The sequence below is a fragment of the Bradyrhizobium sp. 87 genome (assembly GCF_023073015.1).
Taxonomy (GTDB): Bacteria; Pseudomonadota; Alphaproteobacteria; order Rhizobiales; family Xanthobacteraceae; genus Bradyrhizobium; species Bradyrhizobium canariense_D.
Window position 1 is genome coordinate 110,535 of sequence record NZ_JADPIQ010000090.1, and the last position, 54,239, is coordinate 164,773.

The 54,239-nt window shown below is 63.8% G+C and carries 60 protein-coding genes and 1 pseudogene (1 of these 61 only partly in view); 31 read left to right on the forward strand and 30 right to left on the reverse strand.

Going from position 1 to position 54,239, the window contains the following annotated elements:
• The 3 genes from IVB50_RS23100 to IVB50_RS23110 all read right to left on the reverse strand — a co-directional run.
• Window positions 1-1,246: the 5' portion of a dicarboxylate/amino acid:cation symporter gene (locus IVB50_RS23100; RefSeq protein WP_018454476.1), read on the reverse strand. 89 nt of this gene lie to the left of the window's left edge; the window shows 1,246 of its 1,335 coding nt (coding positions 1-1,246); it begins with the start codon at window positions 1,244-1,246; the stop codon falls past the left edge of the window.
• Window positions 1,247-1,330: 84 nt separating this feature from the next.
• On the reverse strand, window positions 1,331-1,885 hold the full coding sequence (locus IVB50_RS23105) for a biotin transporter BioY (RefSeq protein ID WP_247297673.1): 555 nt from the start codon (window positions 1,883-1,885) through the stop codon (window positions 1,331-1,333).
• 87 nt (window positions 1,886-1,972) lie between these two features.
• A complete protein-coding gene (locus IVB50_RS23110) occupies window positions 1,973-3,160 on the reverse strand; it encodes an aminotransferase class I/II-fold pyridoxal phosphate-dependent enzyme (protein WP_018454478.1) in 1,188 nt (395 codons plus the stop codon).
• A gap of 234 nt (window positions 3,161-3,394) precedes the next feature.
• Here IVB50_RS23110 and IVB50_RS23115 point away from each other — a divergent pair, with 234 nt between their 5' ends.
• From IVB50_RS23115 to aat, 10 genes are all read left to right on the forward strand, one after another.
• Entirely contained in the window at window positions 3,395-4,798 is a 1,404-nt protein-coding gene (locus IVB50_RS23115) for a M48 family metalloprotease (RefSeq protein WP_018454479.1), read from the forward strand.
• 126 nt (window positions 4,799-4,924) lie between these two features.
• On the forward strand, window positions 4,925-5,692 hold the full coding sequence (locus IVB50_RS23120) for a DsbA family protein (protein WP_247297416.1): 768 nt from the start codon (window positions 4,925-4,927) through the stop codon (window positions 5,690-5,692).
• A gap of 232 nt (window positions 5,693-5,924) precedes the next feature.
• On the forward strand, window positions 5,925-6,824 hold the full coding sequence (locus IVB50_RS23125) for a DUF1236 domain-containing protein (protein WP_247297417.1): 900 nt from the start codon (window positions 5,925-5,927) through the stop codon (window positions 6,822-6,824).
• A gap of 228 nt (window positions 6,825-7,052) precedes the next feature.
• Window positions 7,053-7,520: a type II 3-dehydroquinate dehydratase gene (aroQ, locus tag IVB50_RS23130; RefSeq protein WP_247297418.1), complete on the forward strand. Its 468-nt coding sequence runs from the start codon at window positions 7,053-7,055 to the stop codon at window positions 7,518-7,520.
• A 36-nt stretch (window positions 7,521-7,556) separates the two neighbouring features.
• The gene (accB, locus tag IVB50_RS23135; protein ID WP_007591611.1) at window positions 7,557-8,045 is read left to right on the forward strand and encodes an acetyl-CoA carboxylase biotin carboxyl carrier protein; all 489 of its coding nucleotides are present in this window, start codon (window positions 7,557-7,559) and stop codon (window positions 8,043-8,045) included.
• Between the two features lie 60 nt (window positions 8,046-8,105).
• Window positions 8,106-9,464, forward strand: a complete 1,359-nt coding sequence (gene accC / locus IVB50_RS23140) for an acetyl-CoA carboxylase biotin carboxylase subunit (RefSeq protein ID WP_018454483.1) — start codon at window positions 8,106-8,108, stop codon at window positions 9,462-9,464.
• A gap of 105 nt (window positions 9,465-9,569) precedes the next feature.
• The gene (locus IVB50_RS23145; protein ID WP_018454484.1) at window positions 9,570-11,087 is read left to right on the forward strand and encodes a CHASE3 domain-containing protein; all 1,518 of its coding nucleotides are present in this window, start codon (window positions 9,570-9,572) and stop codon (window positions 11,085-11,087) included.
• Window positions 11,084-11,524 carry a response regulator gene (locus tag IVB50_RS23150; protein WP_018454485.1) on the forward strand — a complete coding sequence of 147 codons (441 nt, stop codon included), beginning with the start codon at window positions 11,084-11,086 and terminating at the stop codon, window positions 11,522-11,524. The genes IVB50_RS23145 and IVB50_RS23150 overlap by 4 nt, the downstream gene beginning before the upstream one ends.
• Complete coding sequence (locus tag IVB50_RS23155) at window positions 11,521-12,624, forward strand: histidine kinase dimerization/phosphoacceptor domain -containing protein (protein ID WP_018454486.1); 1,104 nt, start codon at window positions 11,521-11,523, stop codon at window positions 12,622-12,624. Before IVB50_RS23150 ends, IVB50_RS23155 begins: the two co-directional genes overlap by 4 nt.
• 50 nt (window positions 12,625-12,674) lie before the next feature.
• Window positions 12,675-13,355 (forward strand): leucyl/phenylalanyl-tRNA--protein transferase, encoded by a 681-nt coding sequence (gene aat / locus IVB50_RS23160; RefSeq protein WP_026232743.1) that lies wholly within the window; start codon window positions 12,675-12,677, stop codon window positions 13,353-13,355.
• A gap of 7 nt (window positions 13,356-13,362) precedes the next feature.
• On the opposite strand, the pseudogene IVB50_RS42570 reads toward aat, so the two are convergent.
• Window positions 13,363-14,411, reverse strand: a pseudogene (locus tag IVB50_RS42570) (DUF2155 domain-containing protein).
• A 202-nt stretch (window positions 14,412-14,613) separates the two neighbouring features.
• Between IVB50_RS42570 and IVB50_RS23175 the strand changes: the two are divergent.
• Together IVB50_RS23175 and IVB50_RS23180 are read left to right on the forward strand one after the other, a co-directional pair.
• Window positions 14,614-15,561, forward strand: a complete 948-nt coding sequence (locus IVB50_RS23175) for an alpha/beta hydrolase (protein ID WP_018454489.1) — start codon at window positions 14,614-14,616, stop codon at window positions 15,559-15,561.
• A 12-nt stretch (window positions 15,562-15,573) separates the two neighbouring features.
• Window positions 15,574-16,590, forward strand: coding sequence for a hypothetical protein (locus IVB50_RS23180; RefSeq protein WP_018454490.1), 1,017 nt, complete (start codon window positions 15,574-15,576; stop codon window positions 16,588-16,590).
• Window positions 16,591-16,669: 79 nt separating this feature from the next.
• Here IVB50_RS23180 and IVB50_RS23185 read toward each other — a convergent pair whose 3' ends face one another.
• The gene (locus IVB50_RS23185; RefSeq protein ID WP_018454491.1) at window positions 16,670-16,846 is read right to left on the reverse strand and encodes a hypothetical protein; all 177 of its coding nucleotides are present in this window, start codon (window positions 16,844-16,846) and stop codon (window positions 16,670-16,672) included.
• A gap of 182 nt (window positions 16,847-17,028) precedes the next feature.
• Complete coding sequence (locus tag IVB50_RS23190) at window positions 17,029-17,970, reverse strand: GlxA family transcriptional regulator (protein ID WP_026232745.1); 942 nt, start codon at window positions 17,968-17,970, stop codon at window positions 17,029-17,031.
• 91 nt (window positions 17,971-18,061) lie between these two features.
• On the opposite strand from IVB50_RS23190, the gene IVB50_RS23195 reads away from it, so the two are divergent.
• Window positions 18,062-18,748, forward strand: a complete 687-nt coding sequence (locus tag IVB50_RS23195) for a DJ-1/PfpI family protein (RefSeq protein ID WP_018454493.1) — start codon at window positions 18,062-18,064, stop codon at window positions 18,746-18,748.
• 420 nt (window positions 18,749-19,168) lie between these two features.
• Here the strand turns inward: IVB50_RS23195 and IVB50_RS23200 are convergent, their stop codons facing one another.
• Entirely contained in the window at window positions 19,169-19,576 is a 408-nt protein-coding gene (locus IVB50_RS23200) for an NADH:ubiquinone oxidoreductase subunit NDUFA12 (RefSeq protein ID WP_026232746.1), read from the reverse strand.
• A 246-nt stretch (window positions 19,577-19,822) separates the two neighbouring features.
• Between IVB50_RS23200 and IVB50_RS23205 the strand changes: the two genes are divergently transcribed.
• The 3 genes from IVB50_RS23205 to IVB50_RS23215 all read left to right on the forward strand — a co-directional run bounded on the left by IVB50_RS23205 (window position 19,823) and on the right by IVB50_RS23215 (window position 23,433).
• Entirely contained in the window at window positions 19,823-20,524 is a 702-nt protein-coding gene (locus IVB50_RS23205; RefSeq protein ID WP_039799071.1) for a BA14K family protein, read from the forward strand.
• A gap of 240 nt (window positions 20,525-20,764) precedes the next feature.
• The gene (locus tag IVB50_RS23210; protein ID WP_085353532.1) at window positions 20,765-21,187 is read left to right on the forward strand and encodes a response regulator; all 423 of its coding nucleotides are present in this window, start codon (window positions 20,765-20,767) and stop codon (window positions 21,185-21,187) included.
• A complete protein-coding gene (locus IVB50_RS23215) occupies window positions 21,184-23,433 on the forward strand; it encodes a CHASE3 domain-containing protein (protein WP_247297419.1) in 2,250 nt (749 codons plus the stop codon). Before IVB50_RS23210 ends, IVB50_RS23215 begins: the two co-directional genes overlap by 4 nt.
• On the opposite strand, the gene IVB50_RS23220 is transcribed toward IVB50_RS23215, so the two are convergent.
• Entirely contained in the window at window positions 23,430-24,353 is a 924-nt protein-coding gene (locus tag IVB50_RS23220) for an arginase family protein (RefSeq protein ID WP_018454498.1), read from the reverse strand. The genes IVB50_RS23215 and IVB50_RS23220 overlap by 4 nt on opposite strands.
• A gap of 324 nt (window positions 24,354-24,677) precedes the next feature.
• On the opposite strand from IVB50_RS23220, the gene IVB50_RS23225 reads away from it, so the two are divergent.
• The gene (locus IVB50_RS23225) at window positions 24,678-24,905 is read left to right on the forward strand and encodes a hypothetical protein (RefSeq protein WP_039799060.1); all 228 of its coding nucleotides are present in this window, start codon (window positions 24,678-24,680) and stop codon (window positions 24,903-24,905) included.
• 436 nt (window positions 24,906-25,341) lie between these two features.
• A complete protein-coding gene (locus tag IVB50_RS23230; RefSeq protein ID WP_018454499.1) occupies window positions 25,342-25,536 on the forward strand; it encodes a hypothetical protein in 195 nt (64 codons plus the stop codon).
• Between the two features lie 178 nt (window positions 25,537-25,714).
• On the opposite strand, the gene IVB50_RS23235 is transcribed toward IVB50_RS23230, so the two are convergent.
• The gene (locus IVB50_RS23235) at window positions 25,715-26,179 is read right to left on the reverse strand and encodes a GrpB family protein (protein ID WP_245288385.1); all 465 of its coding nucleotides are present in this window, start codon (window positions 26,177-26,179) and stop codon (window positions 25,715-25,717) included.
• 300 nt (window positions 26,180-26,479) lie between these two features.
• On the opposite strand from IVB50_RS23235, the gene IVB50_RS23240 reads away from it, so the two are divergent.
• A complete protein-coding gene (locus IVB50_RS23240) occupies window positions 26,480-26,938 on the forward strand; it encodes a hypothetical protein (RefSeq protein ID WP_157642913.1) in 459 nt (152 codons plus the stop codon).
• Between the two features lie 802 nt (window positions 26,939-27,740).
• The gene (locus tag IVB50_RS23245; RefSeq protein ID WP_157642914.1) at window positions 27,741-28,292 is read left to right on the forward strand and encodes a hypothetical protein; all 552 of its coding nucleotides are present in this window, start codon (window positions 27,741-27,743) and stop codon (window positions 28,290-28,292) included.
• A gap of 9 nt (window positions 28,293-28,301) precedes the next feature.
• On the opposite strand, the gene IVB50_RS23250 is transcribed toward IVB50_RS23245, so the two are convergent.
• Window positions 28,302-29,198: a DMT family transporter gene (locus IVB50_RS23250; protein ID WP_018454504.1), complete on the reverse strand. Its 897-nt coding sequence runs from the start codon at window positions 29,196-29,198 to the stop codon at window positions 28,302-28,304.
• A 504-nt stretch (window positions 29,199-29,702) separates the two neighbouring features.
• Here IVB50_RS23250 and IVB50_RS23255 point away from each other — a divergent pair.
• From IVB50_RS23255 to IVB50_RS23270, 4 genes are all read left to right on the forward strand, one after another.
• On the forward strand, window positions 29,703-29,897 hold the full coding sequence (locus tag IVB50_RS23255) for a hypothetical protein (protein WP_026232747.1): 195 nt from the start codon (window positions 29,703-29,705) through the stop codon (window positions 29,895-29,897).
• A gap of 61 nt (window positions 29,898-29,958) precedes the next feature.
• Window positions 29,959-33,723, forward strand: a complete 3,765-nt coding sequence (locus IVB50_RS23260) for a vitamin B12-dependent ribonucleotide reductase (protein WP_018454506.1) — start codon at window positions 29,959-29,961, stop codon at window positions 33,721-33,723.
• A 194-nt stretch (window positions 33,724-33,917) separates the two neighbouring features.
• Window positions 33,918-34,700 carry an NYN domain-containing protein gene (locus IVB50_RS23265; protein ID WP_157642915.1) on the forward strand — a complete coding sequence of 261 codons (783 nt, stop codon included), beginning with the start codon at window positions 33,918-33,920 and terminating at the stop codon, window positions 34,698-34,700.
• Between the two features lie 228 nt (window positions 34,701-34,928).
• Window positions 34,929-35,444, forward strand: a complete 516-nt coding sequence (locus tag IVB50_RS23270) for a ParB N-terminal domain-containing protein (protein WP_018454508.1) — start codon at window positions 34,929-34,931, stop codon at window positions 35,442-35,444.
• Window positions 35,445-35,586: 142 nt separating this feature from the next.
• On the opposite strand, the gene IVB50_RS23275 is transcribed toward IVB50_RS23270, so the two are convergent.
• The 3 genes from IVB50_RS23275 to IVB50_RS23285 form a co-directional block, all read right to left on the reverse strand.
• Complete coding sequence (locus IVB50_RS23275) at window positions 35,587-36,051, reverse strand: hypothetical protein (protein WP_018454509.1); 465 nt, start codon at window positions 36,049-36,051, stop codon at window positions 35,587-35,589.
• A 417-nt stretch (window positions 36,052-36,468) separates the two neighbouring features.
• On the reverse strand, window positions 36,469-36,759 hold the full coding sequence (locus IVB50_RS23280) for a hypothetical protein (RefSeq protein ID WP_085353546.1): 291 nt from the start codon (window positions 36,757-36,759) through the stop codon (window positions 36,469-36,471).
• Window positions 36,760-37,093: 334 nt separating this feature from the next.
• A complete protein-coding gene (locus tag IVB50_RS23285; RefSeq protein WP_245313402.1) occupies window positions 37,094-37,390 on the reverse strand; it encodes an HdeA/HdeB family chaperone in 297 nt (98 codons plus the stop codon).
• Between the two features lie 219 nt (window positions 37,391-37,609).
• Here IVB50_RS23285 and IVB50_RS23290 point away from each other — a divergent pair, with 219 nt between their 5' ends.
• Window positions 37,610-38,638, forward strand: coding sequence for a hypothetical protein (locus IVB50_RS23290; RefSeq protein ID WP_026232749.1), 1,029 nt, complete (start codon window positions 37,610-37,612; stop codon window positions 38,636-38,638).
• 428 nt (window positions 38,639-39,066) lie between these two features.
• On the opposite strand, the gene IVB50_RS23295 is transcribed toward IVB50_RS23290, so the two are convergent.
• From IVB50_RS23295 to IVB50_RS23305, 3 genes are all read right to left on the reverse strand, one after another.
• A complete protein-coding gene (locus IVB50_RS23295) occupies window positions 39,067-39,285 on the reverse strand; it encodes a hypothetical protein (RefSeq protein ID WP_007609614.1) in 219 nt (72 codons plus the stop codon).
• Between the two features lie 82 nt (window positions 39,286-39,367).
• A complete protein-coding gene (locus IVB50_RS23300; protein WP_026232750.1) occupies window positions 39,368-39,673 on the reverse strand; it encodes a GlsB/YeaQ/YmgE family stress response membrane protein in 306 nt (101 codons plus the stop codon).
• The gene (locus IVB50_RS23305) at window positions 39,670-39,867 is read right to left on the reverse strand and encodes a hypothetical protein (protein WP_018454514.1); all 198 of its coding nucleotides are present in this window, start codon (window positions 39,865-39,867) and stop codon (window positions 39,670-39,672) included. Before IVB50_RS23305 ends, IVB50_RS23300 begins: the two co-directional genes overlap by 4 nt.
• 374 nt (window positions 39,868-40,241) lie before the next feature.
• Between IVB50_RS23305 and IVB50_RS23310 the strand changes: the two genes are divergently transcribed.
• Window positions 40,242-40,976: a DUF1236 domain-containing protein gene (locus IVB50_RS23310; RefSeq protein WP_018454515.1), complete on the forward strand. Its 735-nt coding sequence runs from the start codon at window positions 40,242-40,244 to the stop codon at window positions 40,974-40,976.
• Window positions 40,977-41,101: 125 nt separating this feature from the next.
• Here IVB50_RS23310 and IVB50_RS23315 read toward each other — a convergent pair whose 3' ends face one another.
• Together IVB50_RS23315 and IVB50_RS23320 are read right to left on the reverse strand one after the other, a co-directional pair.
• Window positions 41,102-41,572: an SMI1/KNR4 family protein gene (locus tag IVB50_RS23315; RefSeq protein WP_018454516.1), complete on the reverse strand. Its 471-nt coding sequence runs from the start codon at window positions 41,570-41,572 to the stop codon at window positions 41,102-41,104.
• 123 nt (window positions 41,573-41,695) lie between these two features.
• Entirely contained in the window at window positions 41,696-42,703 is a 1,008-nt protein-coding gene (locus tag IVB50_RS23320; protein WP_018454517.1) for an acyl-CoA desaturase, read from the reverse strand.
• A 205-nt stretch (window positions 42,704-42,908) separates the two neighbouring features.
• On the opposite strand from IVB50_RS23320, the gene IVB50_RS23325 reads away from it, so the two are divergent.
• Window positions 42,909-43,706, forward strand: a complete 798-nt coding sequence (locus IVB50_RS23325) for a transglycosylase SLT domain-containing protein (RefSeq protein WP_026232751.1) — start codon at window positions 42,909-42,911, stop codon at window positions 43,704-43,706.
• 119 nt (window positions 43,707-43,825) lie between these two features.
• Here IVB50_RS23325 and IVB50_RS23330 read toward each other — a convergent pair whose 3' ends face one another.
• The 3 genes from IVB50_RS23330 to IVB50_RS23340 all read right to left on the reverse strand — a co-directional run bounded on the left by IVB50_RS23330 (window position 43,826) and on the right by IVB50_RS23340 (window position 45,656).
• Window positions 43,826-44,101 carry a hypothetical protein gene (locus tag IVB50_RS23330; protein ID WP_027517656.1) on the reverse strand — a complete coding sequence of 92 codons (276 nt, stop codon included), beginning with the start codon at window positions 44,099-44,101 and terminating at the stop codon, window positions 43,826-43,828.
• Window positions 44,102-44,247: 146 nt separating this feature from the next.
• On the reverse strand, window positions 44,248-44,898 hold the full coding sequence (locus IVB50_RS23335; RefSeq protein ID WP_018454519.1) for a hypothetical protein: 651 nt from the start codon (window positions 44,896-44,898) through the stop codon (window positions 44,248-44,250).
• Window positions 44,899-45,119: 221 nt separating this feature from the next.
• Entirely contained in the window at window positions 45,120-45,656 is a 537-nt protein-coding gene (locus IVB50_RS23340; RefSeq protein WP_026232752.1) for a helix-turn-helix domain-containing protein, read from the reverse strand.
• Between the two features lie 191 nt (window positions 45,657-45,847).
• Here IVB50_RS23340 and IVB50_RS23345 point away from each other — a divergent pair, with 191 nt between their 5' ends.
• Complete coding sequence (locus IVB50_RS23345; protein ID WP_018454521.1) at window positions 45,848-46,198, forward strand: zinc ribbon domain-containing protein YjdM; 351 nt, start codon at window positions 45,848-45,850, stop codon at window positions 46,196-46,198.
• 126 nt (window positions 46,199-46,324) lie between these two features.
• Here IVB50_RS23345 and IVB50_RS23350 read toward each other — a convergent pair whose 3' ends face one another.
• From IVB50_RS23350 to IVB50_RS23365, 4 genes are all read right to left on the reverse strand, one after another.
• Window positions 46,325-47,245 carry a DMT family transporter gene (locus IVB50_RS23350; RefSeq protein WP_018454522.1) on the reverse strand — a complete coding sequence of 307 codons (921 nt, stop codon included), beginning with the start codon at window positions 47,243-47,245 and terminating at the stop codon, window positions 46,325-46,327.
• A gap of 90 nt (window positions 47,246-47,335) precedes the next feature.
• The gene (locus tag IVB50_RS23355; protein ID WP_018454523.1) at window positions 47,336-47,482 is read right to left on the reverse strand and encodes a hypothetical protein; all 147 of its coding nucleotides are present in this window, start codon (window positions 47,480-47,482) and stop codon (window positions 47,336-47,338) included.
• A gap of 247 nt (window positions 47,483-47,729) precedes the next feature.
• Window positions 47,730-47,984, reverse strand: a complete 255-nt coding sequence (locus IVB50_RS23360) for a hypothetical protein (RefSeq protein ID WP_018454524.1) — start codon at window positions 47,982-47,984, stop codon at window positions 47,730-47,732.
• Between the two features lie 174 nt (window positions 47,985-48,158).
• The gene (locus IVB50_RS23365; protein ID WP_247297420.1) at window positions 48,159-48,362 is read right to left on the reverse strand and encodes a hypothetical protein; all 204 of its coding nucleotides are present in this window, start codon (window positions 48,360-48,362) and stop codon (window positions 48,159-48,161) included.
• A 324-nt stretch (window positions 48,363-48,686) separates the two neighbouring features.
• Here IVB50_RS23365 and IVB50_RS23370 point away from each other — a divergent pair, with 324 nt between their 5' ends.
• The gene (locus tag IVB50_RS23370; RefSeq protein ID WP_026232753.1) at window positions 48,687-49,997 is read left to right on the forward strand and encodes a hypothetical protein; all 1,311 of its coding nucleotides are present in this window, start codon (window positions 48,687-48,689) and stop codon (window positions 49,995-49,997) included.
• A gap of 10 nt (window positions 49,998-50,007) precedes the next feature.
• Here IVB50_RS23370 and pdxY read toward each other — a convergent pair whose 3' ends face one another.
• The 3 genes from pdxY to IVB50_RS23385 form a co-directional block, all read right to left on the reverse strand.
• The gene (gene pdxY / locus IVB50_RS23375) at window positions 50,008-50,820 is read right to left on the reverse strand and encodes a pyridoxal kinase (protein WP_018454527.1); all 813 of its coding nucleotides are present in this window, start codon (window positions 50,818-50,820) and stop codon (window positions 50,008-50,010) included.
• Between the two features lie 49 nt (window positions 50,821-50,869).
• A complete protein-coding gene (locus IVB50_RS23380; protein ID WP_018454528.1) occupies window positions 50,870-51,511 on the reverse strand; it encodes an FMN-binding negative transcriptional regulator in 642 nt (213 codons plus the stop codon).
• Between the two features lie 92 nt (window positions 51,512-51,603).
• Window positions 51,604-52,248, reverse strand: a complete 645-nt coding sequence (locus IVB50_RS23385) for a TetR family transcriptional regulator (RefSeq protein WP_026232754.1) — start codon at window positions 52,246-52,248, stop codon at window positions 51,604-51,606.
• 97 nt (window positions 52,249-52,345) lie between these two features.
• Here IVB50_RS23385 and IVB50_RS23390 point away from each other — a divergent pair, with 97 nt between their 5' ends.
• Complete coding sequence (locus tag IVB50_RS23390; RefSeq protein ID WP_018454530.1) at window positions 52,346-53,011, forward strand: class I SAM-dependent methyltransferase; 666 nt, start codon at window positions 52,346-52,348, stop codon at window positions 53,009-53,011.
• A 254-nt stretch (window positions 53,012-53,265) separates the two neighbouring features.
• Here the strand turns inward: IVB50_RS23390 and IVB50_RS23395 are convergent, their stop codons facing one another.
• Window positions 53,266-53,580: a hypothetical protein gene (locus IVB50_RS23395; RefSeq protein ID WP_018454532.1), complete on the reverse strand. Its 315-nt coding sequence runs from the start codon at window positions 53,578-53,580 to the stop codon at window positions 53,266-53,268.
• Window positions 53,581-53,663: 83 nt separating this feature from the next.
• Entirely contained in the window at window positions 53,664-53,843 is a 180-nt protein-coding gene (locus tag IVB50_RS23400; RefSeq protein WP_026232755.1) for a hypothetical protein, read from the reverse strand.
• Window positions 53,844-53,982: 139 nt separating this feature from the next.
• Here IVB50_RS23400 and IVB50_RS23405 point away from each other — a divergent pair, with 139 nt between their 5' ends.
• Window positions 53,983-54,225, forward strand: a complete 243-nt coding sequence (locus IVB50_RS23405) for a DUF3551 domain-containing protein (protein ID WP_018454534.1) — start codon at window positions 53,983-53,985, stop codon at window positions 54,223-54,225.
• The last annotated feature ends 14 nt before the right edge of the window (window positions 54,226-54,239 follow it).

The window sequence follows — 54,239 nt, forward strand, 5'->3', positions numbered from 1 at the left end:
CCCACCAGGCGACGATCACGCAGGCAACGCCATTGCCGCACAGATTGGTCAGCGCGCGGCACTCGCTCATGAACTTGTCGATGCCGAGCACGATCGCCATGCCCGGCACGAGGCGCGGATCGACCACGGCGAGCGTCGCCGCCAGCGTGATGAAGCCCGCGCCCGTGATGCCGGAGGCGCCCTTCGAGGTCAGCATCGCCACCACCAGGATGGTGAGCTGCTGGCCGAAGGTGAGATCGAAGCCCAGCGCCTGCGCGATGAACAGCGTCGCCAGCGTCATGTAGATGTTGGTGCCGTCAAGATTGAACGAATAGCCCGTGGGCACCACGAGGCCGACCACCGACTTGGAGCAGCCGAGGCGCTCGAGCTTTTCCATCAAGGACGGCAACGCGCTTTCCGAGGACGAGGTGCCGAGCACAATCAGCAGCTCGTCCTTGATGTAGGCGAGGAACTTAAAGATGGAGAAGCCGGCGAAGCGCGCGATGATTCCGAGCACGACGAATACGAACAGCGCCGCGGTCAGGTAGAACGTCGCGATCAGGCCGACCAGGTTGAGGATCGCCCCGGTGCCGAACTTGCCGATGGTGTAGGCCATCGCGCCGAAGGCACCGATCGGGGCTGCGCGCATCACGATGGAGATGACGCCGAACACCGCATGCGCGGCGTCGTCGATGAACGAGCGGATGGTGTGGCCGCGTTCACCGAGCCCCATGATGGCGAAGCCGAACAGCACCGAAAACAGCAGCACCTGCAGGATCTCGCCTTGCGCGAAGGCGCCGACGACGGTGTCCGGAATTATGTGCAGCACGAAGTCGACCGACTTCTGGCCTTCGGCCTGCTTGGCGTAGTTGGCGACGGCCTGCGCATTGGCGGCGGCACCGCCGAAGCCCGCACCCGGCTTCACCAGATTGCCGATGACTAGGCCGATCACCAGTGCGAAGGTCGAGACGATCTCGAAATAGACCAGCGCCTTGACGCCGATGCGGCCGACCTTCTTGGCGTCCTGGATATGGGCGATGCCCGAGACAACGGTGCAGAAGATGATCGGCGCGATCACCATCTTGATCAGCTTGATGAAGCCGTCGCCGAGTGCCTTGATCCACTCATTGGTGGCGACCGACGGCCAGAGCCAGCCGACGATGGCGCCGAGCACGATCGCGATCAGCACCTGGATATAAAGTACCTTGTACCACGGCTTGGCGGCGGGCGGCGCGACCGGCGCCCCCACCATCGTTGTCGTCGTCATTGTTTCACTCCCCCTCAAAACGCCAGGCCAGCCAAGATCAACTTGGCCGGCCCTGTCAATCGGAACTGCTCGATATTGCGCGCTTTACCCGCGATCGACCACCCGGCGTATCGCCGGCATCAACGTCGCGCCCAGCGCGTTCTTGACCAGCGACGCCGCAACGAACGGCATCAGGCCGACCTGCCACGCCTTTGCGGCACCCAGGCCGAGACCGAAGGCCAGCCAGCCAAAGCCCGCGGCCAGCATGAGGATGTGGCCGGCCGCCATGGCCGCAAACAGCAGCGTTACGCTGCGATCCCAGCCGCGCTCGGCGAGCCAGCCGGTGACGAAGGCGGCGCCAATGAAGCCGAACAGATAGCCCGCGGTCGGGCCCACCAGCGGTGCAATTCCACCGACAGGGCCGGCGAACACCGGCAGGCCCATTGCACCCTCGGCGAGGTAGGCGATCATGGTTGCGCTGCCAAGCCGCCAGCCATAGGCGGCGCCGGTCATCAACACGACCAGCGTCTGCAATGTCATGGGCACGTAAGGCAGCGGCAGGTTCACCTTGGCTGACAGCGCCATTAAGGCGGTGCCGAGCGCAATCAGCACGACAGCGCGCAAGGCGCCGACGGTTTCACCCGGCCGGATCGGCCACATCAATGCGGCGAGAGGAGAATGCGTGGCGGTAGAGGGGACGGAACGGTCAGACAAGTTGCACTCCAGAAGGCTGGCGAAAACTGGCGGCTATTTAAGCCAGTGAGCGATCCGGTCAACTGCTTCCCGCATCTCCGCAGCCGAACGCGCATAAGAGAGCCGTATGAATGAACGACCATGGATGGGATCGAAGTCGAGGCCCGGCGTGACCGCGACATGGGCCTGTTCGAGCATCTGCTTGGCGAACTCGAAACTGTCGGAGGTGAAATCCGAGACGTCCGCATAGAGATAGAACGCGCCGTCGGCCGGCAGAAATCTGGTCAGGCCGGCCTTGGGCAATCCCTCGATCAGGATGCGCCGGTTTTCCTGATAGCCGTGCTTGATCTCCTCCATCTCGGCCGCGCCGTCGAAGGCCGCTTCGGCCGCGATCTGCGACAGCGACGGCACCGAGATCGACAGGTTCTGCTGCAGCCGCTCGATCGGCCGCACCAGAATCTCGGGCACGACCATCCAGCCGACGCGCCAGCCCGTCATGCAGAAATACTTCGAGAACGAGTTGATCACGAGCGCGTGGTCCGACAGCGCCGCAGCCGTCACGGCGGGAAACGCGTAGTCGAGCCCATGATAGATCTCGTCCGAGATGAAACGGATGCCGGCGTCTTCCGCCGCAGCGATCAGGCCGGCGAGCGCCTCGCGGGACATCATCGTCCCGGTCGGATTGGCGGGACTGCCGACCAGCACGCCCTTCAGCGGCGCCTTGCGATGGGCGGCCAGCAGCGCCTCGCCCGTCAGCGCATGGCGGGTCTCGTTCGTGGTCTCGATCAGCACCGGCTCGCAGCCGAGCGCGGTAAGGATATGACGGTACGGCGGATAACCCGGCACCGTCACGGCAACGCGGTCGCCCGGCTCAAACATCGCCAGGAAAGCCAGAATGAACCCGCCGGAGGAGCCGGTGGTCACTACGACCCGCTCGGGGCTGACGTCACAGCCATAGGCATCGCGATAATGCCGCGCGATGCGCTCGCGCAAGGAGGGGATGCCGAGCGCTGAGGTATAGTCGATCCGCCCGGCCTCGAGCGCCACATGGGCGGCTGCAATCGCGGTCTTAGGCGCGCCGGCGGCGGGCTGGCCAACCTCCATGTGGATGACATGGCCCCCGGCCGCCTCGATTCGGGCCGCCGCGGCCATCACGTCCATCACCATGAACGGGGGAACATCGCTGCGGCGGGAGGCCGCGAGCCACTGCCCCAACCGGTTCCTCAAGGTCGCATCGTGCATCGATTTCTGCTATTCGCTGGCGGGGCCGATCCGTCCGACCCGGGAAAAACGGGGTGCTTGCGCCCCAGACTGGCCGCATTGTACGGCTCATAAGGGGAACGGCTCAAAAGGGCATATCGCGTATCCGGTCCGCCGCCAATCGCCAAAACCAATCACGAAACTGCTCGACCAAGACTGCTCGACCAAGAATGCTTGACCAGCCTGCTGATAAGACCGTTTGACCCAGACCGCTTGATGTTGTTCCAGATCGCATTGCGCAAGAAGGCCACCGCCCTCATCTCCCTCCTCGCGGCGGCTGCGATCGCGCTGACGCCGTTCTCGGCCGCGCATGCGCAGGCCAAGGGGCCGCCGGTCCTGCGCGACACCGAAACCGAGCAGCTGCTGCGCGAATACACCCGCCCGATCCTGCGGGTCGCCGGCCTGGAGAAGCAGAACATCCAGATGGTGATCGTCAACGAGGGCTCGTTCAACGCGTTCGTCGCCGATGGCCGCCGCATCTTCGTCAATTACGGCGCGATCCTCCAGTCGGAAACGCCAAACCAGATCATCGGCGTGCTCGCGCACGAGACCGGGCATCTGGCCGGCGGCCATTTGTCCAAGCTGCGCGAGCAGCTCGCCAACGCCCAGACCCAGATGATCATCGCCATGCTGCTCGGTGCTGGCGCGATGGCGGTCGGCAGCACCCGCGGCAGCGGCAGCGCCGGCAACAATGGCCTTGCCAATGCAGGAGCCGCCGCCCTTGCCGGCCCGCAGGAGATGATCCGCCGGACCTTGCTGTCCTATCAGCGCCAGCAGGAGGAGAACGCCGACCGCGCCGGCGTGAAATTCCTGACTGCGACCCAGCAGTCGCCGAAGGGCATGTACGAGACCTTCAAGCGCTTCACCAGCGAGAGCCTGTTCGCGGCTCGCGGCGCCGATCCCTATCTCCAGTCGCACCCGATGCCCGCCGAGCGCGTCGCTTCACTGCAGGAGTTCGCCAGCGCCAGCCCTTATTGGGACAAAAAGGACGATCCCGCGCTCCAGCTGCGCCACGACATGGTGCGCGCCAAGATCTCCGCCTTCATGGAGCGGCCGGAAACGGTGTACCGCCGCTATCCCCTGACCAACGACAGCATGCCGGCGCGCTATGCCCGCGCCATCAGCACCTATCTGCACGGGGATTTGCGCAGCGCGCTCACCCAGATCGACGCGCTGATCCAGGTCCAGCCCAACAACGCGTATTTTTACGAGGTGCGCGGCCAGGCGCTGCTGGAGGGCGGCAAGCCGGCGGAGGCGATCCCGGCCCTGCGCAAGGCTGTCGCACTTTCGAACAACGCGCCCCTCATCGAGATGTTACTTGGGCAGGCTCTGGTTGGGTCCGATAATAAGGCCTACACCGATGACGCCGTTCGGATTCTCCGGGCCGCGGTCGCACGGGAACCGGAGGCCGTGCTCGGCTACATGCAGCTCGCGATGGCGTATGGCCGGAAAGGCGACTATGCCGAGGCGGATCTGGCGTCGGCGCAGGCCGCCTATCTGCGCGGCGACAACAAGACCGCCCGCGAGCTTGCGACGCGCGCGAAAACCCGTTTCGCCGTCGGCACGCCCGGATGGGTCAAGGCCGACGACATCGTGGCGTCGAAACCGCCGCGCAACTGACAAGACCAAGACGATCTTACAAGACGACGCCTTACGCCACGACGCCTTACGAAACGACGTCACGACACCGAGCTTAAGTCCGCCGGGACGTTTTCCGAAACCTGCTTTGGATAAGAGGATTTGCCTATGCCTTCGCTGCGCCTGCTTGCTCCCGCGCTGTTTGCGCTCGCCATGTTCGGCGCAGCCGCGCCCGCGTCGGCCGACAGCTTCTCCGATGCCCAGCGCACGGACATCGAGGCGATCATCAAGAACTATCTCGTCACCCATCCCGAGGTGCTCGAGGAAGCGATGACCGAACTCACCAAGCGCCAGGCCGCGGCGGAGACGCAGAAACACGAGACCAGCGTCGCTCAGAATTCCGATGCGATCTTCAACTCTCCGCGCCAGGTCGTGCTCGGCAACAAGGACGGCGACGTCACCTTCGTCGAGTTCTTCGACTACAATTGCGGCTACTGCAAGCGCGCGATGGACGACATGCTCACCCTCATGAAGGCCGATCCGAAGCTGAAGGTGGTGCTGAAGGAGTTTCCGGTACTGAGCCAGGGCTCGGTCGAAGCGGCCCAGGTCGCCGTCGCGGTGCGCATGCAGGATCCCTCCGGCAAGAAGTACCTCGACTTCCACCAGAAGCTGCTCGGCGGTCGTGGCGCGGCCGACAAGGCGCGCGCACTTCAGGCGGCCAAGGAAGCTGGCCTCGACACCGCTCGAATCGAGAAGGACATCGGCAGCGCCGAGGTGCGCAGCACCATTGAGGAGAACTTCAAGCTCGCCGAAGCAATGGGCATGAACGGCACGCCGAGCTACGTGATCGGCAAGCAGATCGTTGTCGGCGCCGTCGGTGTCGATAGCCTGAAGGAAAAGATCGCTGTGGCCCGCTGCGGCAAGGCGACCTGTTAAAAAGGCGACCTGCTAACAAGGCGACTTGCTGATCAGCGATCTGCTCTACAACTCACGCACGCAAAAGGCCGGCTGAAAAGCCGGCCTTTTCATTGCGCCGAAATCTGGCGCGCGCATTCATCTGGCATTCAACAAACAAAAGCCTCGGAACCACCGAAGTTCCGGAACAACTCAAATCTCCTTTCGTTGTCGGCGCGGGCAATGACGCAAATGAACACGTGAGGAGAATTCCATGTCTAACCGCTTTATGATCTCGGTTGCCACACTCGCGCTCGTCGCGGGCACCGGTCTGGCGAACGCACAGGGCACCATGAACCGCGACAGCGGTGGCGGCGCCGGTGGTGCGCAGACGCAGCATTCGCAGCCCTCCGGCGGCGCCGCCGAACGCGGCGGCTCGATGGGTAAGGAATCCGCCCATGAGAAGGGCACCGTCGGCCAGGCCGGCGGCTCCAGCAGCATGAAGTCCGCCACGTCCGCCGAGGACAAATCCTCCGGCGCAACAAAGGACGAGCACTCGGGCCGCGAGATGAACAAGAACGCGGCTGAGGACAAGTCCGGCGCCACCAAGGGCCAGCACACCGACGAACGCGCGCAGGGTCAGCAGGACAAGTCCAAGAGCATGAGTCAGGACACGAGCAAGTCCGGCGCCAAGGACCAGAAGGACATGAAGGCTGAGGGCGCCAAGAGCGGCACCAGCAGCACCAACAATGCCGAGAACCAGAAGGGTACCGAGACGCGCACCAACCAGAACGCTCAGGGCCAGACCGGCACCAGCACCAACCAGAACGCGCAGGGTCAGACCGGCACCAGCTCCAACCAGAACGCGCAGGGTCAGAGCAGCACCAACACGACGGTCGGTCAGGCCGGCGCGGGCGCCAAGCTCTCGACCGAGCAACGCACGCAGATCACCTCGGTGATCCGCGAGGAGCACGTGCGTCCGGTGACCAACGTGAACTTCTCGATCTCGGTCGGCACCCGCATTCCGCGCGAGGGTATTGAGCTGCACACCCTGCCGTCCCGCGTCGTGACGATCTATCCGGAATGGCGGACCTATCGCTACGTCCTGGTCAAGGATGAGATCGTGATCGTGAATCCGGACACCTATGAGATCGTGGCTGTCCTGAACACGTAAGACGATACCCGGCAACCATCGGGGGCGGGCAGCAATGCCCGCCCCTTTGCCGTTCGGCCGGCAGCCATGCTTCGGACTGGTTAACAAGCAATTTCCGTAGCTTCCACACAGATTTTTGCACCCCGGATGAGGTATCTGAAGCCACCTCGAAGGTCCTTCAAGGCTTCCCCTCACGCGCTTTGTTACCTATAACCCCCGCCACGCTGAAGCAGCTCTTGCGGGATTGGAATGGCCGAACCAGCAACCGACACGATCCTTGTCCTGAACGGGCCGAACCTCAACATGTTGGGGACGCGCGAGCCCGAGAAGTACGGGCATGCGTCGCTGGCCGACGTCGAGGCGCTGTGCCGGGAGACGGCGGCGACGTTCGGCCTCAAGGCCGACTGCCGGCAGTCCAACCGCGAAGGCGAGCTGATCGACTTCATCCACGAGGCACACGCCCGCAAGATGAAGGGCATCATCATCAATGCCGGCGGCTATTCGCACACGTCGATCGCGCTGCACGACGCGCTGCTCGCGGTGCAGATCCCGACGGTCGAAGTGCACGTCACCAACATCCACGCCCGCGAGAATTTCCGTCATCACTCCTACACCGCGCGCGCGGCCTTCGCCTCCCTCTGCGGTTTCGGCGTCGAGGGCTATCGCCTCGCCATCCAGGGCCTTGCCGCCAAGCTCGGCCTCAAGCCCAAAGCCTGACGCTCCCCTTCACACAGAACATTCGGATCAAACAACATGGCGCGCCAGCCAGACGACAAAGCAGCCGCAAAGTTTTCCAGCGAGGATTCTGCCCTCGTCCGCGAGCTCGCCTTGCTGCTCGATGAGACCAGCCTCACCGAAATCGAGATCGAGCGTGCCGGCCTGCGCCTGCGCGTCGCCCGCAATATCAGCGTCGCCGCGACCATGCCGATGCAGATGGCAGCTGCCCCTGCCGCGCTCCCGGCGGCCGCAGCTGCCGCCGCGCCTGCCGCTGCCGACCTGTCGAAGCATCCCGGCGCCGTGACCTCGCCGATGGTCGGCACCGCCTATTGGGCGCCGGAGCCCGGCGCCAAGCCGTTCATCGAGGTCGGCAGCAAGGTCTCGGTCGGCCAGACGCTGCTGATCATCGAAGCCATGAAGACCATGAACCAGATCCCCTCGCCGCGCGCCGGCACGGTGACGCAGATCGTGATCGAGGACGGCCAGCCGGTCGAGTACGGCGAGCCGCTCGTGATCATTGAGTGACGTTCGAGGGCGGTCTCATCGCCCTCGCCGCTTTCCGCGCGTCAGTCCAATAAGGACACCATGTTCGACAAGATCCTCATAGCCAATCGCGGCGAGATCGCCCTTCGCATCCTCAGGGCCTGCAAGGAGCTCGGGATCGCGACCGTCGCCGTGCATTCAACCGCCGACGCCGACGCCATGCATGTGCGCCTGTCGGACGAGAGCGTGTGCATCGGGCCGCCGGCCTCCAAGGACAGCTATCTCAACGTGCCCGCGCTGCTCGCGGCCTGCGAGATCACCGGGGCCGATGCCGTGCATCCCGGCTACGGCTTCCTGTCGGAGAACGCGCGCTTCGCCGAAATCCTCGCTGAGCATAATCTGCATTTCATCGGCCCGAAGGCCGAGCACATCCGCCTGATGGGCGACAAAATCGAGGCCAAGAGGACCGCCAAGAAGCTCGGCATTCCCGTGGTGCCCGGCTCCGACGGAGGGGTCGGCCCCAACGACGACGCGATGGCGATCGCCAGGAAGATCGGCTTCCCCGTGCTGGTCAAAGCCGCGGCGGGCGGCGGCGGCCGCGGCATGAAGGTGGCCGAGAGCGAGGCCGATCTTCAGGTCGCGCTGTCGACGGCCGCCAACGAGGCCAAATCCGCCTTCGGCGATGCTTCCGTCTACCTCGAGAAATATCTGCAGAAGCCGCGTCACATCGAGATCCAGATCCTCGGCGACGGCCGCGGCGGCGCGATTCATCTTGGCGAACGCGACTGCTCGCTGCAGCGACGCCACCAGAAGGTCTGGGAGGAAGGCCCCTCGCCCGTGCTGACCGCGGCTGCGCGCGCCAAGATCGGCGAGACCTGCGCCAAGGCGATGCGCGAGATGAAATATCTCGGCGTCGGAACGATCGAGTTCCTGTTCGAGGACGGCGAGTTCTACTTCATCGAGATGAACACCCGCATCCAGGTCGAGCATCCCGTCACCGAGAGCATCACCGACATCGACCTCGTGCTGGAGCAGATCCGCATCGCCGCCGGCGGCGACCTGCCGGCGAGGCAGGACGAGGTCCAGGTCATCGGCCACGCGATCGAGTGCCGCATCAACGCCGAGAATCCGCAGACCTTTCGTCCTTCGCCCGGCCGCATCACGCAATATCACCCGCCCGGGGGGCTCGGCGTGCGGATCGATTCCGCAGTCTATCAGGGCTATACGATCCCGCCTTATTACGACTCGCTGGTCGGCAAGCTGATCGTGCACGGCAAGACCCGCGGCGAGTGCCTGATGCGGCTGCGCCGGGCGCTGGACGAGATGGTGGTCGAGGGCATCGAGACCACCCTGCCGCTGTTCCGCGCTCTGGTGCGCGAAGACGACATCATCAACGGCGACTATCACATCCACTGGCTGGAACAATATCTCGCCAACAAGGCGGAACCCGCCCCGAAGTAGCCGTCCTTTCCCGTGGAACCCTTTGGCCCCAATCGCGTTTGGCACGATGGGGACAGTTCCGAGGGGCGTTTTGAAGTCCGGCAAGCCTGATCGAGCGAGACCGTCGTGATCGCTGACGCGCAGCGGCGGCGTAGATTCTGGCAGATCCTGCTGTTCGCAGCCGGTCTCATGGTGCTGACCGTGATCAGCGCCGGCTCCGTCTACCTCGTCAACAAGGCGAGAGACGACAGCAAATGGGTGATTCACACCATCGAGGCGGAGAACCAGATCAACGCCCTCCTGCTGGAAATCCGCCGCGCCGAGAGCACCGCCCGGGGTTACCTTCTGACACAAGGCGAGGATTTCAAGGTCGACCATGACAAGGCCGTGGCGGCCATCGTCCCGGCTCTCGACAGGCTCACGCGCCTGATCGGCGACAATCCGGAGCAACGCCAAAGCATCGAGAAGCTGAGCGCGGCGATCGAGACTAGGCTCGGCCAGTTCGTGCAGGAGATGGACTTCATCCGGCGCGGCGAGCCGGAGAAGGCCGCAGCGCTGGTCCGCGAGATCGCCTCCACGGACACCACGGCCGCGATCGCCAATGTCGCGACCGGGATGATTCAGGAGGAGGAACGGCTGTTCCGGCTGCGAACGGTCAATTCGGACCGCAGCCAGACCCTGGCCGCGTCGATGACCGGCATCGGCTCCGGCCTCGTCGTGCTGCTGGCCCTGATCTCGATCTGGCTGGTGCGGCGCTCGGCCCTTGCCCGCGACGATGCCGAGGCGCGCCTGCGCGATGCCAATGTCAATCTGGAGGGCGTGGTCGACGAACGCACGGCCGATCTGCGCGAAGCCAACAACGAGATCCAGCGCTTTGCCTATATCGTCAGCCACGATCTGCGCTCGCCACTCGTCAACATCATGGGCTTCACCAGCGAGCTCGAAGAGCTCGGCGGCGACATTTTCCGCCGTATCGGCAGCCTCACCCATGTCCCGGCCGACGGGCCGCCGTTGCCGGACGGCGAGATCGCGCTCGAAGGTCCGGACAAGCAGCTGTCAGAGGATTTTTCCGAAGCGCTGGGCTTCATCAAGTCGTCGATCGCCAAGATGGACCGCCTGATCTCGGCGATCCTCAATCTCACCCGCGAGGGCCGGCGCGAGTTCCAGCCGGAAAAGATCGACACGCGCGAGCTGATCGAAGCGATCGTATCGACGCTGGCGCATCAGGCCGCCGAAGCGCAGGCCGAGATCCACGTCGCGCCGCTGCCGGATCTCGTCAGCGACCGCCTGGCGCTGGAGCAGATCTTCTCCAATCTGATCGACAACGCCATCAAATATCTCAAGCCCGGCGTCCCCGGCGAGATCAGAATCCGCGGGCGCACCAAGCTCGGCTACGCTATCTTCGAGATCAGCGATAACGGCCGCGGCATCGACGCCAAGGACCACCAGCGGATCTTCGACCTGTTTCGCCGCGCCGGAACCCAGGACAAGCCCGGTCAGGGCATCGGTCTTGCGCATGTGCGTGCACTTGTGCGTCGCCTCGGCGGCACCATGTCGGTATCATCGGAACTGAATACGGGCAGCACGTTCACCATCACGCTGCCCATCACCTGGAACGCCAGCAACCGGAACGCGGATCAATGACTCAACCCGTCACCATCATCATGATCGAGGACGACGAGGGCCACGCGCGGCTGATCGAGCGGAACATCCGGAGGTCCGGCGTCAACAACGAGATCATTTCCTTTGCCAACGGCACTGAGGCGATGAAGCACCTGTTCGGGCCCGACGGCAGCGGGCTCGTGCAAAAAGGCAATGCGCTCCTGATCCTGCTCGATCTCAACCTCCCCGACATGACCGGGATCGACATTTTAAAGCAGATCAAGGAGAACAAATACCTGAAGGCCTCGCCCGTGGTGGTGCTGACCACTACCGACGATTCCCAGGAAATCAAACGCTGCTACGAACTCGGCTGCAACGTCTACATCACCAAGCCCGTGAACTACGAGAATTTCGCCAATGCCATCCGGCAGCTCGGCTTGTTCTTCTCGGTCATCCAGGTCCCACCCGCCGCCCCATGAATCAACGTACGCCCACACTGCTCTACATCGACGATGACGGGGCGCTGGCGCGCTTGGTCGATCGCGGCCTGACACGGCGCGGCTACAAGGTCGTTCACGCCGCAAGCGGCGAGGAAGGCCTCGAGCACATCCGCCGCGCGGCCACGACCGGCGGTATCGACGTGGTGGCGCTCGACCAATACATGCCCGGCCTCGACGGACTGGAAACGCTGGAGCAGATCATGGCGATCCCGGGCGCGCCGCCGGTGGTCTTCGTCACGGCCTCACAGGATTCCAGCATCGCGGTGACGGCGCTGAAGGCGGGCGCGGCCGATTATCTCGTCAAGGACGTCAAGGGCGACTTCATTCCCCTGCTTCACGTCGCGGCCGATGGCGCGCTGCGCCAGGCCGAATTGCAGAAGGCGCGCGAGGAAGCCGAAGCCGAGATCCATGCCTCGCGCGACCGCTACGCTGCTCTTGCAGCCGAACGCGAGCTGCTATTGCGCGAGGTCAACCACCGCGTCGGCAACTCGCTGCAGATCATCGCCTCCCTCCTGCACCTGCAGGCCAGCTCCGCCGCGCAGGACGAGGTCAAGGCTGCGTTGACCAATGCGATGGGCCGCGTGGCCGCAGTCGCGCAAGTGCACCGCCGCCTCTACACCTCGCAAGACCTGAAGAGCGTGGTCCTGAACCAGTATCTGGACTCGCTGCTCGAGGATCTGCGCCGCTCGGCCGAGGGCAACCGGATGTCGCGCCTGACGCTGAAGGCCGAACCGATCGAGATCGATCCGGACCGTGCAGTCGCCGTCGGCATCATCGTCAACGAGCTGGTGATGAACGCGGTAAAATACGCCTACCCTGACGGCGCCGGCCCGATCCATGTGGAGCTGACCTCGCAGGGCGACGATCTCCTGCTGTCGATCAGCGACGATGGCGTCGGCGACAACGTCAAGGCCGATCCGCGCTCCACCGGCATGGGCCAGCGTATCGTCGCAGCCATGGCCAGCAAGCTCGACGCTTCGGTCGAGCGCGACCCCAACCATTCCGGAACCCGCGTCATGTTGATGTTCCGCCGTGTCCCGGCTGCCGCCGGCAAGCCGGCTGCTGCCGCAGCGAACTGATCCGCACCGCCCATCGCAACCGCCTTGCGATCCTGCTATTATGGCGCGCCATGACTTCGCGCGACTCTGCCCCGTCTGAAATCACACCAGCCGTGCTGCTGCGCGCCTATGCCTGCGGCATCTTTCCGATGGCCGAAAGTGCCGATGATCCCACCCTGTTCTGGGTCGAGCCGGAGTTGCGCGGCGTCATCCCACTCGATGGTTTTCGCGTGGCCTCGCGGCTCGCGCGCACCGTGCGTTCGGACTCATTCCGCGTCACCGTCAATACCGCCTTCAAGGCCACGATCGCCGGCTGCGCCGCACCCCAAGCCGGGCGCGAGGACACCTGGATCAACAAGCGCATCCGCGACCTCTATGGCGGGCTGTACGAGCTCGGCCATTGCCACAGCGTCGAGGCCTGGCAGGGCGAGGACCTCGTCGGCGGCCTTTACGGCGTCAGTCTGGGCCGGGCTTTTTTCGGCGAAAGCATGTTCCACACCGCACGCGATGCCTCCAAGGTCGCATTGGTGCATCTGGTCGCGCGGCTCATCCATGGCGGCTTCGAGCTGCTCGACACCCAATATGTCACCGAACACCTGAAGAGTTTTGGCGCGGCCGAGATTTCGCGGCGGCGCTACACCGCGCTGCTCGACAAGGCGCTCGCGGGCGAGCCTGGCGATTTCCTGAGGCTCTCGGCCGGCGAAGCGATCCCGGGCGCGCGCGCGCTCGAGATCATCGCTGCGCGGCAATAATCAGCAATTACCGGCCAAACCCGGGGAAACCGAACAGACCAGGCCGCTGCTCGGGCGGCGGAGGTGGTGGCGGCGGTGCCGGCTGCTGCTGCTGGATCGGCGGTAACGGCTGCGGCGGACGCTGCTGCACCTGCTTGGGCGCGGCCTTCTTCTGCGCGGGCGGCGGCGGTGCCGGCTTGGTGCCGGGATCCGGTGCCGCGGTCGCAATCGTTTGCTGCGGATCTTTGCAGTCGGTGAGCCAGATATCGTAGATCGGGTGCTCGACGCCGTGCAGGCCCGGACTTGCCGCGTACATCCAGCCCGAGAAGATGCGCTTCACCTCACCCTGCAAGGTGATCTCGTCGACCTCGACGAAGGCGTCGGTGTTGGCGGCCTCGGTCGCCGGCCGCGTGTAGCAGGCGTCGGTTTTGACGCGCAGCGCCCCGAATTGCACGGTCTCGCCGATCTCCTCGTCGAAGTTGATGATGCGCCCGGTGATCTTGTCGAGGCCGGAGAAGGTCGCTTTCTTGTTCACGATCTTCTGGGCCGGCGGCTCGGTGACGACTTCGTCGCCCGGCTGAAGGCTCGCCGGCGTCTGCGGGACAGCGCCGCCCGGTCCGCCCTTCTGCTGTGGCTGGCGCTGACCGGGCGCACCCGGGGCGCCTTGCGGATTGGGCGGAGCGACCGCGACGGGCGGCGGCTGGTTTGGCGGAGCGGCGCTAGAACCGGGCGGCGGCGCCAGAGGTTGGGTCTCGACCGGCCCCGGCATCACATTGCCCTGCCGGCCCGGCGGTGGCGCCATCGGACGTGACGGCAGCACACGGCCCTGCGGCGGCAGCTCCGGCACCTCTTCGTCGTCATCGGGGATCTGCGGCTGCGGCTGGGGCTGGCCACGCGGAATGGTGCCGGGCGGCCGCAGCGGCGGCGGATCGGAGAAGATCGTGCCGATCTGCGCCTGCGCCGGCGTCGCAGCCGTCAGTGCGGTGGCGGCCAGAAGCGCCGCAAGACCTGTCAGGGTAAATGTTCGAAACATATCTCGCGCGGCTTCAACAGCGAATCGGGCTTGCTGGAGGACATTCTACAGGGGCTACCGCCGCTCGCAGGCCATCCGGTTAACACGGCGAATACGGCGGGGGAAGGGCGGCATCCCTGCCCTTCCCGGCCCGGTCTGGCCAGATCGGCCCCCGGATGGAATAGTCGAGCACGCTTCCCGGCGGCCGAGGCGGCCCGCCCCCGAAAAGAACTCCAACGATAACTGGAAACCCAGAGGTCGCTCCCCATGCCCGTTGTGCTCGATCCCGATGCCGCCGCCGTCTACAAGGCCTTCCAGGAGGCCGGCCGGCCCGCCTACGAGACCCTGACCGCGCCGGAAGCGCGGGCCTATTACGCGCAGGCGCGCTTTGCGACCAATCCCGAGCCACCTGACCTCGCGCGCGTCACGCCGCTGTCGATCCCGGCACCGCACGGCGCCATTCCCGCGCGCCTCTATGTTCCGAAAGAGCCGCGCCGGTATGATGGCTTGTCCCCGGCGCTGGTGTTCTTCCACGGCGGCGGCTGGGTGATCGGCGATCTCGACTCCCATGACGTCGTCTGCCGCCAGCTCGCCGACGCCGGCGCGCTGATCGTGATCTCGGTGGACTACCGCCTCGCGCCCGAGCACAAATTTCCCGCCGCCATCGATGACGCGATCGCCGCGACCAAATGGGTCGCCGCCAACGCGCGCGAACTCGGCATCGACGCCTCCCGGCTTTCGATCGGCGGCGACAGCGCCGGCGGCAATCTCGCCGCAGTCGTCGCGCTCGCCGCGCGCGACGGCGACGGTCCGGCCATCGCGGGCCAGTTGCTGATCTACCCGGCAACCGATTTCGCCATGACGCACGGCTCTCACCGCGAACCCGAGACGAGCGTGCTGCTGACGCATTCGGTGATCCGCTGGTTCTGCGACCATTATCTCAACGGCGCCGCCGATATCCACGACTGGCGCGCCTCGCCGGCACGGGCGACAAACCTGGCCGGCCTGCCGCCGGCCTATGTGCTGACCGCCGGTGCCGATCCCCTGCGCGACGAAGGCGACGAATATGCCGAGCGGCTGAGGCAGGCCGGCGTGGCCGTGGCCTACAAGCACTATCCCGGCCAGTTCCACGGCTTTCTCACGATGGGGAAATTGCTGCGAGAGGCCAATGTCGCCGTAAGCGAGATCGGCGCGTGGCTGAAAGGATTGGCCTGAACGCCATTCCCGATGCCGCCCGTTCTTCAAAGCATATTCGCCCTCCCGCTGCGCGGTCTGACATGGCTTGGCGGCCAGGGCACCCGCGCGGTGGCCGCCGTCGTGTTCATCGCGCTCGCGGTGCCGCCGCTCGGGGCGTTGCTGCGCCCCTACGTCACCGAGGCGATCTTCGTTCTGCTCTGCATCTCCTTCATGCGGGTCGACCTTGCCGCGCTCACCGGCCATCTGCGCCGGCCGGCGCTGGTCGCGACCGCGACCGTCTGGACCATGATCGGCGTGCCTGTGATCATCGGGCTGATCGTCCATGTCACCGGGCTCACGGCGCGCGCGCCCGACCTTGCCCTGGCGTTGATGCTGCAGAGCATGGCCTCGCCGATGATGGCCGCACCGGCGCTGGCCGCGCTGATGGGCCTCGAGGCCACGCTGGTGCTGGTCACGCTGGTGAGCGCGACTGCGCTGGTACCGTTCACGGCATCGCTGTTCGCAAGCCTGTTCCTCGACGGCATGCTCAGCATCTCGCCGCCTGCGCTGGGCTTGAAGCTGCTCGGCATCCTCGCCGCATCGCTCCTCGCCGCCACCGTGGTCCGATATATCTTCGGCGCGGCCGCGATCCAGCGCCACAGGCAGCCGATCGACGGCTTCAACATCGTCATCCTGCTGGTCTTCGCGACCGCGATCATGGGCGACGTCGCGAGCGATCTCGTCGCCCGGCCGGTCTCCACCCTCGGCTTCGCGGCTCTCGCCTTCGCGATCTATTTCACGCTGCTCGCCGTCACGACGCTGCTGTTCCGCCGCATCGGCTATGAGCGCGCGCTGGCGCTCGGGCTGATGGTGTCACAGCGCAATCTGGGCCTGATGCTCGCCGCGACCGCCGGCGCGCTGCCGCCCACCACCTGGCTCTATTTCGCGATGACGCAGTTTCCCATTCACCTGGCGCCCTACATGCTGATGCCGATCGCGCGGCGCTTGACGGCGCGCGCGCAGGCCTCGGGCGCTGCGGCGACCGGCGGCAAGGCCGCATCGGGCTGAACCAATCCGCAAGCCTTGCCAACACGCAAGTCATGACCGCTCTGCCATCGCGAGGCCGCTGGTGACCCAGCGAATGTCGTCACGCAGCGCGCCAATGTCCCTTGTGAATATCAAACTTCACGGCGCCTTCGTCACGCATCTTCAACAGGAGCGATTGGCAGTCGTCCTGATTCTTGATGTTCACGCGCTTCATGACTTCGAAGGTCTTCAGAGGTTTTTCGCGAAGGGCAATCAGAATCTTTTCTCGATCGGTCATTGGGGTTCCTTGCATCGGATCGGCGACGGTACGTGTTGTACACATCGTCTACAACGGGTGCATTCGCTTGACGAGGTCCGTTCCGGCTCCAAAAGGGGAAATGCCGCGCAATATGCAAGTCTGCTCAAATATCCAAGTGTGCTCACCTGCTCAAGCGGGCTCTCCAACTCGATCAATTCTCCCTACCCGGCCCTTGCCGCGCGCCGCAGCGCTTGCGGCGGCTGGCCGAAGGCGCGGATGAAGGCGCGCCGCATGCGCTCGGGATCGCGGAAACCGGTTGTCTCCGCGACGAGTTCGATCGCCTCGCGCGAGGACTGCACGCGCTCGCGCGCGACCTCGATGCGCAAGCGCTCGATGGCCTTCGAGGGCGTCGTGCCGGTCTCGGCGGCAAAGGCGCGGGCAAAATGCCGCGCGCTCATGCCGGCACGGTCGGCGAGATCTTCGACAGTCAAGCGAGCGTCGAGGTTCTCGCGCGCCCAGGACAGCAGCGCACCGAAGCGGCCGTTCGGCGTCTTCAATTCCAGAAGTGACGAGAACTGCGACTGGCCGCCGCTGCGGCGATGATACAGCACGAGCTGCCGCGCCGTGTCCTGCGCGATCTGCTCGCCGTGATCCTCCGTTACCATCGCGAGCGCAAGGTCGATGCCGGCCGTGATGCCGGCCGACGTCCACACATTGCCGTCGCGGGTGAAAATCTGGTCCGGCTCGAACTTCACCTTGGGATAGCGCGCGACGAAATCCCGCGTGCGTCCCCAATGCGTGGTGGCGCGGCGGCCGTCGAGCAGGCCTGCTTCGGCGAGCACATAGGCGCCCGAGCAGACGCTCGCGACCCGCACGCCGCGCCGCGCCAGCCGCTGCACGAAGGCGCGCGTGACCTCGCAGCGCGCGGCATCCGTCACGCCCGCGCCTCCCGCCACGACCAGCGTCGTGATCGCATTGGCCGACTTGAAGTCGCGCGCCATCATCTCCACGCCCGACGAGCTGCGCACCGGCCCCGCGCTCACCGCCAGCACGCGGATCCCGGTCGTCGTCTTGCCCGTGCAGCGCGCCGCGATCTCGAACACGGAGATCGGGCCGGCCGCATCGAGCAACTGGAAGTCCGGGAAGATCAGGATGCCGATCATGGTCATGTCCGAAAGCGAGGGAAATACGCCATTCTGGACGGAAAGGCATCATGAGAGGCTGCTTCCGTCAAGCTCATAATTGGAGGCTCTCATGTCGTCCCCGCTCCAGATCGGTCTCTTGGTGTTTCCGCGCGTCACCCAGCTCGATTTCACGGGCCCCTTGCAGGTGTTCTCCTCCGTGCCCGGCGCAAAACTGCATTTGATCTGGAAACGGATCGAGCCCGTGCCGAGCGATTCCGTGCTGACGCTGACGCCGACCACGACATTCGCCGACTGCCCGCAGCTCGACGTGATCTGCGTGCCCGGCGGCGGCGGCACCAACGATCTGCTCAATGACGAGGAGGTGCTCGGTTTCCTGCGCCGGCAGGCCGAGGGTGCCAAATACGTCACCTCGGTCTGCACGGGATCGCTGGCGCTCGGCGCCGCCGGCCTCTTGAAGGGCTATCGCGCCGCCACGCATTGGAGCGCGATGGAGATGCTCGCTCAGTTCGGCGCGACGCCGACCAAGACGCGCGTCTGCGTCGACCGCAACCGCATCACCGGCGGCGGCGTCACCGCGGGAATCGATTTCGCGCTGACCCTGGTGTCGATCATGGTCGATCGCACCACCGCGGAGGCGATCCAGCTTCAGCTCGAATACAATCCGGCCCCGCCGTTCAATGCAGGCTCGCCGGATACCGCGCCGGCGGAGGTGCTGGCATTACTCAGGGAGCGCGGCGCAGCGAACCAGGCTCGCCGCCTCGAAGCGGTGAAGCGTGCGGCCGAGCGGATGACCTAGTCTCCACTCTCGTGTCCCGGACGCGCTGCAGCGCGTAGCGGTGCTGCGCAGCGTCCGGGGCACGCGAAATCCAGTCGCCCGTCTACCAAAGAAAAAGGCCGCCCGGTTTCCCGAGCGGCCTTTCCTGTCTTACGGCGGCTGCACATTTCATCGGGCGATTTCGGAGCTTCCAGACCGGGGGCCTATCTCCCGATCGAGTCCTGGTCGGCGGCCGCTGCATTTCGGGACAGTCGCGAACTGTTGCCCGAACCGAACGCGATGGTCTCCCATCTCCGTAAGATGCGACCATTGAGCCGCATCGCCCGCGTGGCTGCAACCCCCGCGCAGGACTCATCCCCGCTGTTCCCGTTGTCCACAGTAAAGCGAGGCGGATGCGGCTGCATCCACTCCCACGACAAGGGTGAGACGGGAATCGGAAGGCTAGCTCGGCGTCCAGGGCTGATAGTCGCCGGTCGCCTTCGGCCGCTTGCCGCTGGCGAGCGTCGAGCCCGCGGGACGGTAGGCGTTGGCCGTGCCGGTGAGATTGGGCTGGTGCGGCTTTTCCCATTCGCGCGGCTGGTAGTTGTCCTGCGTCGGCGGCACGTCGACGGTGTGATGCATCCAGCCGTGCCAGGACGGCGGGATACGGCTGGCCTCGGCGTAGCCGTTATAGACCACCCAGCGGCGCTCGAAGCCGAGCACCGGGTCGATCGCCCCGCCGCGGGTGCGATAATAGAGGTTGCCCTGCTCGTCCTGGCCGACCAGCTCGCCGTAGCGCTTGGTCCAGAGTTGGGTGCCAAACGTCTGGCCATTCCACCAGGTGAAAAACTTGAGGAAGAACTGTTTCATGCGGCAAGGGCCCTGCTTCGTCGGGTCCTGATGCCATCCGGACGGCGAAATGTCCAGTTCGGCGCGGGCGGCAATGCCCCGCTGCAGATGCGGTCCCCGGCACGGAACGCTGCCGCAAATCGGACGCGATCCGTTCATGCCGGATACAGCGTCGCCATGAGAACTTTTCGTCGCACGCAAACCCCCGTGATCCCAGGAACTCCGGCCCTTTCATGGGGTTTGCTTCCGGGAAAAGGAGTTTTGATCATGAAAAGTCTGAAAGTCTTGAGCACGGCTGCGGCAGTGACATTGGTTATCCCGTTGGCGACGCCGAGCTTTGCCCAAAGTCGGGCCGCAGCGGTCGGCGGCGGCGGAGCACACTTTGGTGGCGGCGGCGGCGGAGCACACTTCGGTGGCGGCGGCGGCGGAGCACGCTTCGGTGGCGGCGGCGGCGGCGGGGCACATTTCGGTGGCGGCGGCGCCCGCATGGGCGGCGGCAACTTCGGCGGCAACTTCGGCGGCGCGCGGATCGGCGGCGGCGGCGGCAATTTCGCGGCCGGCGCAGCAGTACGTCCGGGCGGTGGCAGCTTCGCAGCCGGCACGGTGAGCCGACAGGCCTTCTCGCCGTCCTACAGCGGTACACGCAGCGTCGCGACTGCGGGCAACTGGCAGGGCGGTGGCGGCAATTGGAGTGGTCGTCACTGGCATCATCGTCACGGCGGCGGCTTTTGGCCCGGGTTCGCGGCCGGCGCTGCGATCGGCGGCCTCGGCTCGTACGCCTATTACGGCGGCGGGTATTACGACGACCCCTACTATTACGGCGACAGCTACTATGATGAACCGACAGTGGCCGTGGTCCCCGATGGCGGCGGCGACTCCGCGGCCTACTGCGCGCAGCGCTACAAGTCCTACGATCCGGCGTCCGGCACCTATCTGGGCTATGACGGCCAGCGTCATCCCTGCCCGTAACAGGACCTGAAACACTTGAAGAAGAAGGCGTCGCAGCGATGCGGCGCCTTTTTCATTCAGGCGCCTCACCTGTTTCGCTCGCCTCGTATTCGACATCGGCAAGTGTCGCGTACAATCGATGCGAGCGGACCTTTATTCACCGCACCGTGCATATCTACCCTTATCCAATCCCAAATTGACCCGACGCGCGATTCACCTGTATCAACTTGGCTGTGGGGACTTCGATGACTGGGAAGTGTCATGCCGCGCATTCTCGTGGTTGATGACGATCCGATGGTCGGCGCGACCATCGAGGTCCTCCTCCAACGTCAGGGCTTCGACGTCACGTTGACTGACGGCGGAGAAACGGGTTTGGCTGCGCTCGAAACACAGAATTTCGACGTGATGCTGGTTGACATCTTCATGCCGCATATGCGCGGCTTCGAGTCCATTCGCATCTTTCACGAGCGCGCGCCGGCGGTTCCGCTAATCGCGATGTCCGGCTACGCCTTCGCATCATCCGCCTCGCCCTCTCCCGACTTCCTCCGGATGGCGCTGGAGCTTGGCGCGACCCGCTGCCTGCGCAAGCCGTTCACGCCGGACACGCTGCTGACCACGATCCGGGAATGCATCGCCGTGCCGGGCGATGGCTCGCAGCCGAAGGACAAGAAAGAAGTCCCTTGATCCCAACGCAGCGCGTCATTCTCGGTGCTGGACTTGCCATCCTCCTGATCATCACCGCCTCGATCGGCCTCGACGTCAAGTCACGGTCCGATGCGGCCTGGGTCAATCACACCGTCGGGGTGCTGAAGAAGATCTCCGACCTGCGCGTGCTGATGCGCAGTGCCGAGAGCGCCGCACGTGGCTACGAGATCTATCGCAACCCGAGCTTCAGCGAAGAATTCCAGGCGGTGCACGCCCGTATCGCACCGGCACTCGCCGACCTCAAGCGCAGCGTGCGCGACACTCCCGAACATGTCGCGCTGCTCGAGGGCACCGAGCCGCTGGCGCTGCGCCGGATCGAGATCGCCGCCGAAGTGATGCGCCTGCGCGCCGGAAACGATCAGGCCGGCATTGCCGCAGTCCAGGGCAAGGGCGAGGGCCGTGGCCTCATGGACACGGTGATGGGCAATTTCGATCATTTGAGCGCAGAGGAAGAACGATTGCTCGCGGCGCGCTCCCAGGATTCGCGCCGCACCGGCATCGTGCTGCTCGGCATCGACGTCGCCGGCGCGTTGGTGATCCTGCTGCTGGTCGTGATGATGATGCGCGAGAGCCGGCGCAGTGAGGGCGCACTCAAGAGCACGCTAATGGAGACCACGGCCGCCAAGCAGCAGCTCGAGGCCGCGGTGGCCGAGCGCACCGAGCATCTGGTCACCGCGCATGACGAGCTGCGCCTCTCGGTCAACGTGCTCCAGAGCACCTTTCACAGCATGGCGGAGGCGGTGCTGGTCATCGATGCCGAGGGCAATGTCCTTCTGTCCAATCCCGCCGCCGAGCGCATGCTGCTGCACCGGACCGGCATGAACCTGCGCAATCTGCGCGCGATGTCCATCGTGCTTCACGGCGACGGCGTCACCCCGCTCAAGGCCGACGAGTTACCGTCGGCACGCGTGCTGCGTGGCGAGCCGTTCGAGAACATGGAGATGATCGTCCGCCCGCACAGCGGCAATGCTCCCCGTCATCTCATGATCAGCGGCCGGCCGATGCTGGACGGGAAAGGCAACGTCTCCGGCGCGGTGCTGGTCTATCACGACGCGACCACCTCGCGCGAGACCGAGCGGCAATTGTACCAGTCGCAGAAGCTGGATGCCATCGGCAAGCTCACCGGCGGCGTCGCGCACGACTTCAACAACATGCTGACCGTGATCTCCGGCAATACCGAGACGCTGGTGGCGAGCCTGAAGCAGCAGCCCGAGCTCCAGCGCGTGGCACGCCTGATCGACGAGGCCGCCGAGCGCTGCGCCGAGCTGATTCAGCATCTGCTCGCCTTCGCGCGCAGGCAGCCGCTGCAGCCGCGCAACGTCGAGATCAACGCCGCGGTCGCGGACATCGCGAAACTCCTGCGCCCCACCCTCGGCGAGCAGATCGAGATCGAGACCGTGCTCGAACAGGGGCAGATGACCGCGCACATCGATCCGTCCCGCCTCACCAATGCCCTGCTCAACATGGCCATCAACGCCCGCGACGCCATGCCGAACGGCGGCAAGCTGCTGCTCGAGGCCCACCGCGTCGTGCTCGACCAGGCCTATGCGCAAAGCAATCCCGACGTGCGGCCCGGCCCTTACGTGATGCTCGCCGTCAGCGACACCGGCACCGGCATGCCGGCCGAGGTGCAACAGCAGGCGTTCGAGCCGTTCTTCACCACCAAGGAGGTCGGCAAGGGAAGCGGCCTCGGCCTTTCCATGGTCTACGGCTTCGTCAAGCAATCCGGCGGCCACATCAAGATCTACAGCGAGGAAGGCCACGGCACCACGATCAAGCTCTATCTGCCGCCGGGCGAAGGCATGACCGAGCCAGTCACCTCTGCCGCACCGCCGGCCGAGGGTGGCGCCGAGACCATTTTTGTGGTCGAGGATGATCCGCTGGTGCGCAACTTCGTCACCGTGCAGCTCCAGAGCCTCGGCTACCAGACCGTCGCCGCGCCCGACGGCAAGGCCGCGCTGGAGTTGATCCGGGCCGGCCAGCCGTTCGATCTGCTGTTCACCGACGTCGTCATCCCCGGCGGCATGAGCGGACGCGACCTCGCCGACAAGGTGGCGACGATCCGCCCCGGCGTGAAGGTGCTCTACACTTCCGGCTATACCGACAACGCCATCGTCCACCACGGCAAGCTCGACGACGGCGTCATGCTGCTGACAAAACCCTACCGCCGCAACCAGCTCGCCGCGATGATCCGCAAGGCGCTCGGACACATGCCCACCGGCTAGCGTTTCTGCTTGGCGATATGTCCAATGGCGTTGCAGATGATCCGCGCTGCGCAGATCGCCCCAATATTCTGCGGATCACGCTCCGGCACCAATTCGACCAGATCAAGACCGACAATTCTGGCCTTCGAGGCGACGCCCGCGATCAGGTCTATGACGTCGAAATAGGACAAGCCGCCAGGCTGCGGCAGCAGCACGCCGGGAATGACGGACGGATCCAGGCCGTCGCAATCGATCGTGATCAGGCAGTTCGCGCTGTCCTCGATTGCACTCAGGACGGCTTGAACGCCCCGGCTTTTGACGTCTCGTGCCGTAAAAATCCTGGAGCCCCAGTTCCGCGCGCAACTGAGCTCCTGCAGGCCCGAGCCACCGATACCCCTTAAACCGACCTGCACAATGCGTTCGACCCAAGGCAACTCGCTGGCGCGCCGCATCGTGCTGGAAAACGTATGTGCTGAGCCGTCGCGCTGGTCCTTCCAATCCAGATGCGCGTCGATCTGCAGGATCGTCAGCTTGCCCATGTCTTCGAACGCCTCGAAGAACGGTATGGGGACAGAATCATCTCCGCCGAGCAGCATGGGTACCGCGCCGGACTTCAGGATCTTCCTGGTGGCGGACCTGATTGCATTCCGGTTTTGCTCGGGGGCCTCGGGTGACGTGGCAAGATCGCCGCCATCGACGACCCGGATTTGCTCCGGGTCGAGCAGGATTCCGTCTTGGTCGAAATCCCACCTGGCAAGGTCGGTCTGATAAACGCGCAAAGCATTGCGAATGGCCGCTGGGCCATTCGCGGCATGGCTGGTCCTGCCCTTCAAATGCGGCGTGGCGTCGGCAGCTCCGAAGATGACGACGTCGGCTTCGCCAAGAGGCAGGGCAAGGTCGCACGCCGCGACGCCGAGGAATGTGTTGCGGTCGCTCGCCATAGCCGTCTCGCTGGAGGCACTCAGTCCGGCCGACAGAGCCAATCCGCAACGCCTCCGCGAGTTCCTGACCTGCTCTTGGCCTGCCGCCGAGCCGAGCGGTCGAAGCCGCTCTCGCGGAGGACGTGACCTCATAAACGTCGGCTTACCAAGGCAAAGCGGAAGCTCCCACCTTCGGCGTGGTCGGCGGCTTGTGACCACAGCGGACTCCAGCGCGTCGAGCTTCCCCTGAGGGAGTGGACGAGCCGCTTTCTTCTGGAACGAATTAAATTGATTTAATTCAGTTATTGTGATTTAATTTGGGCTTATCTCTGGACGGAGAAACGCATGCCAGATCAGGACGACCGTCGCGAGTTCTTAAGAACCTGCGGAAAGTTCGCGGCGGTGACACCTCCAGCCGTCACCCTACTCCTGTCGACATCCCTTACATCGGATGCGATCGCGAAGTCGGGCGCAGGCGCGGTCCACGACGACCATCACCATCACGGCAACAACGGCTGGGGCAACGGCGGCGGAGACGGCAGCCCCAACGGCAAGGACGATAGAGGCCGCTGAGACGACGACACACGGCCTCCGGAAGGAGACACAATGCAGCCCAGGCGCCGCGACGTAGATTGGCATTTCGCCAGCTTCGTTGTTTCGATGATCTGGCTCGCGATTGTTGCTGCCGCTCTTCTTGCAGTGCTCTTCCGAGGGCACCCTTGAGGAGTTATGAAGTACATTTTCATCGCGGTCGGCTGCTGGCTGCTGCTGAACCTGCTCTTCGTTGTGCTAGTCACGCCGCCGCGTAGTCGCCGGCCGCGACAGCTTGCTCGCACGATTCATGCGGTCAAGAAATTCATTATGAGCAGACGGCAGCCCCCTACCTGATGAGGGCAGTGACGCGCTGCAAAAAAAACGACAGTAAGGCTGGCTGTTTATTTCCAGCGACGCCGCACCGCAGTTCGCTGTATCGTGGCGTTCCGTTTTTCCAACAGCGGATTTGATTGCCATGCACCACATCCAGAGTACGCATATTGCCGCGATATTGAAACTGACCGCCCAGCAGCTTGAAGCACTTCGCACCCGCCCAGAGATCCAAAAGGAATATTCCGAAATCCTCGTTTTGAGAGAGAAAATAAAACTGGCGACCGATCTGAAGAAGGCTCGCCGGCAGCTCCTTACTCGGTCCCTGCCAAGCGCCTGAAGGGAGAGAACTCCACCCGTGCCTTGCGCTGTGAGGCTCGAGCAAGGAGCTGCTCGTTGGCATTCCCGCTTGTGGACCCGAAGCGGACATCTTAGCAGCGCCGCACGGCATATCCCGTCGCTGTGGCAGCGCAAACAATACTTCCCGAATGCTGATAGCGCCTTGTCGGTTATCTCCCTCACAACCGATGTTTTGTTTTGCGAAAGCCCTCGATGTTCTTGCCAAATTCATCCGCGAGCGATTTCTTTTGGCTTCCGTACGCGGCAGCGATTTCCGGGTGTAAGCGCAAGTAGTCGCGAAACAGCAGGAAATCTCTCCAGCGTGGATTGCATTGCTCCATGATGTGAAGATGGTGTGTCCAGGGTCCAGGCATCCTCTTCCGAAAAAACAGTTCACCAGGTAACCATGCTTCGTACTCGGGGATGTAGGTGTATCCGAGTTGCGCGAATGGCCTCACAAACGTGGACTTCGCGCGCAACAAGTTCGGGAGGCCGACCAAGATGTCGATAATCGGTTTGGCCGAGAGGCCGGACACAGACGTACTGCCCATGTGTTCGATCTTGAGCGCCGGACCGACCACAAATCGCAAGCGACGGCACTCCTGCTGGAAACGAACTGGCCAGTCGGGGTCATAGTCACGCACCTCGATGGCGCCCCTCCATACTTCTCCATTCTGTCCCCTCGCTGGAAGCTACCCTTCTCAAACGGCCATGTTGGAACAGACCACCGTTCCTGCATGTGATCGGAGTCACTGCAATGCGCGGCATCTCCCGATATACGGGTCAGCTTTTGGCGCTTCAGCGACGTCGTCGGCGCACCATATTGAGGTCCATCTAGCAGGCATGGCGGAGTAGATTTGCTCAGGTTGAGTTCTTCCCACTTTGACCCGTAGCGGACATCTCACGTTCCGCTATCATGTGAACTTCAGATGCATGGAGGCAGCTTGTTCCCTGATCCCACTCTCAAATGGCGGCAATATGCGTCGATTATCGATGGTATCGAACGCCCGCCTTATGTTTTCGATCAAGGCCTTTGGCGTGGCGTGCTCTACCTCATTGTCGTGGCACCAAATCCCAGTCCTCGCGCTTATGGCATCGAAGTGTCCTGCGAGATTTACGCGGGTTTCGATGAAATGATCTACTCGGTAGCCGATCATGGGGATAGCGCGGGAATGTACGACGGCGGTGTTTATGTCAAGGAGGCTGTAAATTCCGCACTGTTGAAAGCATACGCGGCGACCGATCCAGTCGGCCGGAAGCCACGACATTTCTCCTTCGTCGGTAGCGAGTACTGCTATGAGGTGCTCGGCTTCTCGGAGCCGATGATCCGACCGTTCGACAGCCGCGAGGAGGCGTATGCGTGGGGACCCTCCAGACAGGGCTCACCGTGGGATTTCCACTAGCTTTGTTCCCATGAGGCGTGACGCCGATGCTCGCCCAAAATGACTCCGACCAAAACAGCATGTCTGTCGCCTTGTGGACCCATTGCGGACTAACTGGTCTCGCGCGGTTGTGTTGAAGCTGCTAGACACGTGAAGTGTCGCTGTTCTTACTCTTTTTTGGACTTTCACTGCTGGGCATTGCCGGATGGGGATTTCAATCCATCGTGGCAGAGCTAGATAGGTCGTGCCTCCCCCGGACGGACGCAATTTCTCGCAAGTTTCAGGTTGAGGCGTTTATCTGGGGGGACCGCGCGCCATTGGCGCTGAGGCGTCGGTATATCGCAACACAAGCCTGCGCGGTCCCGGCGCTCCTTTGCCTGGCGGCTCTCGTGTGGCTCAACGAGCCGCGCCGCGATGTCCGCGCTTTGGGGGTGATCGCGTTCTGTTTTGTGTCGTTTGTCGTGGCCGCTTCCTTGGCCTGGAAGACTGCCCGAAGCAGCGGCTCAAAATTATCCTGACGGAGGCAACAATGCGTGGCCTGAGCTACATTTGGGGCGCGGGAATACCGCTTCTGGTCGGGCTTGAGATATATCTCGCTAGAACGCTCTCCGAAACCTCGTTCCCGGGGTAGAAAGAAAAGACGTAGTATTTCTGAGAAGGTTTGCAGATGGCGGCAGCCCTCCAGGAGGTCGCTCCCCGAAGCATGGCGGACCAGATTTGCTCAGTTGAGTTCGTATGCTGACCCGAAGCGGATGTTGTACTGTTTGCCAATGGCGAGTTGCTTTTGTCCCCCCATCGGACCACGTACGATGGCGCCCGACCCATGAATGATCACCGAAAGATCAAAGTCTTTTTCGAAGTGTTGGGACGGCTCCTGTCGCGAGTTGGGTCTCAAGCGCTGGCCCGTATTGGCGCCGAGCTGGGACCTGAGGAAAAAGTCACGCTGACCAATGGGCTGTACTTCCGCGTCGAACGGTCTGGTTTGACCCTTGTGTCGGTCGGCGCTGGTGAGTGTCAATCGATGAAGCTTTCGGTCGATGAAGCAAAGCAGATATTCTCATCGATCGAGTCCGCGTGCACCAGTCGCGATGTTGTCAAGGTCCGGGCCGGAGAGCTATCTTGGACGACCGATGCTCGGCCGAAATCCAATCCTGAAAAGGTGGTTATCAGGTTCACAGGACCGCTGGGATTCACACGCACGGACGCCAGGCGTAAAGATGTTGCAGCAGCGGTCGTAGAGTTCGCCAACCGATTTGGTAGAGACAATCCCCCGCAAGGCAGGTCGGCTCTTGGCCCATCTGCGAGCTCGGAGACCTTCCGCTCTCCGGCCGATGTTGACGATGAACCGGAAGTCCAGGCGGCCAGCCGCTCATGAATATACGCCCTACCGCGTCGCCAGCACCACGGCCGCCAGCGTGAAGATCAGCGCGGCGATCTGCCCTGCCCCCAGCGGCTCGTGGAGCGCGATCGCGGACGCCACGACGCCGATGACGGGCACCGCCATGGTGCCGATCGCGGCGACGGAGGCCGGCAGGCGCGCAAGGGCAGCGAACCAGCTGACATAGGCGATGCAGAACTGCACCACGGTCGAATAGACCAGGAGCCACCAGCCGACGGGCGTCACCAGCTCCAGATGCGTGGTCTCGATGGCGAGGCCGATGATCGTGATGGGCAGGCAGCCGATCCCGATCTGCCAGGCCGCGGCCGTGATCGGCGGCAGTCGGATCGGGTACTTCTTCGAAAACACCGTGCCGGCGGCGAAGCCGAGCGCGCCGCACAGCGCCATAACGATGCCCGGCAGCTTGTCCGCAGTGGCGGCAAAGCCGTTGCCGCCCATGATCGAGGCCAGGCCGGCAAAGGCCATCACCAGCGCGATGGTGCGCAACAAGGTCGGCCGCTCGCCGAGCACCGGCCAGGCGATCAGCGAGGCCCAGACCGGCATGGTGTAGGCGATCAGCGCCGCTTCGCTCGCCGGCAGCCACAGCAGTGCCAGACCCATCAGCACCATCCAGCCGGTGACGTTGAGGATCGCGGCGGTCACGAGGCGCGGCCAGATCGCGCGCGGGACGCTGAGGCTGTCAGCGCGGATCAGTGCCAGCGCCGCCAGCAGCACCGCGCCGAGCACGCCCGTCGCCCCGCGCAAGGTCAGCGGCGGCAGCTCGGAGAGCAGGAATTTCGTCACCGGCCAATTGAAACCCCAGCCCACCGAGGTGATGGCGAGGAATATCAGGCCGGCCGGGGCGATGCGCGCTCGCAGCACCGGCCGAGTCGAATCAAGCATATGGGTAGTCCGGCAAAATCGAGGGCAGCTTGGCGCGGATTCGCGCCTCCCACCACCACCCCGGCGGGCATGCCTGCCCTCACCTTCCGTAGCCCTACGTGAGTCCCCCCGAGGCAAGCCCGCGATTCAAAAATATACCTGCCCTGTGAACAGCGGGGTGAAGCCTCAGCGGCCCCCCAAGATGCAAATTTTTTCGGTTGGGAATCCCTGAGGACTCACTGATACTTGGCTCAACAACAGGCGCGGGCCTGCCCCCTGTTATCCCCCACAATCCACCATATTTAGTATTTGATTCAGGAACTCGCACTAGTTCTTGACGGGCGTAACGGAGAGTCCTAGTTTTCGATCCGTTCGGCGCGAGTGTGTTTGCGTCCCGCCGGCACTCCCCCAAAGGGTCTGCAAAACAGCACTCCGCCAAGCCAGACAAGGGCAGCGGGATACGGGCTTGTCTGCCCGGCGAGAGCGGACTTTTCGGGCGCCTGAACGGGCTGGAAACAGGCCCGGATGGCAATGGTTGAAGACGTGACGTTGTGGGGCGTTGAACGCATGTCGGGCTCATCCCTTTGGGGCGGATGGGTCTGGACGTGCCGGCGGATGATCGGTGCGCGCATCGAGCAATCGCGTCGGGAGAAAACGGGCCGGGTCTACCGGCTGAGCTGCGATGCCAAGGGCCAGGCGGCCTCGAGCACCGCGAAATGAAATGATGACCCGGCACGCCTGAACGGAGGCGGTCCGGTCAAAGATAGGACGGGGCAAGACCATGCGGATTGAGCGGCGCCACACCACTTCGGGACAGTCACCTTACGCCGGCATCGATTTCCGGCTGACCACGTCGGAGATCAGGAATCCCGACGGCTCGGTCGTGTTCAAGCTCGACAATGTCGAGGTGCCGACCGCGTGGTCGCAGGTCGCCTCCGACGTCCTCGCCCAGAAGTACTTCCGCAAGGCCGGCGTTGCCGCGCGCCTGAAGAAGGTCGAGGAAGAGTCCGTCCCCTCCTTCCTGTGGCGCTCCGTTCCCGACACCGAGGCGCTCGCCCTCCTGCCCGAGAAAGAGCGCTATGTCAGCGAGCTCTCGGCCAAGCAGGTGTTCGACCGTCTCGCCGGCTGCTGGACCTATTGGGGCTGGAAGGGCAAGTACTTCTCCTCCGACGAGGACGCCCAGACCTTCTACGACGAGCTCCGCTACATGCTGACCATGCAGATGGTCGCGCCGAACTCGCCGCAATGGTTCAACACCGGTCTGCACTGGGCCTACGGCATCGACGGTCCCGGCCAGGGCCATTATTACGTCGACCCCTTCACCGGCAAGCTGACCCGGTCGAAATCCTCCTACGAGCATCCGCAGCCGCACGCCTGCTTCATCCAGGGCGTCGGTGACGACCTCGTCAACGAGGGCGGCATCATGGACCTCTGGGTCCGCGAAGCGCGCCTGTTCAAATACGGCTCCGGCACCGGCTCCAACTTCTCGCGCCTGCGCGGCGAAGGCGAACGCCTCTCCGGCGGCGGCCGCTCGTCCGGCCTGATGAGCTTCCTCAAGATCGGCGACCGCGCCGCGGGCGCGATCAAGTCGGGCGGCACCACGCGCCGCGCCGCCAAGATGGTCGTCGTCGACGTCGATCACCCCGACATCGAGACCTATATCGACTGGAAGGTGAAGGAGGAGCAGAAGGTCGCCGCTCTCGTCACCGGATCCAAGATCAACCAGAAGCACCTCAAGGCGGTGCTGAAGGCCTGCGTCAATTGCGAAGGCTCGGGCGACGATTGCTTCGATCCCGAGAAGAACCCGGCGCTGCGCCGCGAGATCAAGCTGGCGCGCCGCAGCCTCGTACCCGACAACTACATCAAGCGGGTCATCCAATTTGCAAAACAGGGCTACAAGGACATCCAGTTCGACGTCTATGACACCGACTGGGATTCGGAAGCCTATCTCACGGTTTCGGGGCAGAACTCCAACAATTCGGTGTCGCTGAAGGACGACTTCCTGCGCGCGGTCGAGACCGACGGCGACTGGAATCTCGTGGGACGCACCACGAAGAAGATCACCAAGACGCTGAAGGCGCGCGACCTCTGGGAAAAAATCGGCTACGCCGCCTGGGCGTCGGCCGACCCGGGCCTGCACTTCAACACCACCATGAATGACTGGCACACCTGCAAGGCGTCCGGCGACATCCGCGCCTCCAATCCGTGCTCGGAATACATGTTCCTGGACGACACGGCGTGCAACCTCGCCTCCGCCAATCTGCTGACGTTCTACGACATCCCCTCCAAGCGTTTCGACGTCGAAGGCTACGAGCATCTCTGCCGGCTCTGGACCATCGTGCTCGAAATCTCGGTGATGATGGCGCAGTTCCCGTCGAAGTCGATTGCCGAGCTCTCCTACGAGTTCCGCACGCTCGGCCTCGGCTACGCCAATATCGGCGGCCTCTTGATGACCATGGGTCTGTCCTATGACAGCAAGGAAGGCCGCGCCATCGCCGGCGCGCTGACCGCGATCATGACCGGCATCACCTACAAGACCTCGGCCGAGATGGCGGCCGAGCTCGGCACCTTTCCCGGCTACAAGAAGAACGCCGCGCACATGCTGCGCGTGATCCGCAACCACCGCCGCGCCGCCCATGGCCAGTCCAACGGCTACGAGGGGCTCAGCGTCAACCCGGTGCCGATGGACCTGGTGTCGTGCCCGCAGACCGACCTCGTCACCCATGCGCAAGCGGCCTGGGATGCGGCGCTCGAGCTCGGCGAGAAGCACGGCTATCGCAACGCCCAGACCACGGTGATCGCGCCGACCGGCACGATCGGCCTCGTCATGGATTGCGACACCACCGGCATCGAGCCCGACTTCGCCCTGGTGAAGTTCAAGAAGCTCGCCGGCGGCGGCTACTTCAAGATCATCAACCGTGCGGTCCCCGCAGCACTGCGCGCGCTGGGCTATCGCGAGAGCGAGATCGCGGAGATCGAAGCCTACGCCGTCGGCCACGGCTCGCTCTCCAACGCGCCCGGCATCAACGCCTCGACCTTGAAGGCCAAGGGCTTCACCGACGAAGCCATCGCCAAGGTCGAGAAGGCGCTGCCGACCGCGTTCGACATCAAGTTCGCCTTCAACAAATGGACCTTTGGCGAGGACTTCATCCGCGACCAGCTCGGCATCGGTGCCGAGGCCATCGCGGCCCCCGGCTTCGACCTGCTCCAGGCCGTCGGCTTCACCAAGCGCGAGATCGAGGCGGCCAACGTCCACATCTGCGGCGCGATGACGGTGGAAGGTGCCCCGCACCTCAAGGCCGAGCACTATCCGGTGTTCGACTGCGCCAACCCTTGCGGCAAGGTCGGCAAGCGCTATCTCTCGGTCGAGAGCCACATCCGCATGATGTCGGCGGCGCAGCCCTTCATCTCGGGTGCGATCTCCAAGACCATCAACATGCCGAACGACGCCACCGTGGAGGACTGCAAGTCCGCCTACATGCTGTCGTGGAAGCTGGCGCTCAAGGCCAACGCGCTCTATCGCGACGGCTCCAAGCTCAGCCAGCCGCTCAACTCGCAGCTCATCGCCGACGATGAGGACGAGGACGATGCGGTCGAGAGCCTCTACGACAAGCCGATGGCGGCACGCACCGCCCAGGTCTCGGAAAAGATCGTCGAGAAGCTGGTCGAGCGCATCATCGTGATGCGCGAGCGCGAGAAGATGCCGGATCGCCGCAAGGGCTACACCCAGAAGGCGGTCGTCGGCGGCCACAAGGTCTATTTGCGCACCGGCGAGTATGACGACGGCCGCATCGGCGAGATCTTCATCGACATGCACAAGGAAGGCGCGGCACTCCGCTCCTTCATCAACAACTTCGCGATCGCAGTGTCGCTGGGCCTCCAGTACGGCGTGCCGCTCGACGAATATGTCGATGCCTTCACCTTCACCCGCTTCGAGCCGGCGGGCCCGGTGCAGGGCAACGACAGCATCAAATACGCGACCTCGATCCTCGACTACGTCTTCCGCGAGCTGGCGGTGAGCTATCTCAGCCGCTTCGACCTCGCCCATGTCGATCCCAGCGAGACCGGGTTCGACGTGCTCGGCAAGGGCGTCGAGGAGGGCAAGGAGCCTGATGATCACGGCCAGCGCGCCTCCAAGCTGGTGTCGCGCGGCCTCACCCGCTCCCGCACCGACAACCTCGTGGTGATGCGCGGCGGTTCGACCGCGGTCGCCCAAGGCAACGACAGCGCACCGGCCGGCGGAAGCAAGGTCACCTCGCTCGCCTCCCACGGCGCAGGCCGTGCCGGCGACGTCCTGGAAGGCGCGGTCGCGCTGAAGCAGGAAGTGACCCACGACCTCTCGCCCACCGAGAAGCTCGAAGCCCTGCAGTGGAGCAAGGCCGGCAGCGCGCAAGTCGCGGTGCCCAGCAAGGCCGAGCGCCGCGCGGAAGCCAAAGCCAAGGGCTATGAGGGCGAGATGTGCAGCGAGTGCGGCAACTTCACGCTGGTGCGGAATGGTACTTGTATGAAGTGCGATACGTGTGGAAGCACGACGGGGTGTTCGTGAGGGGCTAGACAGCTAGGATTGCTGAGCCCGGATTTGCCTCGAGCATCTACGAAGGGCGGCCAGAAGGCCGCCCTTTTTTCATTGTCGCCTTGCAACTTATGGTTTTCTATCGATAACTACTTCTGAACCTGGTTGAAATGAGCTTTGGGACACTTGGAGCCCGCGGAGGCGGCAGATCGAGGGATACAGCAGCCGTGACAAAATATGCATTTGTTGATGGTGGCTTTATCGACGCAATGGTGCGGAAGACATCCGAATATTTCGCGATCGACCTCAGTCGTAACAAAATCGATTACCGGGCAATCGCTGGCGGGCATCAAAGAACCTTTTACTACGATGCTTTGCCCGCCCAAAAGGACAATGAATCTGGCGAGGAATACGAACGACGAGTGAAACGCAAGCGAGAACAATTCGAGCTGGTTAATCGCACGCCTTTTATGCACGTTCGAGAGGGGCTGACGCGGGGACAAAACAAGACGCTGCGTCAAAAAGGCGTCGACATCTTACTCGCAATCGACGTTTTCAAACATGCAACGTCTGGCCACATGTCCGAAGCCCACATCATGACGAAGGACCTAGACTTCTTTCCACTTTTTGAAGCATTGCGGGACACCCCTGTAGCAGTGCATTTGCACTGCTATCCGGCCGAGACTTCCAGTGAATTAATGGCGTTGGCTGATGTCGTGGTGCCAGTCAATCCATTCAAGATATTGCAGTGGATGCACCACCAATCGAAGGATAGCTACGTCGAGTGGAACATCGCTTTGGGCGACGTGAATCCTCAGAAGCTATGCATGATCGGCAATTACGAAGGGCTAGACTTCTATATTTACCAGGACGACGACATGCCGTTCGTTGGTCGCGCCATGGCGTATAATCCTTCGAGCCTGATGCGCTCTAACCGATGGGAGCATATTGTCGATGCCTTTGAGGCCCGCGTCGGCAAGCGTGTCCACCTGGATCAATTGAACCGCTAACTGTAGCTCGCAGGATGGCTGGAGTGCAGCCCGTAGGATGGGTGGAGCGAAGCGATACCCATCGCCGCCAGATCGACAGAAGGGATGGGTTTCGTAAGGGCTCAACCCATCCTACGAGCTCATCAACACCCTGCCGCCGAATTGCCTTTGCGGTCGAGCCCTTCCCTCCTAAACTCTCGTCCTCACCGGCATCGGTTCCGGCGGGCCCGGTAGAAGCGGAGTCAGATTATGCCCAAACCGGAAAGCTTCCCGATCGAGAAGATCTTCGTTCCCACGAAGCAGAAGAAAGCCATCAAGCCCGAGATCGTCGGGGAGATCGCTGAAAGTATGCTGGACATCGGACAACAGGAACCCATTTCCGTCCGGCTCGACGGAGACCGCCTCGTTCTGGTCGAGGGACTGCATCGGCTCGAAGCCTGCAAGGCGCTCGGCGAGACAACCATTATCGGTGTCATCGTCCCGGCGGAGGTCGCTCAACACAAGCCGCAGCTTGCCGAACGGCCCGAAGTCGAGGCAGAGCGCCTCAAGATGGCGCGATTGAAACAGTTGCGCCTGGAGAAGGAAGCCGCGGAGGCATCGATCGCTGGCCGGAAGGGCGTCAACGGAACGGAAGCGCCGCGCACCCGTACGACGAAAGGCGTTCGCGACAATCCGAAGGCATCACCGGGCCGGACTGCGAAATCGACACCGAAAACATTGTCGGACTGGATCACGCAGCAAAAGGGCCACGGCGGTCGCTATTGATTGTTGGCTCCAGCTCGTAGGATGGGTGGAGCGAAGCGATACCCATCACCGCTCGATCGGCGAGAGATGAAGGGTTTCGTAAGGGCTCAACCCATCCTACGACCTAGAGCTCAACCCAGCCTACGCGCTATCTACGCCCGCCTCACCGTATCTCGCTCATCGACACCTTGGCGGCGATCCCGCTCAACTCGGGCTGTTGCGGTGCGAACTCCTCGTTGGACGATGAGCCTAGCGAGACGTCGACCATCCTGCGCTTGACCTGTTCGCATGTCTTGCGGACGTCTTCGGTGAACAGCGCGCATTCTTCGATGCGCTTGAAGATCTTCCGACCCTCTTCACGATACTCCGCCGCCGTTTCTCGCATGAAGGCGATCGCATCATGGACCTGGGCAGTCAGCGCCTCGCATTTTTGCGCGGCGTCGATCAACTCGGTGCCCATGGCCTCGATCTCTTTTGCAGCGGACTCATAGTCCCGAACGACCGCCTCTGCACTGAGCGCGCCGACGCGCGTCACGCCCGCGGTGTGCTCGACGTAATCAGGCAGAGCAATGGAAGCAAGAGAGCTTCCCGAGCGTATCGATGCAATGTCCTCCTCGAGCTGGACCAAGTTTACTCCGTCCCGCCTGCGCAATTGTTCGACATTTGCCATTATTGATCTCCCATACGCACCCCGAACCCTTAACAGCATCGGGTTTATTACGGGGATAAGCTCCGTTCTACTCTGATGTATCCTTGACAGCCGCAGTTTTGCCGCTTTTTCCCGATTGCCCAATTGCACGCATGGATAGATTTGTCGGCGTTCAACGTCTCTTGGTCGCGGCCGGCGAAGATGGCACGTGCGCCTCGCTAGAAGTCGACCTGTCGAGCAACAGACGCCAATACGCACGGTGAAGCGAGCACAGCTCGGATCGCGTGTGTGCGGGCCCGGAACTCGGATCACCTCTCCCCACTCGGAGAGAGGTGCTCCGCGCACAGCCGACCGACGGTGCTCTGGCCGCTGCGCAAAGACCGGCTACAAGACCGGCTAGTAGCAGGGCGGGTAAGGTTCGTAGCCGCAGCGGCGATAGCCGCCGTAGGCTCCGTAAGCTCCGTAAGCTGCCGCACCAACCGCAGCAGCTCCGACGCCTACGGCAACTCCGCGGCGCACGGCTGCACCACGATAGACGCCACCGCGATAGACACCGCCGTGATGAACACCAACCCGACCAACCCCGACGCCTCTTCGATAGGCGAAGGCGTCAGTCGAAACAGTCACGATGCAGGCGATGCCAATGATTGCGGATGCGGTAAGTGAAACGATGGTTCGGCGCGACATGTCCACTCTCCTTCCTGGATTGGGACGGTGCGTCAGCGCAATTCGCTAATGAGCGGGTTTGTTGATTTAGAACAATGCGGGCCCTTGCGATCTGGCGGCCGGTTCATAACGAGACAGCGAAAGTGTCACGCTTTACCTACATAGGGCATGAGCGGGAGCCACACCGCTTTCGGTCATGTACCTGACGCTCGCGACGCATGCCGGTTCGGCAATGCCACGCCCCACCCCCGTGCCCGCGATAATTTCTCGTTCGCACGCGCGTTGGGGGGACAGCGGCGCAACCTCTCCTTCCGGCGATAGGACTGCCGCACTCCGAGGCTGGGCGGCCCCGCCCCTACTTCGTATTGGCCTCGACCGCCTCCAGCAGCGGCATCTCGCGATGCGACTCGCAGAAGCGCGAGAGCTTGTTGCCGTTCTTGTTCAGCGCTTGCGTGTCCACGACGGGATTGTTGCGGCGACCGGCGTAGAACCCGGCGAGCCAGACGTTCACGGTCTGCATGTGGGTAATGCGCTGGGTGATGTACTGGTCGCAGCTGATTTTGGAAACGTCGACCAGCACCTGGGCCTTGGCAGGGACGGCCAACAGCAGGGCCGCGAAGGCACCAAGGATGATCGCTCTTGTCTGAACCATGTTTTCCTTCCGATGAATGTCTGCACGGTGGCGACGGTCGGGCGCCGCATGCTTGATCCAGATCAAGGGCGCCCGTTGCATACCCCGCGACCGCCCCACCCCGAGGCCTCGCCATAATTTCTCCTTCGGACGCGCGTTGTGTTGGATGACGGCGAGACCTATCGTTCCGATCGGACTGCCACACTTCCATTGACGCCCGACGGAAGCGAGAGCGCATCGGTGCCCGAGACGAACGACCCCAAACCTGACGACCACAAGCCAGACGCCCCCAAGCCGGACGAGGGGCGCGCCGATGGCGGGCTGGCGCGGGCCTACGATCGGATCAAGAGCGCGGAGCAAGACCTTGCGCGGCTGGACCGGCTGGTTTCCGGAATGGAACGCGGCAGCGAAATCCCAGCGGCCTCGCGAGCAAGCGCCGGTGCGGAGGCTGTCGAGACTCCCAAGGACAAGGCTCCCGAGGCCAAAACTCTCAAGAGCACGGCGCCGGCGCCGGATGGCAGGGTTCGCAGTCAAGGCCTGAGGGGAGATCGGCCCATGCTGCGCGCTTTGGTCGGCCTCGTGCTGGCGATCGGCATTCTCGGTGCCGCCTTCGCTTCGCAATACAGCGATCGGGCCAGGTCTATGACCAAATCGATCATGGCGCGATGGGCTCCGCCGGCCGCGACTGAGCCTCGCCAAACGTCCGCGGTTGAAACTCCGGCGCAACCGCCGGCGGTGCAACTGGCTGCCGCGGATGAGCCCGGCACGGTGCCCGCGCCGCCGGCCGGCAAGGACACGGAGAGCAATGCAGGGTTTGACGCTTCAAGACCCGACGCTCCAACAACGGGCGCCACGACGCCCGACCCCTCGTCGTCCGATCTCGCGCAATCGCTCAAGACCATCACCAGCGAGCTTGCGAACATCAACGGAAAGCTCGAGCAATTGAAAAGCCGCAACGAGCAGACGCTGCGCGAGCAGGCCGACACCATTCAGCAGCTCAAGGCGGCGCAGGAGAAGGATGCGGCGGCCAATGCGCGCCTCGCCGCACAGGTCCAGGCGCTGCAAAAGGAGCTGACGACGTCATCCGCATCGTCATCCGCACCTGCGTCCGCGAAACCCGCCGCGCGTAGCGTGATCACCAACGAGACCGCTGCGCCCGCACGGCCCCACGTGCAAGCGGCCGCACCTCGGCGACCCCGGCCGTCGCGAGGGCCCTGGATGCCCCCGCCCTATATGGTCGATCCCTACTATGGGGATCCGGATTGGTGAGCCCGCGGGGCGGATGAGCTGACGTTACGGAGCCGCCAATCGAAGGCGGCCCCGGATGTTGCGTTGGTGCGGCTAGCGCCAACCGCGATGACGGCCCCTGCTCCAGCCGTAGTGATGACCGCGACCGCCACGTCCCATGTGACCGTGGCCATGTCCTCCGCGCGCGAGAATCACCGGACTGTCGGAGCCAGCGACCAACGTCTCAGCCGCAACGCGGGGCATGGCAGAAGCGGAAAATGTCGACATTGCCGCGATTGCGCACGCGGCAACGCCGATCAACAAATGACGTATCATGTGGGGATTCTCCAGGAGCCGCGTGATAGCGGCAGAGATGAATGCTTCCGCCGCCCCAGAGTTCCATCGAAACATCAGGGAACGGCAATGAACGCGAGCCCTTCTGCGCCGGCACGCACGCTCGCGGACCGGCATCAATCACGCGGCGAGATCTGAAGCTCCATCAACGCCATGCGCTCCAGGACAGCGGGGTCTCGCTCGCCCTCCTTCGCTGTGCGAAGGATTGTTTCCGCGATCGACCGGACATGCGCGGAGCTGACCGGGGCCGGCAGTGACGCCACCGCCGTGTCCAGCGCAGTTTTCATGATGCCGATGGTTTCAGGCGTAAAAGATGCATTTGAAAAGTCTAACATGCTGGATCCGATCCGGAGGTCATCACGAGCGTCTTTGCCGCGGGCGTCTCACCGGCGCCTGATGCGGCTGCGTGAGCAAGGGTCACCAACGCCGGCCCCAGCTGCCGCGCCAGCTGCTTCCCCATCCACCACCACCGCGCACCAGCCGGACGACGAGGAGCAGCAGGACCGCGCCTACGGTCGCGTTGACGATCGCGCTGATCATGCCGCTGCCGAGATGCACGCCGAGCTGAGGCAACAACCAGCTGCCGACAAACGCGCCCAGGATTCCGATGATGATATCGCCGATGATCCCAAAGCCGGTCCCGCGGACGATCTGGCCCGCCAGCCAGCCGGCGACGAGACCGACAAACAAGACCACCAAAAGGCTTTCGCCGGACATTCTCATTTTGTGACCTCGATCACTTGGTTCGAATGGCTGCTGATCTGCGCAATCCGGTCGACCAGGGCCGTCAAATGTCGCGGTAATGGGTCGTGCTCACCCCGAAGCCTGATCCGAAGGCGGTCTGCTATTTCATGAGAGATCGCCAGGCTGGAGCCGCGGTCGATCTGAATGGCATTGCGAACATCGGGGTTGTTCATGAAGGTTTCCGGTTGATACGCACGGAGGACGCTTCGCGCCGAGTCGCACTCACAACGCGACTGCGGTCTTTAACTCAGGCGAGGATCGGAGGTTCGATCTCGCAACGCTCGGGGATCACTGACACAACAGCCTCATCGAGCAAGAGTTCCTTCCGATCACAACTTATGTTTGAAATTCATCGGTCGCGTCCAAGCCAACGCGGGATGCAAAGCTCTTGTTATCGCCGACTCATCTATTTTGCAGCTTTTTCGGATGTCGAGGCATCAATCGTCGTTAAACCAGAAATAGAATCGGAACTGCAGCCCGTCGAGACCGTTCGTTCCCGTGGCTGACGTTCGTCGGCATCATATTCAAATGAATTGAAAGAGATCAGATGAAACATACTTTGCTGGCTTCCGTCGCCGTTGTGGCGTTGTTCGCTGCGACCGGCACTGCAATGGCTCAAGGCGTCAATCAGGGCGGCGCCAAGGGTGCGGAGTCCCCCGCTGCCGTTTCGCCGAAAGCCGAAACCGCGGCACCGATGAATGCGCCCACAGCAAAGGACGCCCCCACCGCGGCACCGCACGGCTCGCCGGCAGCGGCAACGCCGCAGCACGCACAGGGCGCGCCTGACGCAAAGCACTCCGGCGACGTCAAGGCCGATGGCAAGGCGAAGACCACGGAAACAATGGCCCCGGCCACCACTTCGAAGCCGACTGCCGACAGCAAGACGCCCGGCGAGATGAAGGCGAATGGGATGACCAAGGCGCCCGATTCGGCCACCACGTCGAAGGACGTGAAGACCCCGACCGCCGAGAGCAAGCCTTCGGCGCCCGAGGGCAAGACGACCGGCAATGCCGCTACCACGGCGGTCGCGGCGCCTCCCGCCGAAAAGCGTACCCAGATCACTTCGGCCATCAAGCAGGAGAAGGTCGAGGAAGTCACCAACGTGAACTTCAACATCTCGATCGGCACCACCGTCCCGGCAGGCGTTCGTTATCATGCGATCCCGAGCCGCATCGTCGAAATCTATCCGGAGTGGCGCGGATACGAGTTCATTCTGGTGCACGGCAGGTACGTCATTCTTCGTCCGCACACCCACGAGATCGTCTATATCATCGAGGGCTAAGCGAAATCCGACGGATGACGCGCAAACCAAAAGGGCGGCTTATGGCCGCCCTTTTGTCGTTCGGCCCCACGCGATCATGATGGGTTTCGCAAGGGCTCAATCCGCCCGAACGGCTGCATATCCATTCACCCCTCTCCCAAGCCGAGAATGAAGGTTTCAAGATCGGGCGCGAGTTCGTTTGTGTTCGGGAAATCGGCGAACATGTCGCCACCGTCCACCGGTTCATGCTCGTGATCCCAGTAGAAGACCTGGCCATAACTGTCCTCCTCCAGACTCAGCAGGAACAGGTCGCCGCCGGGATCGGGAGCGAAGGGGCAGCTCAGTCGGGGAATTCGATTCATGCCCCGATACACATCGTAATTGTCGATGACGCCGTAGCTGTCGGTCGGATGCGTCGTGAACAGCACGTCCAAAACGGTGCGGTCGTTGCGCCAAGGCAGCTCGACGCCGCAGCGGTCGAAGCCGCCGCCGTCCGATTGCGCCAGTAGCTCCTTGTAGGGCGCGGGCAACGGCGCACCGATGTGTTGCTCCAGCGCACGGATGGCGTTGGAGGGCGCCGGTGGCCGTCGGTCGTCCATGAGATCCAGATAGTTCATCGGCCTAACTTTGTGCCCCGTGGGTCATCAAAGCGCCCGCGCCAGTGAGCCAACCGCCTCACCACACAACCAGATTGGTGTGGCCGAATCCCTTGGCGTAGTGGAACACCGAGCCCGTATGCTTCAGACCATCGCTTCGGTATCTGCCACTGGACGTTTTCCGCCGTCCGGATCTCCCGAGCGAAGCGTCCGGCTTCCGGCAGAGAAAATGTCCTGCACCAACCCGAGCTTGCCGAGTCCCAAAATGATCAGGCCGTTGATGTCGATCTCGTACCAGGCGTGCGAAATGTAGGCGTCGCGCGGAAACCGGTGATGGTTGTTGTGCAGGCCTTCACCGAAAGTGAGGATCGTGGTCACGAACTCGTTGGTGGTGCCGTCGTCGAGATCGAAGCGGCGGTAGCCGTAGCGGCCGTCGCTGTGGCAGACCGAGTTGACCAGTGATGTCGCCATGGTCATGAGGTAACTGCGGAACAGGCCGGAGAACAGGATGCAGCCGGTCATCGTGTGCACGCCGCCAAACGCGTAGCCGATCGCGCCCGGAATAATCACTGCCGAGAGCGCGTACCAGTACCAGCGCGTCCTGGTGAAGAACATGGCGATCGGATCGGCCAGGATATCCTTGGCGTAGTATTCGGCATCCGTGGTGGCCTGGTCCCACACCCAGCCGCCTTGCGCATGCATCATCCCCTTGGCGAAGGTGACATAGGGGTTGCCGTCGCCGTCATAGTAAGGGCTGTGGACGTCGCCGGGCTTGTCGGAGTGAAGATGATGCCGGCGATGATTGCTCACCCATTTCAGGATCGAGCCCTGCACCGCCATGGTGGCGATGGCCGCGAACAGCGTCCGCATCACCGGACCGCAGCGGAAGCTGCGGTGCACGAAGTAGCGGTGCATGAAGCCGATGCCGACCGTGGAAAGCGCGAACGTGCCGGCGAAGACCGAAACCTCCACCCAGCCGATGCCTTGCCAGAAGGCCCAGACCAGCGCCGCGATCGACCCACCGATCATGATGACGAAGGAGATGTAGGAATCGCGAAACTTGGCGTCGACCACGGGACCTTCGACCAGTACGCCCGGCGGCATTTTCCGCTCCGCAGCTTCCGCCGGCACCACGCTTTCGATTACGGTCATTCCAGCCGATCCATTCACACAAAATTAACCCTGCTGCGGCGCACAGTACAACCTCGGGTTATTTCCATCAAGGATTCGAGCTGCCGTGGGAGTACGGAGCGGCGACTTGAAAACAGGCGACCAGAGGAAAAAGAAGCCGGATTTCAAGGCCTGGTGACAGCGTTAACCAGGTACAAAGCCTCCGCAATGCACTCCCAGAAGACCGATGCCAGGACAAAGCAAGCGCCCCCTCCCTCGCCTTCGCAAGCTCCGGCGTAGCGCGCGATCGATGCGAAAGACCTTCGCCCGCGCACCGCGGATGGTTCGGATCGCGGGCGGCGCGGCGATGCTGCTTGCGGTCCTCGTCCTCGTGAACATCGCCTATCAAACGGTGCGCAAGCCGACCGAGCTGTTCGTCCTAGTCGGCCATGCGCTCGACAAGGAGCCATCGGACACGTGGCGGCAATACGGGCCGCTGTTCCGCAAGCATTCCACCGCGACGATCACGCCGGAATTGCTGGCCGCGCTGGCGCAGGTCGAGACATCGGGCAATCCGCTCGCGCGCACCTACTGGCGCTGGCGATGGAGCTTCAATCCGCTCGCGATCTATCGGCCCGCATCGAGCGCCGTCGGCCTCTTCCAGATGCTGGACGCAGCCTTTGCTGACGCCGCGCGGTTCTGCGTTCGTGGCAACGCGGTCACGGAGGCCGGCTGCGGCTCGACCTTCCTCTATAGCCGCGCGATTCCGAGCCACGCCATCGAGCTGGCATCGGTGTATCTCGACCGCAATCTCGCCGATGTTCTCGCCCGCGCGGGCGATGTGAAGGCGAGTGCACGCGAGAGGCAGGATCTCGCCGCCTTCATCCATCTCTGCGGCGCAGGCCCCGCAACGGCCTTCGCACGCCGCAAGTTTCAAATGGCCGCCGACGAACGCTGCGGCGATCACCTCGTCGCGAGCTATGTCGCCAGGGTCAACGCGATGAAGCGGCAGTTTGTGCGGCTCGCCGCGGAGGACGGCGACTAGCAAAGGAGCGTAGCCCGGATGAGCGAAGCGACATCCGGGAATGCTGCGGCAACGTCCCGGATATCGCTTCGCTCATCCGGGCTACAGGAGCCAATCAATTCCGCGTCCGTCGGTGGCCTTCACCACCAGTACGGCCAGCGCCATCCCTCGTAGCGGACATATGACGATACCAAGGGCGGGCCGTAGGGATCGACCCGGTCGTCTTCCGGGCGATAACGATAGCGTGGAACGATATTGTAATCCCACGGCGTCGGCCGGAGCACGGGGACATCCACCCTCAGCCGTTGTTCATCCACCACTCGCGCCTTCCGCGCCCGGGCTTCGGCATCCGATATCCCGAGATTGCACAGCACCAGGGCGGTTCCGAGCGCACACGCGACAGTCATGATCTTCATGCGTTGGTCTCCTTCCCCCAAGAGTGCAAAAGGACGTCAAGCAAGGCAAGCGAATTTGCGATCAAGCTTTGCCGGAATGACCGATGCCGGCCGCCCCGCCGTCATTGCGAGCGGAGCGGAGCAATCCAGACTGTCGACCGCGGCCCCTACTCCCGCGCGCGCCGCACCGCCTCCGTCAGCTTCATCCTCTGCTTGTCCCACCGGCTCTGCTCCGTCTCGGCACGCTCCTCGAGCGCCGCGCGCTCAGCTTCGATCGCCTCCGCCCGCGATTCGTGCTGCCGCCTCGCGTCGTCCAGCGCCGCCTGCGCGTTCGCGACTGCCTTGTCGCGGCGCGCGCGCTCCTTGGCGCGAGCGGCCTCCTCCTTGCGGCGCTCGGCTTCCCGCCGCCGCTCTTCCTTCTCGAACGCCGCGGCGGCCTTGCGCGCCTGTTGATCGTCGACCTTGCGGGATGGTTGCTTTGCAGCCTTCGCCGGAAGCTTTCTCGGCTTGGACTTCGCTTTGGGCTTTTTTGGCTTGGCCTCGTCGTCAGCGAGATCGGTCGGCAACTCGGAATGCTCGGTGAACGGGCCGTCCGAGCCGACCGGACGCCGGAGCACCACGCCCGGCTTCTCCATCGTTGCCGCGACGATGTCGGGGTCGTCGGTCTCCTTCGCGGCGCCCTGATGGAACAGATTGGACCTGGCGCCCCAGGCGTCCAGTGCCGCCTTCATCGAGGGCGCGGCGATCGCCTGGTCGTAGAAGCCGAGCGAGGTCTGGTAGGTCTTGAGTTTTCTTTTTGGTTTTGCTTTTTTCGGCATGTCGCTCCGCAGCTGGCAAGCCACCAGCTTCCTGCGGCGCCATCATGCCATACTGCCCCTGTTTTGCCCGACGAGTCAAATTCGATTCGGTATCGCCGAAGTCGATACCGGGCGCGGAGGCCCAATACCAACGTTTTCGGATTTCCAACACACTGAAATCCCTCGAGATTTCTACTGTGCATGGGGTTGTTTTCGACGTTTTTGTTTTGACGGCTCGCCACCTACGCTGCGTCGACATCCTCAGGCGCCGGCCCCGCGACGAGCCCGTCGAGGCCGACCATCAGGAGATCGGCGATGTGCATGAGCTGGTAGAGCGGAATGTCCGCCTCACCCTGCTCGGCCAGCGACACGAAGACCGGCGTGGCGCCGATCAGCTCTGCGAGCTGCGTTTGCGTGTAGCCGCGCCTCTCGCGCGCGCTTCTCACGCGCGCACCGATCCCGAGCCGGTGCCGGGACTGCTCGTCCGCGGTCATCATCACGGCCTGCTCGTCCGCGCTGGCATAGCCGTCCGCGAACGCGCTGCCGATCAGCCTCCCCTTGCGCCAGGCGACCCGGCAGTCCTTCCGCAGTCCGCTGCTGAAGACCAGCGTGAACTGCTCGGCGACCCAGAGCGAGGCGTTGAGGCCGAGGCGCGCGCCGGTGCCGGAGACATCGCGGATCGTGCAGGGCGCGCTGATGACCTTGCCGGTGCCGTTGTCGAACTCGACAATGCCGGTCCGCAAAATGTGATGTCTGACGGCGGCGCGATGCTCGCTCATGACGGGACGCTCCTTGCGCGGCGACGTCGCAGCCGCAAATTCCGGACCTCGATACCGCAGAGTTTTTCCTGAACTCCTAAATTTCCAAGGGTTCGACCAGGACTGAAAGCCATGGTAAAGGATTTGCTCCCAATCCACCTTTATCCGGCGGACAGCGTGCGGCGCGCCCGTGACGGGCGACGAGGCGAATAATGACCGACGCGATGAAATGCCCGACCTGCAACTCCGAGCACGCCTATCAGGATCGCGGCCTCTGGGTCTGCCCGGAATGCGGCCATGAATGGAGCGGCACGGCAGAGGCCGTCGCGGACGCCGCGCAAGAGGCCGGCGTGCGCGATGCCAACGGCAATGCGCTCGCCGACGGCGACAGCGTCATCGTGATGAAGGATCTCAAGGTCAAGGGCTCCTCCTCCGTGGTCAAGGGTGGCACCAAGGTCCGCAACATCCGCCTGCAGGACGCCACCGACGGCCACAACATCGCCTGCAAGATCGACGGCATCGGCGCGATGAACCTGAAATCGGAGTTCGTGAGGAAGGCGTAGCCGAGGCCCCGGACTCGCCAGGGCAAATCCGCCAGCGAGCGCGCCGAACGGCTGGGGCGGGAGCTGACCTGCCGCGGCGTCAAGTTTACCACCATCGAATGGTAAGCGCCGTCCGGTGGCTGCGATCTATCGCTGTCTCTGCGCCAGATAGAATCCGCACAGCACCGTCACCAATCCCGCCGTCTGCAATAGTGTCGGCGGCTCGCCGAGCAGGAGCCAACCGGTGAGCACCGTCAGCGCGGGCACGCAGGCGGGGACAACGGCGGCGCGGGCGACGCCGAGGCGTTGGACCGAGACGGCGAACAGATAAAGCGCAGCCGGGCCTGCAAGCACGCCCTGTGCCAGCGCCTGGATGGCGTTCTCACCGACACCGATCGCCGCGATCCGCGCGAGTCCGCCGGTCATGAGGTAGATCGGCAGCAACAGCAGCGACAGCACGTTGATGACGAGCGCAGCCGACACGGCGGAGACCCGCCAGTGGCGCACCAGCGCGCCGAAACCCGCGAACATCAACCCGGTCAGCACGAAGGTCAGATCGCCGAGCACGCCGTCAACGCCGATATGACCGATCGATTCCGCGCCGATCACGCCGAGCCCGCCGACGATGACGACAGCGCCGGCGATGCGCGACCAGGAGACATGCTCTTTCAGGAACAAGGCCGCGAGCAGCAGGCCGCCGAGCGTCGCGCAGGAGGGCTGGATCACGCTGCCATGGCCGAGCGGCACGAACAGAAAGCCAGTGTAGGAGATCAGCGACATCACGGGGCCGCCGAGCACCATCAGCACAAGGCCCCTGCCCCAGCCGATGCCGCAGAGATCGGAGATTCCGCCGCGTATCACCAGCGGCAGGAACGCGATGCCGGACCAGACATAGCGATGCACGAGCAGATCGACCGGCGTGAAGCCGAGCTTGAGGCCATGCCGCGTGCCGGCAAAGCCGAGCGCCCAGAACAGCGCCGCGGCGAGGCCGCAGAGCACGCCGACAAGCGCCGGCGCTTGATCGTTCTTCCGAATGCGAGCGTCAGCGCCGCTCGTCCGCTGATCCATGGGACAAAGCGGTACGCCGACAGAGGCCGTCGCTCAACCCATGTGCCTGCAAGGCTGGCACGCAAGCGAGAGACGCCAGCGCGCCTTCGCTCAGAAAAATCCCGGGCTGAGATCGAGCCCATACGTCAGGCTGAGCACGAACACGAACAGCGCGGCGGCTGCGAACAAGGCGAGATGCTTGAGAATGAACGCGCGGGGCGAGACGCTTGCAACAACGGCTTTCTGTGCAACGGGCACGACTACTCCATTATGAAAATGATTCTTGGCTACTCAATATGCGGCGCCCGCATCAAGCGCCGCGATCCAGAAAGCAACTATTAAAGAGATCACACTCGCTTTGAACGGCCGTACACAACCGGCACGTGATCATGACTCGCTGCGCCAAAAAAAGACCGCGCTCCCGAAAGGGAACGCGGTCCGGGCAGACTCGGAGAAAGCGAGCCTGCATCACATTGGCTTGACGTTGGCTTGTGGCGCCCCCAGATCAGCGGGCGCTACCCGTCGTAACATCAGCGGTCTTCACCTTGCGCGGCGACAGAACGCGGGCCTGGTGGACCGAAGCAACGTTGGTGGGCGCCGAGGCCTGCTGCTCGACATGCGCGGCACCGAGCACGCGCACCTGCATCGGGGAGACCGGAAAGCCGTTCGCCTCATAAGTCGGCAGTTCGGCGGCGAAAGCCGCGGTGCTGCCCGCGATCGTCAGGATGGCGGCGGCGATTGACAGAGTCTTCTTGTTCATGGGTGATGCTCCTTCAGTGGAAGATTCGGAGCACATTTAAGCGCATTTTGCTGCATTGCGACATGTGCTGTTGCAATGCAACAACGCGCCGGGTGCATGGCAATATGTTTAATGCGCGCGATGTCTTGGCAAAATCACCGCCCCGGCGCGAAATGACATCCTAATGAGCGGCGGTCAGCCGCCGAGCACGTGGCCCCAGCCGTCGAAAACGTAGGCTTTCCAGATCACGGTTCCGTCTTGGCCCGGCCGGCTGGCACGCCTGAAATCGTCGGCCTGCTCAGCAGTCCAGGTGATGATCGTATCGGAGAGTTGGTCGTGCAGGATGGCGGGCTCGGTGGGATCGAAGGCGTCCATCGGACGAAGCGAGGAATGCGTCATGCGCGCCTAACGCGCTAGCCGTGACAAGGTTGCCCAACGTGCCTGCGAAACACCGCCACGCGGCCTGCGCCAAAATATTCGCCTTTATCGAATTTTGCACAACGCTGGCGAGCAAGCGCCCGTGGAACCGGAACCCGCGTTGCCGCCGCGCAACACCTGCTCGAAAAGCCCGCTTTCGCCGAATTGCGCCATTGCGCCGCCACACCCTCCCCAGAACAATCGACGCGCGGCGTGCCTTTTCGTGCAAGACTGTTTGGCCAAGACTGTCTGGTCAGACTGTTCGGAGAAGACGAGGTTCAACAGAACCGTTTGGAGGCAGGGATCATGAATGATCGGCGGTCTCTTCTGGTGGCGGTCTCCTGCCCCTCGGCGGTTCTCGCCGGCTGGCTGGCGCTCTCTCTGTCCGCCTATGCCCCGGCCCTCATCGAGAACAGCGGCGCCAATGCTTCCGCCGTCTCGCGCGCGAAGGATCTCAGCCGACTTGACCTCGCCGACATCCCGCACGCTGCGGCCATCGAGGACGGCGTCGCCCTGACCTCCGATATCGCGGCCGCTATCGCTGCGACACCAGAATTGGTCAATGCTGAAGCGGCAGCGCCCGAGGCGCCAGCTCCGGCCATCAAGCTCGCCTCGGCCGACCCAGTGCTGATCTTGCCGACCGAAGCGCCGCTCGCGCCGCAGATGTCGCCTGACCCGACACCAGTCGCCAGCGAGGTTGCTCCGGCTCCGGCGCCGGAGCCCTTGGTAAAGCTCGCATCCGCCGATCCCACTGAGATCGTGACGACGGAGGCGCTGTCGCCCGCGACAATCGCGACCGGCCCCGCGCCCGTGGCGAGCAAGGCCTCGGCGTCTGCGGACACGACCGCGGTCCTCGACGAATGCTACGTGATGGAAGCCTGCATCGACCGCTATCTCTGGGCGCTCTACCAGCGCACGGCCAAGGAAGACTCGATCAAGGTCACAGATCGCCGGGCCGTCACCGTCAAGCGCAAGGGCAAGATGGTCACAGTGATGCGCAGCTTCACGAAGCTGGTTGACGAGGACTTTGGCTGGAAGGATCCGAAGGCGGCCGACCGCGCCGGCATGTCGATGATGGACTACGTCATCGGCGGCATGGACAAGAGTTTCAAGAAAAAGCTGTTTCGCACACTGCTCGCGGCTGAGGCTGCCGGGCTTTCGCCGGGCATCACCAGCGCGTTCCGCGACGACTATCGCCAGTCGATCGCGAGTGGCCTGAAGGCCGCCTCCGACCGTTCCTATCACGGCGGCAGCACGCGCGGCGGCTACGGGCACGGCATGGCGGCCGACATCGTCAGCACCAAGGGCGACAACCGCGCGCAGCGCTGGGTCTCGACCGAGGTGCTGTGGAAGTGGGTCGACGCCAATGGCAAGGCGCTCGGCATCGGCCGCCCCTATCTCGGCCGCGATCCCCCGCATGTCGGCCCGGTCGATGGTACGGAATACGTCTCGCGCCGAGGCACGTCGGACCGCAAGGAAGCCAACGTCAAGCCGAGAAAAGCGCGGGCCGTGGCAAGCGCAAAGCCGCCGAAGGCGAAGGCACAGGCGACGCGCGAGCAGAAGGTCCCCGCGAAGCCGCAGAAATCAGCGCAATCAGCCACGAAGCGCGCGACCTGAGTTTGACGGCTTATCGTCGCGGCGTCGGCAACGGCACAAGCCGCATCTCCGCGGTGCCTGCTTCCTGCGTGCGCACCAGCACCGCATAGATGGTTTCGACTGCGAGCCGCACCGCCGCCTCGGTCGCTGTGCCCTTGGCCAGATGCGCCGCGATCAGGCCGGTGAGAAGATCGCCGGTGCCTGAGGGGCGGATCGGAAGGCGCGGCGTCGCAAAGCGCGACAACTGACCGCCGGCGCACAGAATCGTTTCCACCTGCCCTTCCGCCGTATCAGTGAGCGTGCAACCGGTGGCGACCACGTCGATGCGCCCAGTCCCGGCCAGCGCCGCGCACGCCGCGCGCAGGCCCTGCGCATCCGCGATGTCGAGGCCTGCGAGCAGCCCGAGCTCGAACTGGTTCGGCGTGGTCAGATTGGCGGCGGGCAGCAGCCGGTGCCGGACCACGTCCAGGATGCCGTCGGCGACATAAACCCGGCCGTCATCGCCGATCACGGGGTCGCAGAGATAGACCAGCTTCGAATTGCGGGTCAGCGCCCGCTCGACGAAATCGGCAATGACAGCGGCATTGCTGGGCGAACCGAGATAGCCGGTAACGAGGACCGCAGCCTCGTCGACGAGATCGCGCTCTTCGACGCCTCTCAGCAGATCTGAAACGAGCTCTGTCTCCAGCACCCGCCCGCGCAAGGTCGGATAGCGCGGATGGTTCGACAGCAGCGTTGTCGGCACCGCCGCGACATTCACCCCTTCCGCCTGCATCGCATAGGCGGCGGCGCTGTTGCCGACATGGCCGTGGACCACCTGGCTTTGAATGGAGATGACGAGCATGAGGGAGGTCCGTAGGAGTAATTGTCTAGCGAGAGAAGGGTCGCCCGGATCACGAAAACTCATATCCAAGTCCCGGCCGCAGCGCTTGCATCTTCCGCGCCAGCCGCCGATGCCCGCTCTCCTCCGACCGCGCAAGCCGGCCGGCGACCGCGACGTGGTCCACATCGCTCTTGTGCTGATTGAGCTTGGCCTGCCCCTCGACGGTATCCACCACGAGATCGACGACGCGGATCGCAGCCAGCATGCTCTCGCGCTTGCCGGGCTCCATCTGTGCGAGGTCCCAAGTTTTTTTTGGCAAGCGCGCTTCCGAGACCGCGAGTAGTGCATCGCCGTGCCTGCGGTTCTCGTCGAGCCCGCGCAGATGCGCTACGCCCGACAGGTGCACGGCCTCGTAAAGCCAGGTCGAGACGTTGTCGCGCGAAGAATACCAGTCATTGGAGATGTAGGCGTCGTCGCCGGCAACGATCAGCAGAAAGCGCCCCGCACCATCCGCGAGCGGGACGAGCGGATTCCTGGCGGTGAAATGGATTTGCACGATCGTGTGCCCGTCGCGCTGCTCCAGCACGAAGGGCACATGCGAGGCGCGTGGACCGCGCTCATCCGCCGCGACGATCGTGCCGAAGCCGCGCTGGCTTGCGAATTCCAGCGCTTGCTGCTCCTCGATGCGGAATTGGGGGCGGAGGACATGCATGGCGGGGCGCTCGTTGACTGGCTGAAGGACAAACCGAGGCTAACTCATGATCCAGTCAAGTCAGAAGGGGTATTGGCCCGCAAACGCGGATGTCAGGAATGATCCCGGAGTCGTGCCAGCTCATCGATATAGGCGCAGAACATGTCGGCCATTGCGTCGGCGTGACGCGCGATCTCCGCCTCGTTGCGCGGTGTCTCCGAGAACTGCTTGCCAACCTCGCTCAGCGTCGTCTTGATCAACTCGCCGGCAAGCGCCCGCGTCGCATCCGGCGCCCTGGGCAGGGCCTCCCGCATGAAGGCCGCGACGATGCCCTTACCGGCGGCCCGCGCGTCGTGTGCTTCGGGCGCATCGCGATAGAGCGGCGCGGCGTCGCTGAGCGCCGTGCGGATCGCAGCCTCCTCGCACTCGGAACGAATGAAGGCGTGGACGAGCGCGCGCAGCCGTACCAGTGGCGGTTTCGCCCGGTCCGCCAGGATGCCGCGCAGGAGCTCGCTCGTGCGCCGCCACTCGTCGCTCTGGAGGCGGAACAGGATCGACGCCTTGTTCGGAAAATATTGATAGAGCGACCCGACGCTCACCCCGGCCCGCTCGGCCACTCGCGCCGTCGTGAAACGCTGCGCCCCCTCCTTGGCCAAGACCTGAACAGCCGCGTCCAGAATGGCCGCCACCAGCTCGTTCGAGCGGGCCTGCTGTGGCTGTTTTCGCGAGGAAACTGAATGGCTTCGGCGATCTGCCATGGCACCCTCGGGCAACGCGAATAGCGAATGCGACGAATTAGTCGTATTTCAATTCTCACGCAAGCACTCGCAGCACGGCGACATCTGGAGACTACACATGACCACCCCGACCATCACATCACTTGCGCCACTGCTCGATCGTCTGTTCGACCAGGACGAAGCGGCGCGCGGCGCGATGCGAGCCGCCTTCGCCGATGTGACCGACGCCGACCGCGCACGGATGATGCGGAGCAAGACCGCTTACCGCGACCTCTACGGGCGGCTGAAGGACGCACCGCTCGCGGTCTCCCGCGAGACCGGTCATCTGCTTTACATGCTCGCACGCAGCTCCCGCGCCAAAGCGATCGTCGAGTTCGGCACCTCGTTCGGCATCTCGACCCTGCACCTTGCCGCGGGCTTACGCGACAATGGCGGCGGCCGCCTCATCACCAGCGAATTCGAACCGTCCAAGGTGGCCCGGGCGCGCGAGAACCTCGCGGCCGGCGGGCTGCTGGACCTCGTCGAAATCCGCGAAGGCGACGCGCTGAAGATGCTTCAAGTCGACCTGCCCGACACGATCGATCTCGTGCTGCTCGACGGCGCCAAGGCGCTCTACCCCGATATCCTGGATCTGGTCGAAGGCCATCTCCGGCCGGGCGCGATCATCGTCGCCGACAACGCCGACGACAGCCCCGACTATCTGGCGCGCATGCGCAGCCCCGGAAGCGGCTACATGTCCACGGCCTTTGCCGAGGACGTCGAACTCTCCGTGCGGATCAACTAACGCCACGTCGAATCGGCGCGACACCAATGAGCCGCCGCGCGAACCATCGCGCGGCGGTTTCGTGCTGCGCTCCGCCGTGTCGCAGGTTCGTCACTGACGCGTGATAGTTGGACCCGGCAATGTCGCTGCCGCCTTCGTCGGCATCGCGCTGATCGTGTCCGGAGTGGTGGTCATCAACCTGTTCTCGGCGGCCACGGTGCATTGATGCCGGCAAGGCCTTCAGCTTCGCGACGCCGTCTCGCAGCCGGCTCACGCTATTGGCTTTGCGACGGCTTGGGAGGATGCGGCCTGGATCGCTTCGCGCCAGGCTTGGCCGCAACTCGCGGCGGCGCCGCATCGACCGATTCCAGATAGGCGGCAAGTGCCTTGGCTGTATCCGAACTGGTTGCGTAATGGTCCTTCAGGAACCAGGACAGCGTCAGGTTGAAGCGCCCTTTGGCAAGGCCGCGGGGGCTGCGATGGCACGTCGTGCAAGCATCGGCGAAGAGCTTTTGCGGCGACTTGCCGGCATCGAGATTTTGCGCGGCGGCAAATGTCGCCGTCAGAACGGCCGCGGCTGCAAGAGTCATCGTTGGAAGAGTCATCAGGGGCGCGATCAGATCGCGCCCCGGTCGAAAGTACGAGATCAATGTCGTCCTGCCCGGTCTTGCGGTCAGGCCGCCAATAGCTGATCGAAGTCGGGCGGCGCGTAGGCCTTGCCGTCCTGGTCGGTGATGACGACCTTCCACCCCTCGCTCGCCCAAACCTTCGCCTTCGCCACGATGAGCAAACGGCTCTCGCGGGCAAAACTGCACTTCTCGTTGTCGCGTTCTGCGACCATCTTGTAGGCCAATGCGCATCCCCTTGCGTTGCCCCTGCACCTGCTCTCGTCGTGGCAGCGGGCTTTGGCGGCAATTCGCCGGGAGCGTGGCAATTTGGTGCCATCCGCGGCAGCATTGTGCTTTGTTCCGGCTGAGCGAAGGAGATCGATCGTGCGCCGCTTCATCAATGCGATTCTGCTTGTCGCGGGCTTGTTTGGTGCGGGCCTGCTCGGCGTGCCGCCGACAGCCGCCCAGACCTACGATCCGCGCCATCCCGTCTGCATCGAGATCTACACGATCGACGGCCGCAGCATCGATTGCAGTTTTGCGACGATCGCGCAGTGCGCCGCGACCGCCTCCGGGCAGTCCGCCCAGTGCTACGCCAATCCTATGCCACGCGGAGCAGACAGCTGAGCCCGGTTCCGTCG

Excerpts from the sequence above, each read along its gene's own strand:
- IVB50_RS23105 (WP_247297673.1), bottom strand. The coding sequence starts at position 1,885 with ATGTGGCCGATCCGGCCGGGTGAAACCGTCGGCGCCTTGCGCGCTGTC.
- IVB50_RS23110 (WP_018454478.1), bottom strand. The coding sequence starts at position 3,160 with ATGCACGATGCGACCTTGAGGAACCGGTTGGGGCAGTGGCTCGCGGCC.
- IVB50_RS23115 (WP_018454479.1), top strand. The coding sequence starts at position 3,395 with ATGTTGTTCCAGATCGCATTGCGCAAGAAGGCCACCGCCCTCATCTCC.
- IVB50_RS23120 (WP_247297416.1), top strand. The coding sequence starts at position 4,925 with ATGCCTTCGCTGCGCCTGCTTGCTCCCGCGCTGTTTGCGCTCGCCATG.
- IVB50_RS23125 (WP_247297417.1), top strand. The coding sequence starts at position 5,925 with ATGTCTAACCGCTTTATGATCTCGGTTGCCACACTCGCGCTCGTCGCG.
- aroQ (WP_247297418.1), top strand. The coding sequence starts at position 7,053 with ATGGCCGAACCAGCAACCGACACGATCCTTGTCCTGAACGGGCCGAAC.
- accB (WP_007591611.1), top strand. The coding sequence starts at position 7,557 with ATGGCGCGCCAGCCAGACGACAAAGCAGCCGCAAAGTTTTCCAGCGAG.
- accC (WP_018454483.1), top strand. The coding sequence starts at position 8,106 with ATGTTCGACAAGATCCTCATAGCCAATCGCGGCGAGATCGCCCTTCGC.
- IVB50_RS23150 (WP_018454485.1), top strand. The coding sequence starts at position 11,084 with ATGACTCAACCCGTCACCATCATCATGATCGAGGACGACGAGGGCCAC.
- IVB50_RS23155 (WP_018454486.1), top strand. The coding sequence starts at position 11,521 with ATGAATCAACGTACGCCCACACTGCTCTACATCGACGATGACGGGGCG.
- aat (WP_026232743.1), top strand. The coding sequence starts at position 12,675 with ATGACTTCGCGCGACTCTGCCCCGTCTGAAATCACACCAGCCGTGCTG.
- IVB50_RS23175 (WP_018454489.1), top strand. The coding sequence starts at position 14,614 with ATGCCCGTTGTGCTCGATCCCGATGCCGCCGCCGTCTACAAGGCCTTC.
- IVB50_RS23180 (WP_018454490.1), top strand. The coding sequence starts at position 15,574 with ATGCCGCCCGTTCTTCAAAGCATATTCGCCCTCCCGCTGCGCGGTCTG.
- IVB50_RS23185 (WP_018454491.1), bottom strand. The coding sequence starts at position 16,846 with ATGACCGATCGAGAAAAGATTCTGATTGCCCTTCGCGAAAAACCTCTG.
- IVB50_RS23190 (WP_026232745.1), bottom strand. The coding sequence starts at position 17,970 with ATGATCGGCATCCTGATCTTCCCGGACTTCCAGTTGCTCGATGCGGCC.
- IVB50_RS23195 (WP_018454493.1), top strand. The coding sequence starts at position 18,062 with ATGTCGTCCCCGCTCCAGATCGGTCTCTTGGTGTTTCCGCGCGTCACC.
- IVB50_RS23200 (WP_026232746.1), bottom strand. The coding sequence starts at position 19,576 with ATGAAACAGTTCTTCCTCAAGTTTTTCACCTGGTGGAATGGCCAGACG.
- IVB50_RS23205 (WP_039799071.1), top strand. The coding sequence starts at position 19,823 with ATGAAAAGTCTGAAAGTCTTGAGCACGGCTGCGGCAGTGACATTGGTT.
- IVB50_RS23210 (WP_085353532.1), top strand. The coding sequence starts at position 20,765 with ATGCCGCGCATTCTCGTGGTTGATGACGATCCGATGGTCGGCGCGACC.
- IVB50_RS23220 (WP_018454498.1), bottom strand. The coding sequence starts at position 24,353 with ATGGCGAGCGACCGCAACACATTCCTCGGCGTCGCGGCGTGCGACCTT.
- IVB50_RS23225 (WP_039799060.1), top strand. The coding sequence starts at position 24,678 with ATGCCAGATCAGGACGACCGTCGCGAGTTCTTAAGAACCTGCGGAAAG.
- IVB50_RS23230 (WP_018454499.1), top strand. The coding sequence starts at position 25,342 with ATGCACCACATCCAGAGTACGCATATTGCCGCGATATTGAAACTGACC.
- IVB50_RS23245 (WP_157642914.1), top strand. The coding sequence starts at position 27,741 with ATGAATGATCACCGAAAGATCAAAGTCTTTTTCGAAGTGTTGGGACGG.
- IVB50_RS23250 (WP_018454504.1), bottom strand. The coding sequence starts at position 29,198 with ATGCTTGATTCGACTCGGCCGGTGCTGCGAGCGCGCATCGCCCCGGCC.
- IVB50_RS23255 (WP_026232747.1), top strand. The coding sequence starts at position 29,703 with ATGGCAATGGTTGAAGACGTGACGTTGTGGGGCGTTGAACGCATGTCG.
- IVB50_RS23260 (WP_018454506.1), top strand. The coding sequence starts at position 29,959 with ATGCGGATTGAGCGGCGCCACACCACTTCGGGACAGTCACCTTACGCC.
- IVB50_RS23270 (WP_018454508.1), top strand. The coding sequence starts at position 34,929 with ATGCCCAAACCGGAAAGCTTCCCGATCGAGAAGATCTTCGTTCCCACG.
- IVB50_RS23280 (WP_085353546.1), bottom strand. The coding sequence starts at position 36,759 with ATGTCGCGCCGAACCATCGTTTCACTTACCGCATCCGCAATCATTGGC.
- IVB50_RS23285 (WP_245313402.1), bottom strand. The coding sequence starts at position 37,390 with ATGGTTCAGACAAGAGCGATCATCCTTGGTGCCTTCGCGGCCCTGCTG.
- IVB50_RS23295 (WP_007609614.1), bottom strand. The coding sequence starts at position 39,285 with ATGTTAGACTTTTCAAATGCATCTTTTACGCCTGAAACCATCGGCATC.
- IVB50_RS23300 (WP_026232750.1), bottom strand. The coding sequence starts at position 39,673 with ATGAGAATGTCCGGCGAAAGCCTTTTGGTGGTCTTGTTTGTCGGTCTC.
- IVB50_RS23305 (WP_018454514.1), bottom strand. The coding sequence starts at position 39,867 with ATGAACAACCCCGATGTTCGCAATGCCATTCAGATCGACCGCGGCTCC.
- IVB50_RS23310 (WP_018454515.1), top strand. The coding sequence starts at position 40,242 with ATGAAACATACTTTGCTGGCTTCCGTCGCCGTTGTGGCGTTGTTCGCT.
- IVB50_RS23315 (WP_018454516.1), bottom strand. The coding sequence starts at position 41,572 with ATGAACTATCTGGATCTCATGGACGACCGACGGCCACCGGCGCCCTCC.
- IVB50_RS23320 (WP_018454517.1), bottom strand. The coding sequence starts at position 42,703 with ATGACCGTAATCGAAAGCGTGGTGCCGGCGGAAGCTGCGGAGCGGAAA.
- IVB50_RS23325 (WP_026232751.1), top strand. The coding sequence starts at position 42,909 with ATGCCAGGACAAAGCAAGCGCCCCCTCCCTCGCCTTCGCAAGCTCCGG.
- IVB50_RS23330 (WP_027517656.1), bottom strand. The coding sequence starts at position 44,101 with ATGAAGATCATGACTGTCGCGTGTGCGCTCGGAACCGCCCTGGTGCTG.
- IVB50_RS23335 (WP_018454519.1), bottom strand. The coding sequence starts at position 44,898 with ATGCCGAAAAAAGCAAAACCAAAAAGAAAACTCAAGACCTACCAGACC.
- IVB50_RS23340 (WP_026232752.1), bottom strand. The coding sequence starts at position 45,656 with ATGAGCGAGCATCGCGCCGCCGTCAGACATCACATTTTGCGGACCGGC.
- IVB50_RS23345 (WP_018454521.1), top strand. The coding sequence starts at position 45,848 with ATGACCGACGCGATGAAATGCCCGACCTGCAACTCCGAGCACGCCTAT.
- IVB50_RS23350 (WP_018454522.1), bottom strand. The coding sequence starts at position 47,245 with ATGGATCAGCGGACGAGCGGCGCTGACGCTCGCATTCGGAAGAACGAT.
- IVB50_RS23360 (WP_018454524.1), bottom strand. The coding sequence starts at position 47,984 with ATGAACAAGAAGACTCTGTCAATCGCCGCCGCCATCCTGACGATCGCG.
- IVB50_RS23365 (WP_247297420.1), bottom strand. The coding sequence starts at position 48,362 with ATGACGCATTCCTCGCTTCGTCCGATGGACGCCTTCGATCCCACCGAG.
- IVB50_RS23370 (WP_026232753.1), top strand. The coding sequence starts at position 48,687 with ATGAATGATCGGCGGTCTCTTCTGGTGGCGGTCTCCTGCCCCTCGGCG.
- pdxY (WP_018454527.1), bottom strand. The coding sequence starts at position 50,820 with ATGCTCGTCATCTCCATTCAAAGCCAGGTGGTCCACGGCCATGTCGGC.
- IVB50_RS23380 (WP_018454528.1), bottom strand. The coding sequence starts at position 51,511 with ATGCATGTCCTCCGCCCCCAATTCCGCATCGAGGAGCAGCAAGCGCTG.
- IVB50_RS23385 (WP_026232754.1), bottom strand. The coding sequence starts at position 52,248 with ATGGCAGATCGCCGAAGCCATTCAGTTTCCTCGCGAAAACAGCCACAG.
- IVB50_RS23390 (WP_018454530.1), top strand. The coding sequence starts at position 52,346 with ATGACCACCCCGACCATCACATCACTTGCGCCACTGCTCGATCGTCTG.
- IVB50_RS23395 (WP_018454532.1), bottom strand. The coding sequence starts at position 53,580 with ATGACTCTTGCAGCCGCGGCCGTTCTGACGGCGACATTTGCCGCCGCG.